This window comes from Salinarimonas chemoclinalis, assembly GCF_041514305.1.
GTDB lineage: Bacteria > Pseudomonadota > Alphaproteobacteria > Rhizobiales > Beijerinckiaceae > Salinarimonas > Salinarimonas chemoclinalis.
Map to the genome: position 1 here is coordinate 1 of NZ_JBGMWH010000021.1, position 56,693 is coordinate 56,693.

The 56,693-nt window shown below is 72.7% G+C and carries 48 protein-coding genes, 1 tRNA gene and 1 pseudogene (1 of these 50 running past the window's edge); 38 read left to right on the top strand and 12 right to left on the bottom strand.

Annotated elements, in window-relative coordinates:
* Positions 1-1,183 precede the first annotated feature (1,183 nt).
* Positions 1,184-2,503, top strand: a pseudogene (gene kdpA / locus AB9M23_RS20215) (potassium-transporting ATPase subunit KdpA); the annotation flags it as partial.
* A gap of 22 nt (positions 2,504-2,525) precedes the next feature.
* Positions 2,526-4,499: a potassium-transporting ATPase subunit KdpB gene (gene kdpB / locus AB9M23_RS20220; RefSeq protein WP_372426422.1), complete on the top strand. Its 1,974-nt coding sequence runs from the start codon at positions 2,526-2,528 to the stop codon at positions 4,497-4,499.
* A gap of 354 nt (positions 4,500-4,853) precedes the next feature.
* Here kdpB and AB9M23_RS20225 read toward each other — a convergent pair.
* Positions 4,854-4,943, bottom strand: a tRNA-Ser gene (locus AB9M23_RS20225).
* Between the two features lie 127 nt (positions 4,944-5,070).
* Positions 5,071-6,042, bottom strand: a complete 972-nt coding sequence (locus AB9M23_RS20230; protein WP_372426423.1) for a methyltransferase domain-containing protein — start codon at positions 6,040-6,042, stop codon at positions 5,071-5,073.
* Positions 6,043-6,420: 378 nt separating this feature from the next.
* On the opposite strand from AB9M23_RS20230, the gene AB9M23_RS20235 reads away from it, so the two are divergent.
* Positions 6,421-7,194: a hypothetical protein gene (locus AB9M23_RS20235; protein ID WP_372426424.1), complete on the top strand. Its 774-nt coding sequence runs from the start codon at positions 6,421-6,423 to the stop codon at positions 7,192-7,194.
* A gap of 195 nt (positions 7,195-7,389) precedes the next feature.
* Here the strand turns inward: AB9M23_RS20235 and AB9M23_RS20240 are convergent, their stop codons facing one another.
* Positions 7,390-8,328, bottom strand: coding sequence for a LysR family transcriptional regulator (locus AB9M23_RS20240; protein WP_372426425.1), 939 nt, complete (start codon positions 8,326-8,328; stop codon positions 7,390-7,392).
* Positions 8,329-8,573: 245 nt separating this feature from the next.
* On the opposite strand from AB9M23_RS20240, the gene sppA reads away from it, so the two are divergent.
* The 5 genes from sppA (at position 8,574) to AB9M23_RS20265 (ending at position 12,075) form a co-directional block, all read left to right on the top strand.
* On the top strand, positions 8,574-9,569 hold the full coding sequence (gene sppA / locus AB9M23_RS20245) for a signal peptide peptidase SppA (protein ID WP_372426426.1): 996 nt from the start codon (positions 8,574-8,576) through the stop codon (positions 9,567-9,569).
* Positions 9,570-9,595: 26 nt separating this feature from the next.
* Complete coding sequence (gene ihfB / locus AB9M23_RS20250; RefSeq protein WP_372426428.1) at positions 9,596-9,955, top strand: integration host factor subunit beta; 360 nt, start codon at positions 9,596-9,598, stop codon at positions 9,953-9,955.
* An 80-nt stretch (positions 9,956-10,035) separates the two neighbouring features.
* The gene (locus AB9M23_RS20255) at positions 10,036-10,377 is read left to right on the top strand and encodes a lipopolysaccharide assembly protein LapA domain-containing protein (protein ID WP_372426429.1); all 342 of its coding nucleotides are present in this window, start codon (positions 10,036-10,038) and stop codon (positions 10,375-10,377) included.
* Positions 10,374-11,378, top strand: a complete 1,005-nt coding sequence (lhpI, locus tag AB9M23_RS20260) for a bifunctional Delta(1)-pyrroline-2-carboxylate/Delta(1)-piperideine-2-carboxylate reductase (RefSeq protein ID WP_372426430.1) — start codon at positions 10,374-10,376, stop codon at positions 11,376-11,378. Before AB9M23_RS20255 ends, lhpI begins: the two co-directional genes overlap by 4 nt.
* Before the next feature lie 88 nt (positions 11,379-11,466).
* Complete coding sequence (locus AB9M23_RS20265; RefSeq protein WP_372426431.1) at positions 11,467-12,075, top strand: hypothetical protein; 609 nt, start codon at positions 11,467-11,469, stop codon at positions 12,073-12,075.
* Positions 12,076-12,097: 22 nt separating this feature from the next.
* Here the strand turns inward: AB9M23_RS20265 and AB9M23_RS20270 are convergent, their stop codons facing one another.
* Positions 12,098-13,336 (bottom strand): flavin monoamine oxidase family protein, encoded by a 1,239-nt coding sequence (locus AB9M23_RS20270; RefSeq protein WP_372426433.1) that lies wholly within the window; start codon positions 13,334-13,336, stop codon positions 12,098-12,100.
* Positions 13,337-13,816: 480 nt separating this feature from the next.
* Here AB9M23_RS20270 and proV point away from each other — a divergent pair, with 480 nt between their 5' ends.
* The 6 genes from proV (at position 13,817) to AB9M23_RS20300 (ending at position 19,864) form a co-directional block, all read left to right on the top strand.
* Entirely contained in the window at positions 13,817-15,085 is a 1,269-nt protein-coding gene (proV, locus tag AB9M23_RS20275) for a glycine betaine/L-proline ABC transporter ATP-binding protein ProV (RefSeq protein ID WP_372426435.1), read from the top strand.
* 2 nt (positions 15,086-15,087) lie between these two features.
* On the top strand, positions 15,088-16,059 hold the full coding sequence (gene proW / locus AB9M23_RS20280) for a glycine betaine/L-proline ABC transporter permease ProW (protein ID WP_372426436.1): 972 nt from the start codon (positions 15,088-15,090) through the stop codon (positions 16,057-16,059).
* A gap of 152 nt (positions 16,060-16,211) precedes the next feature.
* Positions 16,212-17,240 (top strand): glycine betaine/L-proline ABC transporter substrate-binding protein ProX, encoded by a 1,029-nt coding sequence (proX, locus tag AB9M23_RS20285; protein WP_372426437.1) that lies wholly within the window; start codon positions 16,212-16,214, stop codon positions 17,238-17,240.
* 155 nt (positions 17,241-17,395) lie between these two features.
* Positions 17,396-18,172, top strand: a complete 777-nt coding sequence (gloB, locus tag AB9M23_RS20290) for a hydroxyacylglutathione hydrolase (RefSeq protein WP_372426438.1) — start codon at positions 17,396-17,398, stop codon at positions 18,170-18,172.
* Between the two features lie 11 nt (positions 18,173-18,183).
* Positions 18,184-18,636, top strand: a complete 453-nt coding sequence (locus AB9M23_RS20295; protein WP_372426440.1) for a cupin domain-containing protein — start codon at positions 18,184-18,186, stop codon at positions 18,634-18,636.
* A 100-nt stretch (positions 18,637-18,736) separates the two neighbouring features.
* On the top strand, positions 18,737-19,864 hold the full coding sequence (locus tag AB9M23_RS20300; RefSeq protein ID WP_372426441.1) for a DUF2865 domain-containing protein: 1,128 nt from the start codon (positions 18,737-18,739) through the stop codon (positions 19,862-19,864).
* On the opposite strand, the gene yidD is transcribed toward AB9M23_RS20300, so the two are convergent.
* The 3 genes from yidD to AB9M23_RS20315 all read right to left on the bottom strand — a co-directional run bounded on the left by yidD (position 19,848) and on the right by AB9M23_RS20315 (position 21,365).
* Positions 19,848-20,234, bottom strand: a complete 387-nt coding sequence (gene yidD, locus AB9M23_RS20305; protein ID WP_372426443.1) for a membrane protein insertion efficiency factor YidD — start codon at positions 20,232-20,234, stop codon at positions 19,848-19,850. The genes AB9M23_RS20300 and yidD overlap by 17 nt on opposite strands.
* Positions 20,235-20,254: 20 nt before the next feature.
* Positions 20,255-20,554 carry a hypothetical protein gene (locus AB9M23_RS20310; RefSeq protein ID WP_372426444.1) on the bottom strand — a complete coding sequence of 100 codons (300 nt, stop codon included), beginning with the start codon at positions 20,552-20,554 and terminating at the stop codon, positions 20,255-20,257.
* A gap of 88 nt (positions 20,555-20,642) precedes the next feature.
* Positions 20,643-21,365: a FadR/GntR family transcriptional regulator gene (locus tag AB9M23_RS20315; protein ID WP_372426445.1), complete on the bottom strand. Its 723-nt coding sequence runs from the start codon at positions 21,363-21,365 to the stop codon at positions 20,643-20,645.
* 269 nt (positions 21,366-21,634) lie between these two features.
* Between AB9M23_RS20315 and AB9M23_RS20320 the strand changes: the two genes are divergently transcribed.
* From AB9M23_RS20320 to AB9M23_RS20380, 13 genes are all read left to right on the top strand, one after another.
* Complete coding sequence (locus tag AB9M23_RS20320) at positions 21,635-23,230, top strand: gamma-glutamyltransferase family protein (RefSeq protein WP_372426446.1); 1,596 nt, start codon at positions 21,635-21,637, stop codon at positions 23,228-23,230.
* A gap of 19 nt (positions 23,231-23,249) precedes the next feature.
* On the top strand, positions 23,250-23,993 hold the full coding sequence (locus tag AB9M23_RS20325) for a DUF1028 domain-containing protein (protein ID WP_372426447.1): 744 nt from the start codon (positions 23,250-23,252) through the stop codon (positions 23,991-23,993).
* Positions 23,990-24,976, top strand: coding sequence for an ABC transporter ATP-binding protein (locus tag AB9M23_RS20330; protein WP_372426449.1), 987 nt, complete (start codon positions 23,990-23,992; stop codon positions 24,974-24,976). The genes AB9M23_RS20325 and AB9M23_RS20330 overlap by 4 nt, the downstream gene beginning before the upstream one ends.
* The gene (locus AB9M23_RS20335; RefSeq protein ID WP_372426450.1) at positions 24,973-26,070 is read left to right on the top strand and encodes an ABC transporter ATP-binding protein; all 1,098 of its coding nucleotides are present in this window, start codon (positions 24,973-24,975) and stop codon (positions 26,068-26,070) included. Before AB9M23_RS20330 ends, AB9M23_RS20335 begins: the two co-directional genes overlap by 4 nt.
* Before the next feature lie 46 nt (positions 26,071-26,116).
* Positions 26,117-27,634 (top strand): ABC transporter substrate-binding protein, encoded by a 1,518-nt coding sequence (locus AB9M23_RS20340; RefSeq protein ID WP_372426451.1) that lies wholly within the window; start codon positions 26,117-26,119, stop codon positions 27,632-27,634.
* A 150-nt stretch (positions 27,635-27,784) separates the two neighbouring features.
* The gene (locus AB9M23_RS20345; RefSeq protein WP_372426453.1) at positions 27,785-28,738 is read left to right on the top strand and encodes an ABC transporter permease; all 954 of its coding nucleotides are present in this window, start codon (positions 27,785-27,787) and stop codon (positions 28,736-28,738) included.
* The gene (locus AB9M23_RS20350) at positions 28,735-29,631 is read left to right on the top strand and encodes an ABC transporter permease (protein ID WP_372426454.1); all 897 of its coding nucleotides are present in this window, start codon (positions 28,735-28,737) and stop codon (positions 29,629-29,631) included. Before AB9M23_RS20345 ends, AB9M23_RS20350 begins: the two co-directional genes overlap by 4 nt.
* 137 nt (positions 29,632-29,768) lie before the next feature.
* Positions 29,769-30,158: a hypothetical protein gene (locus AB9M23_RS20355; protein ID WP_372426456.1), complete on the top strand. Its 390-nt coding sequence runs from the start codon at positions 29,769-29,771 to the stop codon at positions 30,156-30,158.
* A gap of 363 nt (positions 30,159-30,521) precedes the next feature.
* Complete coding sequence (locus AB9M23_RS20360; RefSeq protein WP_372426457.1) at positions 30,522-31,238, top strand: hypothetical protein; 717 nt, start codon at positions 30,522-30,524, stop codon at positions 31,236-31,238.
* Positions 31,235-34,039 (top strand): bifunctional diguanylate cyclase/phosphodiesterase, encoded by a 2,805-nt coding sequence (locus tag AB9M23_RS20365; protein ID WP_372426458.1) that lies wholly within the window; start codon positions 31,235-31,237, stop codon positions 34,037-34,039. The genes AB9M23_RS20360 and AB9M23_RS20365 overlap by 4 nt, the downstream gene beginning before the upstream one ends.
* 90 nt (positions 34,040-34,129) lie before the next feature.
* Positions 34,130-34,714 (top strand): MarR family winged helix-turn-helix transcriptional regulator, encoded by a 585-nt coding sequence (locus tag AB9M23_RS20370; protein ID WP_372426460.1) that lies wholly within the window; start codon positions 34,130-34,132, stop codon positions 34,712-34,714.
* Between the two features lie 377 nt (positions 34,715-35,091).
* Positions 35,092-37,239 (top strand): GGDEF/EAL domain-containing response regulator, encoded by a 2,148-nt coding sequence (locus AB9M23_RS20375; protein WP_372426461.1) that lies wholly within the window; start codon positions 35,092-35,094, stop codon positions 37,237-37,239.
* On the top strand, positions 37,236-39,896 hold the full coding sequence (locus AB9M23_RS20380; protein ID WP_372426462.1) for an ATP-binding protein: 2,661 nt from the start codon (positions 37,236-37,238) through the stop codon (positions 39,894-39,896). Before AB9M23_RS20375 ends, AB9M23_RS20380 begins: the two co-directional genes overlap by 4 nt.
* 7 nt (positions 39,897-39,903) lie before the next feature.
* Here the strand turns inward: AB9M23_RS20380 and AB9M23_RS20385 are convergent, their stop codons facing one another.
* On the bottom strand, positions 39,904-41,016 hold the full coding sequence (locus tag AB9M23_RS20385; RefSeq protein ID WP_372426464.1) for an S-(hydroxymethyl)glutathione dehydrogenase/class III alcohol dehydrogenase: 1,113 nt from the start codon (positions 41,014-41,016) through the stop codon (positions 39,904-39,906).
* A gap of 231 nt (positions 41,017-41,247) precedes the next feature.
* Between AB9M23_RS20385 and AB9M23_RS20390 the strand changes: the two genes are divergently transcribed.
* From AB9M23_RS20390 to AB9M23_RS20430, 9 genes are all read left to right on the top strand, one after another.
* Complete coding sequence (locus tag AB9M23_RS20390) at positions 41,248-42,519, top strand: aromatic ring-hydroxylating oxygenase subunit alpha (RefSeq protein WP_372426465.1); 1,272 nt, start codon at positions 41,248-41,250, stop codon at positions 42,517-42,519.
* 28 nt (positions 42,520-42,547) lie between these two features.
* Complete coding sequence (locus tag AB9M23_RS20395; RefSeq protein WP_372426467.1) at positions 42,548-43,639, top strand: FAD-binding oxidoreductase; 1,092 nt, start codon at positions 42,548-42,550, stop codon at positions 43,637-43,639.
* 158 nt (positions 43,640-43,797) lie between these two features.
* Complete coding sequence (locus AB9M23_RS20400) at positions 43,798-45,075, top strand: imelysin family protein (protein ID WP_372426469.1); 1,278 nt, start codon at positions 43,798-43,800, stop codon at positions 45,073-45,075.
* Positions 45,076-45,329: 254 nt separating this feature from the next.
* Positions 45,330-46,496, top strand: a complete 1,167-nt coding sequence (locus tag AB9M23_RS20405) for a cytochrome-c peroxidase (RefSeq protein ID WP_372426470.1) — start codon at positions 45,330-45,332, stop codon at positions 46,494-46,496.
* Positions 46,474-47,646: a di-heme oxidoredictase family protein gene (locus AB9M23_RS20410; protein WP_372426471.1), complete on the top strand. Its 1,173-nt coding sequence runs from the start codon at positions 46,474-46,476 to the stop codon at positions 47,644-47,646. The genes AB9M23_RS20405 and AB9M23_RS20410 overlap by 23 nt, the downstream gene beginning before the upstream one ends.
* Before the next feature lie 86 nt (positions 47,647-47,732).
* Positions 47,733-48,662: a dihydrodipicolinate synthase family protein gene (locus AB9M23_RS20415; protein ID WP_372426472.1), complete on the top strand. Its 930-nt coding sequence runs from the start codon at positions 47,733-47,735 to the stop codon at positions 48,660-48,662.
* A gap of 14 nt (positions 48,663-48,676) precedes the next feature.
* Positions 48,677-49,711 (top strand): 4-hydroxyproline epimerase, encoded by a 1,035-nt coding sequence (locus AB9M23_RS20420; protein WP_372426473.1) that lies wholly within the window; start codon positions 48,677-48,679, stop codon positions 49,709-49,711.
* Positions 49,708-50,433, top strand: coding sequence for a GntR family transcriptional regulator (locus tag AB9M23_RS20425; protein WP_372426474.1), 726 nt, complete (start codon positions 49,708-49,710; stop codon positions 50,431-50,433). The genes AB9M23_RS20420 and AB9M23_RS20425 overlap by 4 nt, the downstream gene beginning before the upstream one ends.
* Complete coding sequence (locus AB9M23_RS20430; RefSeq protein WP_372426475.1) at positions 50,430-51,533, top strand: cis-3-hydroxy-L-proline dehydratase; 1,104 nt, start codon at positions 50,430-50,432, stop codon at positions 51,531-51,533. Before AB9M23_RS20425 ends, AB9M23_RS20430 begins: the two co-directional genes overlap by 4 nt.
* A gap of 15 nt (positions 51,534-51,548) precedes the next feature.
* Here the strand turns inward: AB9M23_RS20430 and AB9M23_RS20435 are convergent, their stop codons facing one another.
* The 3 genes from AB9M23_RS20435 to AB9M23_RS20445 all read right to left on the bottom strand — a co-directional run bounded on the left by AB9M23_RS20435 (position 51,549) and on the right by AB9M23_RS20445 (position 53,905).
* On the bottom strand, positions 51,549-52,856 hold the full coding sequence (locus tag AB9M23_RS20435) for an Hsp70 family protein (RefSeq protein WP_372426476.1): 1,308 nt from the start codon (positions 52,854-52,856) through the stop codon (positions 51,549-51,551).
* Positions 52,857-52,944: 88 nt separating this feature from the next.
* A complete protein-coding gene (locus AB9M23_RS20440) occupies positions 52,945-53,688 on the bottom strand; it encodes a tRNA1(Val) (adenine(37)-N6)-methyltransferase (RefSeq protein WP_372426477.1) in 744 nt (247 codons plus the stop codon).
* Positions 53,678-53,905, bottom strand: a complete 228-nt coding sequence (locus AB9M23_RS20445) for a putative signal transducing protein (RefSeq protein WP_372426478.1) — start codon at positions 53,903-53,905, stop codon at positions 53,678-53,680. Before AB9M23_RS20445 ends, AB9M23_RS20440 begins: the two co-directional genes overlap by 11 nt.
* Positions 53,906-54,020: 115 nt before the next feature.
* On the opposite strand from AB9M23_RS20445, the gene AB9M23_RS20450 reads away from it, so the two are divergent.
* Positions 54,021-55,034, top strand: coding sequence for a polyprenyl synthetase family protein (locus tag AB9M23_RS20450; RefSeq protein ID WP_372426479.1), 1,014 nt, complete (start codon positions 54,021-54,023; stop codon positions 55,032-55,034).
* A gap of 90 nt (positions 55,035-55,124) precedes the next feature.
* Here the strand turns inward: AB9M23_RS20450 and AB9M23_RS20455 are convergent, their stop codons facing one another.
* On the bottom strand, positions 55,125-55,679 hold the full coding sequence (locus tag AB9M23_RS20455) for an SH3 domain-containing protein (RefSeq protein ID WP_372426480.1): 555 nt from the start codon (positions 55,677-55,679) through the stop codon (positions 55,125-55,127).
* Positions 55,680-55,822: 143 nt separating this feature from the next.
* On the opposite strand from AB9M23_RS20455, the gene AB9M23_RS20460 reads away from it, so the two are divergent.
* Positions 55,823-56,693: the 5' portion of a 2-hydroxyacid dehydrogenase gene (locus tag AB9M23_RS20460; protein ID WP_372426481.1), read on the top strand. 128 nt of this gene lie beyond the right edge of the window; only the first 871 of its 999 coding nucleotides appear in the window; it begins with the start codon at positions 55,823-55,825; its stop codon lies beyond the right edge, outside the window.

Below are 56,693 nucleotides of genomic sequence, written 5' to 3' on the forward strand. Positions count from 1 at the left end.
TCGAAGCCCCGACGCACCCCCGTCGGGGCTTTCTTCGTTCACACCCAGACGCCGCACCGAACCGCCCTCGAAGGCGGAACGGCGCCGGATGCCCACGGATCCGTCCTCTCCGAGAATCGCAGGTCACGAAGCCGGCGAGGCAGACTCCGTCGTCGAACTCCTCGATCCCGATTCGCCGACCGGCGAGCACGGTCGAGGTGTCGATCTTCACGCGGCGGAGTTGGAACCGGACGCGGGTGGAAACGCCAGTTTCGGCAAGCCGAGATCCGGTCTCGCCGAGGGCGCGTAGAGCTCTGCCGGGGCGACCATGTCCCCTGCTTCGCGCGCGCGCTCGGCGTCGAACCCGGCGAGGAATGCACCGAACGCTCCCGCTGCCGGACGGCGTCGGCGTCCGGTGGTCGGGCCGTCCGCCTCTTCAACGTCCGGTGCATGCGCTCGTGACGACCGTGCTGCTGCGGATGCCCCGGTCGATGCCCCCGATGCGATACCGAGCCGCAGCCGAGGCGCGGCCCCGTCGCCGCGTCGTCCGGGTGTTGAACCAGGTCTCGTCGATGGCGACGCACCTGCCACGCTCACGCGACCCGCTCCGAACGGCTGTCGCTCGGGATGGTAAGCCGACCGAGATCGGGCTGTGATGCCCGGCGCCTCTCGAGCCTGCAGACGCGACGTCGGACCGCGGCCTCGGCAGAGCCGCCTTCCGCCGTCCCATCGAGTTCGATGCGCGTCGATACGCGCAGCGCACACCGAGGGCATCGAGATCGAGCTCGTCAGCGGGACGGCGCCGCCCCCACCTTCGCCCGGACGGCGAACGGCTCGGTGCTCGCTTTCGACACCCACGAGGACGGCGGCGGGCAACGGTTCAGCCACGAGCAGGGCCGCGACGTGCCCGGTCGGGAGGATACGCTGGTGCGGCCTCGATCGGGAACCACGGCCGGTTCTCCGGGAACCGCACGGACACGTCGGTGACCGCAACGGTGCGGAGGCGGGGTGATTACGACGCGATGCGGGCACCCCGGCTCGCGAGATGGGCCGTGGCCGCCTTTATGCGCCCTTTATTCTTCCAGCCGAGATTCCACCGCGCGCCTTTTACGCGACCTCGCGCTACCCCTGCATGACGCGCCCCGCATCCGGGGCCGATGCAGGAGAGCGACCATGCTCGACATCGTCTTCCTCGCCCTCGGGCTCGCATCCCACCCAGATGGTAGGCCTGACGACGCAGAACTTCGTCTCGGCCGCCACCGGCATCGCGGTGGCGAACGCGGTGACCCGCGCCTTCGCGCGCTCGTCGGCGCGCACGCTGGGTAATTTCTGGGTCGATCTCACGCGCTGCACCCTCTACCTGCTGCTGCCGATGGCCGTCGTCCTGGCGCTCGTCCTCGTCGCGCTCGGCGTGCCGCAGACGCTGGACGGCTCCTTCGTCGCGCAGACGGTGGAGGGCGCCGAGCAGGTGGTCTCGGTGGGCCCGGCGGCATCGCAGGTGGCGATCAAGCAGCTCGGCACCAACGGCGGCGGATTCTTCAACGTCAACTCGGCCCTCCCGCTCGAGAACCCGTCCTATTGGACGAACGCGCTCCAGCTCTGGGCCATCGTGGCGGTCCCGCTCGCGCTCGCGGTCACCTTCGGGCGCATGACGGCGCGTCCGCGCGACGGCCTGGTGCTGCTCTCGGTCATGGCGGGCGCGCTCCTCGTCTTCGCCGGCCTCGCCTACTGGGCGGAAAGCGCCGGCAACCCGATCGTCCAGGCGCTCGGCGTCGCGGGCGGCAACATGGAGGGCAAGGAGGTCCGCTTCGGCGAGGCGATGTCCGTGACCTGGGCCGCCTCCACCACAGGCGCCTCGAACGGCTCGGTCAATTCGATGCACGACTCGTTCACGCCGCTCGGCGGCCTCGTGCCGCTCTTCCTGATGCAGCTCGGCGAGACCCTGCCCGGCGGCGTCGGCTCGGGGCTCTACGGCATGCTGGTCTTCGCCGTCCTCGCCGTCTTCGTGGCGGGGCTGATGGTGGGCCGCACGCCGGAATATCTCGGCAAGAAGATCGAGGCGAAGGACGTGAAGATGGCGATGCTCGCCGTCCTCGTGATGCCGCTCTTCATCCTGGGCTTCACGGCGGTCTCGGCGGTGATGCCGGCGACGCTGGCGAGCATCCAGGACGCCGGCCCGCACGGCCTCTCCGAGATCCTGTACGCCTACACCTCGGGCGCCGGCAACAACGGCTCGGCCTTCGCCGGCTTCGGCTCGGACACCTACTGGTACAACACCACGATCGGCCTCTCGATGCTGTTCGGGCGTTTCGCCATCATCGTGCCCGTGATGATGATCGCCGGCTCGCTCCTCGCCAAGCCCCGGCTCGCCCCCTCGCAGGGCACCTTCCCCACCGACACGCCGCTCTTCGCCGACCTGCTCGCGGGCGTGATCCTGATCTTCGGCGGCCTGCAATTCTTCCCCGCCCTCGCGCTGGGTCCCATCGTCGAGCACTTCATGATGCTCGACGGGTCGACCTTCTGACGGCGCACGGAGGCATGATCCCATGACCACGCATACCGACACGACGGCCGCCGCGCCGGCCGGCTTCTCCGGCGCCCTCGTCTCCCGCGCCTTGCGCGACGCGCTCGTGAAGCTCGACCCGCGCGCGCTCGTGCGCAACCCGGTGATCTTCGTCACCGAGGTGGTGGCGCTCCTCGTCACCATTCTCTTCGTCCGCGACCTCGTCGCGGGCGGGGACGCCCTCTTCACCGGCCAGATCGCAGCCTGGCTCTGGTTCACTGTGCTGTTCGCGAACTTCGCCGAGGCCATCGCGGAGGGCCGTGGGCGCGCCCAGGCCGACACGCTTCGCCGCGCCCGCACCGACACGGTGGCCAAGCGCCTCGCCGACCCGGCGCGGCGCGACATCTTCCAGAAGGTGCCGGCCGAGGACCTGCAGGTCGGCGACGTCGTCCTCGTCGAGGCGCGCGACCTCGTCCCCTCCGACGGCGAGGTGATCGAGGGCGTCGCGTCAGTCAACGAGGCGGCCATCACCGGCGAGAGCGCCCCCGTCATCCGCGAGAGCGGCGGCGACCGCTCGGCCGTTACCGGCGGCACCACGGTCGTCTCCGACTGGCTGGTGGTGAAGATCACCGCCGGCGCCGGCGCATCCTTCATGGACCGCATGATCGCGCTGGTGGAGGGCGCCGAACGCGAGAAGACGCCCAACGAGATCGCGCTCGACATCCTGCTCGCGGGCATGACCATCGTCTTCCTGATCGCGGTCGTGACGCTCGCGGGGCTCGGCGCCTATTCCGGCGCGGCGCTCGCGGTGCCTGTGCTGGTGGCGCTCCTCGTCACGCTGATCCCCACCACGATCGGCGGGCTGCTCTCGGCCATCGGCATCGCCGGCATGGATCGCCTGGTGAAGTTCAACGTGCTCGCCATGTCGGGGCGCGCGGTGGAGGCGTTGGGCGACGTCGATACGTTGCTGCTGGACAAGACCGGCACGATCACCTTCGGCAACCGCATGGCCTCCGAGCTGATCGCGGTGCCCGGCGTCACCGAGCGCGAACTCGTGGAAGCGGCGGTGCTCGCCTCGCTCGCGGACGAGACGGCCGAGGGCCGGTCGATCCTCGAGCTCGCGCGCGACCGCTACCGCGCCACGATCCCGCAGACGCCGGAGCTCGCCGACCGGGCCGAGTTCGTCGCCTTCTCCGCGGCGACCCGCCTGTCGGGCGTCGACATGGGCGGGCGGCGGCTGCGCGAGGGCGCGGTCGACGCCGTGCTGCGCTTCGCTCAGAACGAGCCGTCGCAGCGACCGTTCGAGGCGCCGCCGGCCTTCACCGCGGCGGTGGAGAAGATCGCGCGCGCGGGCGGCACGCCGCTCGGGCTCACCGACGGCGGGCGGGTGCTCGGCGTCATCCACTTGAAGGATGTCGTGAAGCCCGACATCAAGGAACGCTTCGCCGAACTGCGTCGCATGGGCATCCGCACGGTGATGGTCACCGGTGACAATCCGGTCACCGCCGCGGCCATCGCCGGCGAGGCGGGCGTCGACGATTTCATCGCCGAGGCGACGCCCCAGGACAAGCTCGACTATATCCGCCGCGAGCAGGCGGCGGGGCGCCTCGTCGCCATGTGCGGCGACGGCACCAACGACGCGCCCGCTCTCGCCCAGGCCGATGTCGGCGTCGCCATGCAGACCGGCACCCAGGCCGCCCGCGAGGCCGGCAACATGGTCGATCTCGACTCGGACCCGACGAAGCTCATCGAGATCGTCGGCATCGGCAAGCAGCTGCTGATGACGCGGGGCGCGCTGACCACGTTCTCGATCGCCAACGACGTGGCGAAGTATTTCGCCATCATCCCGGCGCTCTTCGTCGCGGCGCACGCACCATGGGCGCGCCCGAGCGGCGTCCCGCGCGCCCCGAGCCCGCCGATCACGGCCGGGCAGAGCGCGCCGTTGCTGATCCTCACCGAGCCGGGTGTCGGCTACCGCATTGCGGAGCCGGCGGGCGGCGCGCCTGAAGAGCGGTGAGGCCGCCGTCTCGGCTGTGCCCATGGCGCCGTAGCGAACGGACGGTTTCGCGGGGTGGTCATCGACGGCCTGCGGTACGTCCAGCGCGCACGCTAGATGACCCTGGAAGCCATCGCCGGCATCAGCTGACGATCCCGCCGTCGGCCTGCCGGTCATGGAGCCCTGACGAACGCTCCGGCCAGGCCCAGGATCGCTCGCCGCGTGGAGATCGGGCGCGCGTCGGTCCGCCGCATCCTCGCGGAGGAGCCGCGGAGGTGTCCGGTGGGAGAACCAGAGGGAGAGCCGCAGGGGAGAGGCTCTCGACCCCTAGCGTAAGCCGTTGAGCTGGATGATCTTTTACGATCGAAGCAGAGCTGGCGGAGAGGGGGGGATTCGAACCCCCGATACGGTTGCCCGTATGCCGCATTTCGAGTGCGGTGCATTCAACCACTCTGCCACCTCTCCGAACCGAGGTGGGACCGTGGGCGGGCGCGCCTGGTCCCTCGAGCGGCGGTGGTCGCGATAGCATGGGCGCGCGGGAGCGGCAAGCGGGAAACGTGCGCGGGAGTCGCCGCTCGCCGCCGGCGCCTTCTCAGCGGGTCAGCACCACGAGATGGCCGGGCACCGGGCGGCCCGCGTCGCGGCGGGTGACGACGGGCTCGAGGCGGGCGACGCGCAGGCCGGCGCCGGCCGCGCGCTCCCGCAGGAAGCGCGCGCCGTGGGCGAAGCGGGCGTCCGCGCCGATGGCGTACCCCTCTCCCGCGATCGCCTCGTCGAGCGCCTGCACGGTGAAGGCGAAGAGCCCGCCCTCGGCCAGGGCACCCCGGGCGGCCGCGAGCACGTGGACCGGGTCGCCCACGTAGACGAGCACGTCCGCGGCGAGGATCAGGTCCGCCCCGCCCGCGGGCGCGGCGTCGAGCCAGGCGGTCAGCTCGGCCACCGCGAGCGCGTCGTAGACGCCCTTTTCGCGGGCCTTCTCCACCATCGCGGGCGCGAGGTCGCAGCCTTCGAGGCGCTCCACCCGGTCGCGGATCGCCTCCCCCATCAGCCCCGTGCCGCAGCCGAGATCGAGCGCGCGGGCGAAACGCCGCCCCGGCGCCTGCCGGTCGAGCGCGTCGCGCAGGCATTGCGGCCCGCGATAGCCGAGGTCGCCGGTGAGGTGCTCGTCGAACCGCTCGGCGTAGGTGTCGAACAGGGCGCGCACGTAGCCCGTGCTCATCGCGTCCGCCGCGGGAAGCGCGCCGAGCCGGGCGAGCGTCACGCCCACTCCGAGCGGGTCGTCGGGCTCGAGTGACCGCGCCCGCTCCAGCGCCGCGACCGCGCCCGGCGCGTCGCCCTGCGCGGCGAGCGCCTCGCCGAGCAGCGCCCAGGCCGGCGCGAAGCCCGGCGCACGCTCGAGCGCCTGGGCGGCGAGGTCCGCGGCCGCGGCCGCGTCGCCGTCCTCGAGCCAGCCGGCGGCCCAGGCGTAGCGACGGTCGGCCAGGAGATCGCCCGAGGAACGGTGGACCACGAGCGGCCGGGCCGCGGGGCGCGGTGCCGCCCCGAGGGGGACCGGCGGGCTCATCGCCGACCCCTCGCAGTCACGCCCGAACTCCCGAGAGGGGCCGCGGCGTCGTGGGCCGCCCGGTCGCCGCCGTCCTCGACGATACGCGCCCCGGCCGCCGGCCCCGGCGAGACCGGTCGCCGCCGGAACGACGGCTCCGCCCGCCGCGCGCGGGCGGCGTGCCGCGCGGCGGCTCGCGCCTCGGCGCGAGGAGCGCGGCGGCGGGGAGATCGCTGGCGAGCGAGGCGAACCAGGGCGGGCATTCCGGATTGCGTGGTCGATGCTGCGATCCTAGGATACGGTGCGACGCTCGGGAGTGCAACGCGGCGCATCTCACCACGTTCGGGCCGGGGCTCATCCATGAACGAGCGAGCGAAACCGAAGCCGCCCGGGAAGAGCATGGCTCGGGAGATCGTCGTCGGTATCGTGCTCGCCGCGGTGTCCGGTCTCGTCTCCTGGTTCCTGGCACGGGCGACCTACGATCCGCCCCGTCCTCGAATTTCCGTCTCACCCTCGGAGGCGCTGGTCCCCGGGCTCGGCTTCGTCGAATTCACGACGGAAGCGACTCCCGCAGCGGAACGCCCGAGCGACCTGAGATGGCTGGTGGGGGGACTCGAGCCGACGAGCAACCCGGCGGCGCGTTGCACGCGGGGCGATCATGTCCTGCGCTGCCAATTCCTGCTCCCCGGGATATTCGCCGTTTCCGTGACCCATACGGACCGGAATGGAAACAGCGCCTCCGCGGCTTCGAGGATCACGGTGCGACTCCGGAACGGATACCTCGCGTTTCTTCTGATGAGCGACGATCCGCAGGCCGAGAAAGCATTCTTCTACGGCGTCGATTGGACCCTCCTGCAGTCACTCACCACGACGCCCATCGTCCTCGAGCATCCCGAAACGGGGATGCCGACGTTCGCCTCGAACGTCGAGCAGCCGGCCGAGAACGGCAGCGAGTCCTGGCGGGGTGCCGCGGCGGGACTCAAGATCGCAGTTCCTCCGATCGCCGGCGACAGGGACGCGTTCATGGCGGAGTTCGAGAGGATCGGCTTGGTGCCGGTCGTGATGGCCCTCGGCGAGGTGCTTCCGGCGCAGACTGCCGGCGCAGTCGACGCGGGTTTCGCTCTGATCGATTCTCCGACGGCATTGCCGGAGTTCGCGGAACGCGTGAGATAGCGTCCCTCTTCCCCGTCGAGGTCCCGCACCGCCGTCGCCGTCACGGCTCCCCCGCGGGCGCCCGGTGCCGCCGCGGCGGGTCGATGCGGCGCGGTGCGCGAGACGATCGGCGTGGCCGCCGCGCCGATCGGGCAGCGCTGGGCCCCGGAGCGCCCTCGAGGCGGGCATGCACCGTCGACCCCCCCGATCGCGCGTCTAGGGCGCGAGGCTCGGCACGGCCGCCGATGCGGCCGCGTGGTGCGCGAGCCCGTTGCCGCGCGCGGGGGGGCGGCGCGAGCCCGCCCTGAGCGCGCCGGGCAGGACCTCGCCGAGGAAGGTCGCGAGCTGGCGGACGCTGGAGCGCCGGCGCGCCTCCTCGCGCACGACGATCCAGACCTCCTGGTCCGGCAGCGGGCCGTAGCCCTCCACCCGCACGAGCTCGGGATGCTCGCGGGCCACGACGTCCGGCAGCACGCCCTGGCCGAGCCCGCCGCGCACCGCCTCGACGAAGCTCGCGAGCTCGTTCGTGACGAAGGCGATGCGCCGCACCGGGTGCTGCTCGCGCAGCACCGAGTCGATGCGGCTCGCGCGACCCGCGGCGGGCGCCCAGATCACCAGCGGCTGGTCCGCGGGCGCATCCGCGACCGCCCAGACCGAGAGCGGCAGCGAGGCCACGCGCCGCACGGTGAAGCGGCCCTTCTTGGGGCGCGAGAGGCGCACCGCGATGTCGACCTCGCTCGTCTCGAAGTCGCTCACCTCCGGCGCGGCGTTGAGCACGACGCGCAGATCCGGCCAGCCTTCCGCGAATCGCGGCAGCGCGGGCACGATGAGCCGCGCCAGCGTCGGGATGCAGGTGAGGTGGACCTCCTGGTAGCGCGCGGCGGCGGGGTCGGGCCCGGCGGCGCGCCCGACGATGCGCTCGATCTCCTCGCAGCGCGTGAGCAGCGCCTCGCCGTCGCGGCTGAGCTCCAGCCCGCGGCTGCGGCGCAGGAACAGCGCCGTGCCGAGCTGGTTCTCCAGCGCCGCCACGTGGCGGCTGAGCGTCGCCGCGCTGACGCCGAGCGCGTCCGCTGAGGTGCGCAGGCTCGGCATGCGCGCGACAACGAGGAAGAGACGCAGATCGTCCCAGTTGATGCGCGGCGTTTCATCGGCCATGCGTCGTTCCGCTTCGCTCGAGCCCTGCCCGAGGGAAAGCTACCCGTCGTCCTGATTGCCGGTCAACTCGGTACATACCCCATAGGTAGCGTCGACTCGGCGACCGAGCCGGCACGGCCTCGGGCTCTCTCCGCTCTTGCCGCGGCCATCCCGCCCCACTAGCTTGACCCGGGTCCACCCGGGCGCGCAGGCGGATCGCGCCCGCGTCCGGAGCGTCCGTTCTCGGATCGAGAGGCCGTCCACGCATGCCCACCACCAAGTCCCCGACGCCGCGGGACGCCGAGTACATCGCCGATCGGCGCCGGCTCCGGCGCAAGCTGACCTTCTGGCGCGTCGCCGGCGTGATCGCGGCGATCGTCGCCGTCGTCGCCGTCGGCTGGCGGGTCGCGGGGATCGACGGCGGGCCGATCTCCGCCGGCCGCGACCACGTCGCGCGGGTCTCGGTCGAGGGTCTGATCACGACCGATCGCGAGGCGGCGGAGATGCTGCGGGAACTCGCGCGCACCGACAGCGCGCGGGGCGTGATCCTGCGCATCGACAGCCCCGGCGGCACGACGACGGGCGCCGAGGAGCTGTTCGCCGCCCTGCGCGAGGTGGCCGAGGCGAAGCCCACCGTCGCCTTCGTCGACGGGCTCGCGGCGTCGGGCGGCTACATCGCCGCGCTCGGGGCCGACCACATCGTCTCGCGCCAGACCGCGATCGTCGGGTCCATCGGCGTGCTCATCCAGGTGCCGAACGTCTCGGGGCTCCTGGACGAGCTCGGCATCGAGGTGCTCGAGATCAAGTCGACGCCGCTCAAGGCGGCACCCTCGCCGGTCTCGCCGATCGAGCCGGGCGCGGTCGAGGCCATCGAGGTCGTGATCGCCGACACCTACCGCTGGTTCGTCGAGATCGTCGGCGAGCGCCGGCCGCTCACCCAGGCGGAGGTGGCGGGGGTCTCCGACGGGCGCGTGTGGAACGGCCGTCAGGCGCTGGCGCTCGGCCTCGTCGACGCGATCGGCGACGAGGACACGGCGCGCGACTGGCTCGCGGAAGCCGGCGTGAACGCGGACCTGCCTGTGCGCGACTGGGAGCCGAAGCGCGCGGACGACCCGTTCGACGTCTTCCTCGCGGGCTCGGTCCTCGCCGATCTCGCGGGCTTCGAGACCCTCTCGGCCACGCTCGCGCGCGCATCGTCGGGAACCCGCGGCTTTCGGCTTGACGGGCTTCTCGCGCTCTGGCAGCCTCGAATCGAAAACTAAAACATTTTCAACATGCTAGGCGAGATATGATCAAGTCCGAGCTGGTCATGCGCATCGCGGAGCAGAATCCGCACCTCTATCAGCGCGACGTCGAGAACATCGTCGGCGCGATCCTGGAGACGATCGCGGACGCCCTCGCCCGCGGGGACCGCGTCGAGCTGCGCGGGTTCGGCGCCTTCTCGGTGAAGCGGCGGGACGCGCGCATCGGGCGCAACCCGCGCACCGGCGAGACCGTTGCCGTGGCCGAGAAGGCGATTCCCGTCTTCAAGACCGGCAAGGAGATGCGCAACCGGCTCAACCGCGACGGCCTGGGCGATCGCGCCGACGAAGCCGACGAGGACGCCGGCGCGGCGGGCGGCGTGGCGCAGATCGCCGCGGCGCGCTAGTCTGGCGCCGCACGCATCGATCCGCCATCGCGTCCGCGCGCCGCACGCCCGGCCGGAGCCCGTATCCTGGAGGACCTCCCATGAGGCGCATCGTCTCGCTCCTGATCCTCGTCCCCTTCGCCCTCCTGGTGGCGCTGCTGGCCATGGCCAACCGGGTGCCGACGCGGATTTCGCTCGACCCGTTCACGCCGGAAAACCCGGTCTGGTCCGTGACCGGGCCGCTCTGGGTCGTGCTGTTCGTCACCTTCACGGTGGGCGTCGTCGTCGGCGGCTGCGCCGCCTGGCTCGTGCAGGGCAAGCACCGCAAGGCCGAGCGCACCTACAAGCGCGAGGCCACCCGGCTCGAGAGCGAGGTCGAGCGCGCCAAGGCGCGGGAGGCCGAGACCGGCATGCCGGCGCTCGCCGGCCCGCGCGGGCGATGAGCGGGCGGGAATCGCTCGCCGTCGTCTCCGCCTCGGACATCGACCGCGCGCTGACGTTCCCGGGCCTCGTCGACGCGCTCGAGGCGGCCTTCCGCGGCGATCTCGTCGCGCCGGTGCGCCACCATCACGGCGTCGCGCGGCCCGACGGCGATGCGACGCTGCTGCTGATGCCGGCCTGGACCGGCTGCCGCGAGACCGCGGCGAGCGCCGACGGCGCCGCGCTCGGCGTCAAGATCGTCGCGGTCTTCCCCGGCAACGGCGCACGCGGCCTCGCCTCCGTCCAGGGCGTCTACTACCTCGCCGACGGGGCGACCGGCGTGCCGCGGGCGGTGTTCGACGGCGCCCGCCTGACCCTGTGGCGCACCGCCTGCGCCTCCGCGCTCGCCGCCCGCCGTCTCGCCCGGCCCGACGCCGCGCGCATGACCATGGTCGGCGCCGGCGCGCTCGCTCCCTTCCTGATCCGCGCGCACATGAGCCAGCGCCCGATCGAGGCCGTGACGATCTGGAACCGCGATCCCGCCAAGGCGCGGGCGCTCGCCGCGGATCTCGCCGCGCAGGGCCTGCCGACGACGGCGAGCGCGGACCTGGAGAGCGCGGTCCGCGCGGCCGACCTCGTCTCCTGCGCCACACTCTCCCGGGAGCCGCTGGTGCGCGGCGCGTGGCTGGCGCCGGGCGCCCATCTCGACCTCGTCGGCGCCTTCAACCCGTCGATGCGCGAGGCCGACGACGAGGCGCTGCGGCGCGCCGCGGTCTTCGTCGACACGCCCGCGGCGCTGGAGGAGGGCGGCGACGTCGCAATCGCCATCCGAGACGGTGCCATCGCGCGCGATCACGTGCGCGGCGACCTCTTCGGCCTGTGCCGCGGCGCGGTCCCCGGGCGCGCGCACGCGGACGCCGAGGCGATCACGCTGTTCAAGTCCGTGGGCGCGGCCATCGAGGATCTCGCCGCGGCGATGGCGGTGATGGCGGTGCGCAGCGTTGTCGACGGAGGGACGGGCTGAACTGGCGGCCGTCCTCTTGCTGCTGTCTTCGGTTGCGCGTTTCAGGAGTTCGTGTTTTCCTTACGATCACTCGTGGGGGCTGTAGCCAATGGACATCCTGAACTTCTTCCGATCGTGGCCTCAGCTCATCGTCAACGCACTCGAGAAGCGACGGGAGCGCGACGAGGCGTTCTTTAGGGACATAATCGAGCCCTGCTACAACCAATTTGTCGATTATCATCTCGATTATTGCCAGATGTTTCGGATTCTCGATCGTATTCGAAAAAATGATCTCACGGATTGGGAGTCAATAGACGAGGATGTGCGCAAAGAATTCTTGCAGAAGCGACAACAAAGAGAATTTCATCGTGATTTTTTTCGAGAAGGCGTAGCATCTCTAATCAATCAAGTATCTAATCGTGCTGATACAGATATCACTAAATTTTGCGTTGCTATATATGCATATTTTATACTCGATGAAGATGATTCGCCATACTTAGATGACGAGGCAACAGAGCGATGGATTCAGATGTTGAGCGCAAGGGACGGATCTCAGACCTTTCGTAGTCCCACGCAGTCTGTCGCAATAACAGTCAGAGGAGCGACGCAGGCTTCCGAGATACTGGAAGTCCGTGACGTCGCCCTCGGCAAAATATGCATCAAGGCGACCTACGTACAAGATTTCTACGTCCGTAACCGCATGCGAATGTACCAATAGCGCGACGTGTGGACACTCGGGTTCAGCTCGCCGCCACGCCCGCGAAGAGCCCCGCCACGTCCTGCGCCGCGCGCTCGCCCTCCGCCCAGGCGCCGCCGATCGTGCCCCAGAGCGTCGACGAGGTCGCCTCTCCCGCCAGTACGATGCGTCCGCCGACGGGCTCGCGCAGGGCCGCGCGGGCGCCGTGGGCGCCGGGGGGCGCGGTCGTCCAGGCGCCGGCCGAGAAGCGGTCCTCGCCCCAGCGGCTCGCGTGCAGCACCCGCAGCCCCGCGACCGCCTCGCGCCCGAAGCGGGCGGCGAGGCTCTCGCGCACGAAGCCGGCGCGGGCCTCCGGCGAGCCGAGACGCCCCACCAGCGCCCCGCCGAGATCGGCGTAGTGCAGCACGCCGCCGTCGAAGTTCGCGAGCAGGCCGAGGTTCGCGTCCGCGTCGCCGTCGAAGACGACGGTGGTGTTCGCCGCCTCCCGCAGCGGCCCGCCGGGCCAGGCGAGGACGACGTGCTCGTAGGAGGCCGGGCGCAGCGCGCCGAGCGCGTCGCGGGTCGCGGCGGGGAGCGGCGGATCGAACACGATGTCGCCGCGTGCGAGGACCGGCACCGGCACGGTGACGACGAGCGCGCGCGCGCCGAGCGTGCCGCGATCGGTCTCCACGCGCACCTCCCGGCCCGACCAGTCGACGCGGGTGGCGCGGGTGGCGAGCGCGACGGGCAGCCCGTCGGCGAGGCGCGCCACGAGGGCGCCGTATCCGCCGGCGACGAAGAGGTCGAGATCGTCCTTCGCCGCCGCGAAATCGGCCGCGCCGATCGCCTCGAGCGCCACGCCGCAGGCGAAGGGGCCGTGGGCGAACGCCAGCGCGTCGCGGTAGGGTTGGGCCCGCGGCGCGAGCCGCGCGAGGGCGGCCGAGGCCGGCGCGAGGTCGCCGCCGGCGCCGATCTCGGAGATCGCCGCGTCGAGGTCCGCCCAGCCCTCGTGGAACCGGCGGGTCTCGATCGCGTCCGCCTCGCGGGCGCCGAGGATCAGGCGCGGCTCCTGCGGGGCGTCGAAGAGCGGCAGCCCGAGGCGCCGCGCCTCGCCGACGAGGCCGTTGTCGTCGGCCGCGTGCAGCCAGTGCGCCCCGAGATCGACCGCCTGGCCGGCGATGCGCGCGGTCAGCGCGCGCCCGCCGACGCGGTCGCGGGCCTCGATCAGGACGACGGAGAAGCCGTCCGCCAGGAGCCGGCGGGCGGCGGCGATGCCGGCGGCGCCGGCACCGAGGATCGCCACGTCCGCCGATCGGGGCGCGGGCGCGACGCGCGCGCGCCGCACCGGAGTGGGATCCGGCGCCGCCGGCGCGTCGGGACTTCGAGAGGGCATGCGGATGTCGTCCGAGGGCCGCCGACGGCGGGATCGCGCGGGAGATGCGCCGATGCCGGGCGCTCCGCAAGCGGCCATGGGCGCGGCGCTTGCGCGCAGGGCATGCAGCCGAGCGCAGACATCCGGGCGTGGTACGTAGGTGCCGCGAAGCCCGCGTGTCGATTACATACATGCCTATGCACGCGTCTCGCCGTATAGCCGAAGCTCAGCGGTTGCCATTCGGGCTCGGCTCCGTTAAGTTCTCATCGAAACGTGGGTTCCCGCATAGCACTCCGTTGGGCCGGGGTCACATTTTGCATGCGCTAGTCGTATCGCAGCTGCGGAATCTGCTATCGCCACCTTCGTCGATGCTCTCATCGGCGCACCGCCGCTGCGCGTATTGGGAGAGGCATGAACGACAAGATCGTCGTCGAGAACCTTTACAAGATCTTCGGGCCCGACCCGGAGGACGCGCTCGCGCTGGTCCGTCGGGGCCTGAACAAGGACGAGATCTTCGCGCGCACCGGCAACACGGTCGGCGTGTGCGATGCGTCCTTCACGGTTCGCGAGGGCGAGATCTTCGTGATCATGGGCCTGTCCGGGTCGGGCAAGTCCACGATGGTGCGGATGTTCAACCGGCTGATCGAGCCCACCGCCGGATCGATCGCGATCGACGGACGCGACATCACCAAGCTCGACGAGGCCGGCCTGCGCGCGCTGCGCCGCACCACGATCTCGATGGTGTTCCAGTCCTTCGCGCTGCTCCCCCACGTCAAGGTCGTCGACAACGTCGCCTTCGGCCTCGAACTCGCCGGCATGGGCCGCGAGGAGCGGCGGGAGCGGGCGCTCGCCGCGCTCGAGCAGGTCGGGCTCGCCGCCAACGCCGAGAGCTATCCCGACGAGCTCTCCGGCGGCATGCAGCAGCGCGTCGGCCTCGCCCGGGCGCTCGCCGCCGACCCGCCGATCCTCCTGATGGACGAGGCCTTCTCCGCGCTCGACCCGCTGATCCGCTCGGAGATGCAGGACGAACTCATCCGCCTGCAGGACGAGAAGAAGCGCACGATCATCTTCATCAGCCACGATCTCGACGAGGCCATGCGCATCGGCGACCGCATCGCCATCATGCAGGGCGGCATCGTCGTGCAGGTCGGCACGCCCGACGAGATCCTCAAGAACCCGGCGAACGCGTACGTGCGCTCCTTCTTCCGCGGGGTGGACGTGTCGAAAGTGCTCACCGCCGCCGACATCGCCACCAAGACGCAGGTGACCATCATCGACAAGCCCGAACAGGGCCCGCGGGCGGCGCTGCGGCTGCTCGGCGACTTCGATCGCGAGTGGGGCTTCGTGATCGGCCGCGGCCGCCGCTTCGCCGGCGTCGTCTCGGTCTCCTCGCTGGAGCAGGCGCGGCACGACGACGCCCCGCTCGACGCCGCGCTGATGCCGGAGATCGCGACCGTCCGGCCGGAGGCGCCGCTGGGTGAACTGATGGGCGTCGTCGCGACCGCGCCCTATCCGGTGCCGGTGGTCGACGAGGAGGGCCGCTATCGCGGCGCGGTCTCGCGCACGTCGCTCCTGCAGGCGCTCGACGGCCTCCCCGGCGAGGCCGAGGCGACGTTCGAGCCCCCGATCGATGCGGACGAGGCCGGCGCGCCCCGTCCCGTCGCCGCGGCCGGGGAGTGACCATGATGCAGACCTTCGCCTTCAACCCGCTCTACCCGTTCGAGACGCTCGAGATCCCCTTCGACGACTGGGTGGACGACGCGTTCCGCTGGATCGCCGGCGCGCGCCCGGTCTTCCAGGCGATCCGCCAGCCGATCGACTGGGTGCTCGAGGGCATCACCGACCTGCTGCTGTTCCTGCCGCCCGGCCTCATGATCGCGCTCCTCGCGCTCGTCGCCTGGCAGATCGTCGGCGGGCGGCTCGCGATCGGGACCGCTCTGTCGCTGTTCTTCGTCGGCCTGATCGGTGCCTACGAGCAGTCCATGGTGACGCTCGCGCTGGTGCTGACGGCGGTATTCTTCTGCGCGGTGATCGGCGTGCCGCTGGGCATCCTGGCCGCGCGCTCCGACCGGTTCGAGACGGGACTGCGCCCTGTGCTCGACACGATGCAGACGACGCCTGCCTTCGTCTATCTCGTGCCGATCGTGGTGCTGTTCGGCATCGGCAACGTGCCCGGCGTGATCGTGACGATCATCTTCGCGGTGGCGCCGCTGATTCGGCTGACCAACCTCGGCATCCGCCAGGTGCCCAAGGACGTGATCGAGGCCGCCAACGCCTTCGGCGCATCTGGCCGGCAGCTCCTGTTCAAGGTGCAATTGCCGCTCGCCACCAAGACGATCATGGCCGGCGTCAACCAGTCGCTGATGCTCGCGCTCTCGATGGTGGTGATCGCCTCGATGATCTCGGTGGGCGGGCTCGGCCAGATGGTGCTGCGCGGCATCGGGCGGCTCGACATGGGGCTCGCGGTGATCGGCGGCATCGGCATCGTCGTTCTCGCCATCGTGCTCGACCGGATGACCCAGGCGCTCGCGTCGTCCGAGCGCGAGCGCGGCGGGCGGCGCTTCGTCGAGCGCGGGCCGATCGGCCTCGTGCGCGGCTTGACCGCCGGGCGCAGCGCGAGCGCGGCCACGGCGGCGACGCAGCGCGGCCGCTGAGGCGCGAAGGAGAATCGCACGCGAGCGACGGCCCGCTTCTCGCGCGGCCGTCGCGCGTCGATGCGGCGCGCGGACCCGTCCGGGGCCGCGCGACCGCCGACCGAGGCAGGGCCCGTCGGGCTCCGACCGAAATCAAGCGAGAGGAGAAACTCATGCGAACCACGACGACCGCCAGCGCGATCGCGCTGATCGCGGCGCTCGGGCTCATCGCCCAAGGACCGGCCCCCGCGTCGGCTCAGGACGCCCCCGCCATGCCCGGCGAGGGCAGGACCGTCCAGCCGATGACCTCCGGCATCGCCGAGGAGATCTTCCAGCACGAGATCCTGTTCGAGGGCCTGCGCCGACTCGGCTACGAGGTCGAGGATCCGCTCGAGGGCGAGTACGCCGTCATGCACGTGGCGCTCGGCCAGGGCGACGCGGACTTCACCGGCGTGCACTGGAACCTGCTGCACCAGGAGTTCTTCGAGAATTCCGGCGGCGAGGACCGGATGGTCAAGCTCGGGACCTTCATCGACAACGTCCTCCAGGGCTACCTGATCGACAAGGCGACCGCCGACGAGCACGGCATCACCAACCTCGAGCAGCTCAAGGACCCGGAGATCGCCGCGCTCTTCGACGCCAACGGCGACGGCACCGCGGACCTGACCGGCTGCAACCCCGGTTGGGGCTGCGAACTGGTGATCGAGCACCAGATCCCGGAATACGGGCTCGGCGACACGGTGCGGCACAATCAGGGCAGCTACTTCGCCCTGATGGCGGACACGATCGCTCGCTTCGAGCGCGGCGAGCCGGTCCTGTACTACACCTGGACGCCGCTGTGGGTCTCGGGCGTGCTCGTCCCGGGCGAGGACGTCGAGTGGCTCGAGGTGCCATACACCTCGCTGCCGAACAACCCCGACGCCACCGCCGAGGACACCTCCGCCGAGGGCAAGAACCTCGGCTTCGCGGTCGACGAGATCCGCGTGCTCGCCAACCGCGGGTGGGCCGAGGAGAATCCGCAGGCCGCCCGCTTCCTGGAACTCGCCGAGATCCCGATCAACGACGTCTCGGCGCAGAACCTGCTCATGCAGCAGGGCGAGGACTCGATGGACGACATCGAGCGGCACGCGCGGGAGTGGATCGAGGAGAACGTCGACCGGTTCGACGCCTGGCTCGACGAGGCCCGCGCCGTCGAGGGCTGATCGCCCGCGGCACGCGATTAAGCGAGGAAGGGCGGCGTCCGGCGGACGCCGCCCTTTCCGGTTCCGAGACGCGGCGAGTCCCTCTCGCGGGTATCCCGTCGCGGCCTCCCGTGCTACCCCGTGGCCGATCCAGATCCGATCGAAGGAGCAGAGCCATGGCCGCGCAAACGCCCGTCGAGACCCGCGTCTTCCGCTGTCTCTCCGACAATATCGGCGTCCTCGTCCGCGATCCCGCGACGGGCGCCTGCGCCGCGATCGACGTGCCCGACGCCGCCGCCGTCCTGAAGGCGGCGGAGGAGGCCGGCTGGCGGATCACGGACATTCTCGTCACGCACAAGCACGCCGACCACGTGCAGGGCATACCCGAGATCGTCGCCGCCACCGGCGCGCGCGTCGTTGCGCCGGCGAAGGGTCCGGCGATCGCCGGCGCGGCGCAGACCGTGGCGGAGGGCGACACGGTGACGGTCGGCGATCTCGTGGCGGCGGTCTGGGAGACGCCCGGGCACTGCGAGGACCACGTGACCTTCCACTTCGCGGGGGCGAGGCTGCTCTTCCCCGGCGACGTGCTCTTCCCGATGGGCTGCGGGCGCGTCTTCGGAGAGGGCTACGACGACCTGTGGCGGGCGCTCTCCCGCATCGCCGCGCTGCCGGACGACACGGTCGCCCATTGCGGCCACGACTACACCCGCGCGAACGCCCGCTTCGCGCTGGCCGCCGACCCGGACAACGCCGCCCTCCAGGCCCGCGCCCGCGAGGCGGAGGAGAAGGCCGCGGCCGGCGTCCTGTTCGGCTCGACCAGCGTGGGCGAGGAGAAGGCGACGAACCCGTTCGTCCGCGCGACCGAGCCGGCGCTCGCCCGCGCGGTGAGCCTCGAGGGACGCCCGGCGAACGAGGTCTTCCGCGCGCTGCGCGAGTGGAAGAACCGGTTCTGAGGGAGGCCGCCATGGCGCATGCGATCGACGGGCTCACCGCGGACGAGGTCGTGGCGCGGCTCGGCCTCGCCCCGCACCCCGAGGGCGGCTTCTACCGCGAGACCTGGCGCGATCCGCGAAACGACGCGTCCGGCCGCGCCGTCTCGACGGCGATCTACTACCTGCTCGGGATCGGCGACATGTCGGAATGGCACCGCGTCGACGCGGCGGAGGTCTGGCACTTCTACGCCGGCGCGCCGCTCGTGATCACGCTCTCGCCCAACGGCCACGACGCCGAGGCGCGCCACCTCGGTCCGGACATCGCCCGGGGCCAGGCGCCGCAGATCGTGGTGCCCGCCGGCTGGTGGCAGACGGCCACCTCGCTCGGTGCCTGGACGCTGGTGGGCTGCACGGTGGCGCCGGGGTTCGACTTCGCCGGCTTCGAGATGGCCCCGCCCGGCTGGCGGCCGACGCCCAGGAGCTGACGAACGCGGTAAGGAACGCTTAACCCTAACGAAGGGTGAAGATTGCGCGCGCGGACGCGTTCCGGTTCGGTACGCCCGGTTATCGACCGAGGAGTGAGCCGTGACCGGATCCGCGCTCGTGCGCGCCCAGCGCGCCCGCCTGATCGCGCAGGAGCAGGCGCAGACCTCCACCGAGATCGCGGCGTCGCGCGCGGGCCGGCGCGTGATCCTGGCGCTCGGCCTCGCGGCCGCGATGGTGCTCGCCGGGGCAGGCGTCGTCGCCGGGCCGGACGCGCTCGCCTTCTTCCGGGCGGACCGGGCGGCGGGGAACGGGGTCGCGCCGTTCGGCCGGCCCGACACGCCGGCGGCGACCGAGCTCGCGCGGCGCGCACCGGTCGTCGCGCCCGCGCGGCTCGTCGCCGACCCGCCGGTCCCGGCCCGCGCCGCGGCTCCCGCGCCCGCCCCCGCTCCCGTCCCCGCGCGCTTCAGCTTCTGCGTGCGCACCTGCGACGGCTACTTCTTCCCGCTCGGCGACCTGCGCACCGCACGCGACCTCGCGCTGCACGAGGAGGCCTGCGCCGCCGCCTGCCCGGCCGCCGAGACGGCGCTCTTCGCCGCGACCGGCTCGCGCGACGTCGCGGACGCCCGCGCGCTCGCCGGCGGGGAGCGCTACGTCGACCTCCCCCGGGCCTTCGCCCACCGCGATATCCGCGTCGCGGACTGCGGCTGCGCCCTGCCGGAGCGCAGCGCCGCCGAGCGCCTCGCCGCCGGAGACCGCACGCTGCGGCCCGGCGACGTCATCGTCACCGCCGAGGGCGCGCGCATCGTCGGCCGCGACGGCTCGCTGCCGGACGTCGAGGCGCCCGGCGCCGCCCCGCGCGCGCTGCGCACGATGGTCGCCGCCGCGCTCGGGCCGCGGCACGCGGCCGTCTGGCGCGCCTACGCGCGGAGCCGCCCGGACGCGGTGCCCGACGAGCCGACGCGCACCGCGTCGATCCCCGCCGCCGAAGCGCGGGCGATCACGATGGCGATGCTGCCGCCCCGGCGCCCGGCCGGGCTCGACGGGGCGCCGGTCGCCATACCCGCAGCGACGCCCGCGCCGACGGGATTCGCGATCGTCACGGGCGTATTGCCCCCACCCCGGCCTGCCACCCTCGCGGCCGCGCCCCTCGTCGCCGCCGTCGTCTCGCGCCCGCAGGCCGAACCGCGCCGGCTCGCCCGCGCCGGCGGGTTCATCGCGCTGAACTGAGGCGGGACGGCAGGATCTCGGGGGCGATCTCGTCCGCCGTGAAGCGCCTGCCGTCCGCGGTGACGAGCTCCGCCGAGCCGTCGCAGCCGATCCCGAGCGTGTAGGTGCCGCTGCAGCGGGCGAGCTGGCGGCTCGCCTCGACGATGCCCTCGCGCCAGCCGCGCGTCTCGAGCGCCTCGAGCGCCCGTGTCGAGCAGGTCGGACGGAACAGGCAGATCCGGCCCGTGTGCCGCGACAGATGGCGCTTGTAGAGGCGGATCGCCGCGATGCCGGCCGCCGCGGCGGCACGGTCGAGCGCGGGAGGCAGGTCGGGGACGCGTGCCGCGGCGTGGACGAGCCCGCAGCAGGCGCGGGAGAGGCGAAGGCTCACGACCGGGCGCTCGTGCGCGCTCAGCGGCGCAGCTTGATCGCGGTGCCCCAGCCGTAGACCTCGAACACCGAAGTCTGGTTGCCGGTGCAGCCGGTCGTGCGGCTCGTCAGGCGGTAGTCGTAGCCGATGTGGATGACGCCGTCGCCGCCCGAGCGGCGCGCCGCCTCCTGGAGCGTCGCCGTCACCTCGCCGTAGGCCTCCTGGACCGGCAGGCCGCCGGGCCCGCCGCACCCCGTCTGCGGCGGGGTGCGCGACGCCACCGCGTGCACGACGCCGATCACGTCGTAGGCCTCGTTGATGTTGCCCGTCGCCGTCAGCATGCCCACCCCCCGGTTCGCACGATCGTCCCCCCAGCATAGTCACGCGCTCTGCTTGCGCAAGTCGCCGCGTCCCGTGGCGATTGCGCGATCAGCCGCCCGCCGGCAGCCCCAGGCTCGCGGCGATGGAGGCGAGGTGGTCGCGCATGGCGCGCTCGGCCGCCTCCGGCCGGCGGGCGGCGATGGCGTCGACGACGGCGAGATGCTCGGCGGCGAGCGCCGCGCGGCGCTCCGGCGAGCGGGTGCTCTCGCGCAGGCGCCGCCAGACCGGATCCTCCCGCACCGCCTCGATCGCCTCGAACACCGCGAGGAAGAGGCCGTTGCGCATGGCCTCGGCGATGCGGCGGTGAAACGCCTGGTCCCAGCGCTCGTAATCCGCGTCCGTCTCGGCGTCGCGGGAGCGCTCGGCCAGCCGGCGCAGGCCCTCGACGTCGACGGGCGCGGCGCGCAGGGCCGCGTGGCGGGCGAGCACGGGCTCGATCTCGAGGCGCACCTCCATGATCTCGGCGGGGCTGGTGAGCGCCGCGATCCCGGCGAAGCGCCGCGCCTTGGGGGCGGGCGGAGCGGAGACGAAGGTGCCCTGTCCCTGCCGCCGCCAGATCAGGCCCTGCGTCTCCAGCGCGTCGAGCGCCCGGCGCACCGCGCGCCGGCCGACCCCGAGCGCCTCGGCGATCTCGCGCTCGGGCAGGACGCGCCCCTTGGCGACGACGAAGCTGCCGTCCGCGAGCGCGACGCGCAGGCGCGCGAGGACGGGATCGGCGTCGGCCGTGTCGTCCGCGGTCGCGTCGATGATCTCGGCCCGGATCTCGCCCATGACGCTCTCGGCATGTTTTCTCTGCACCAATACACATTGGTACGATCATTATCACGCCCTGTCGAGCCCCGCCGCATCGCGGCGGCGTGTCGACACGCGCGGCGATGCGGCGTGCGCTCGGGCAATCGGCGCATATAGAATGAGCAGGCTTCGGCTTGCACGAAAAATGGGCCGTGTCTAAGCTTCGGCGTCCGGTCGGGTTGGTCGAAGCCGCGCCCGACCCGCGTAGCAATCGTGATTGGTTCGGCGTCCTGCGGCGCCGCGAAAGGATGCGTCCCGTGCAGCTGCGCCACGACATGCCCTACGCCTCGCGTCGCTCGCCGGTGCTCGCGAAGAACATGGTCGCGACCTCGCAGCCGCTCGCGGCGCAGGCGGGCCTGCGCATGCTGCTCGCCGGCGGCAACGCGGTCGACGCCGCGCTCGCCACCGCGATCGCGCTCACCGTGCTGGAGCCCACCGGCAACGGTCTCGGCTCCGACGCCTTCGCCATCCTCTGGGACGGCGAGCGGCTGCACGGGCTCAACGCCTCGGGCCGCTCCCCCGCCGGCTGGTCGCCGGACCGCTTCCCGAACGGCATGGCCGAGCGCGGCTGGGAGAGCGTCACCGTGCCCGGCGCCGTCTCGGCCTGGGTGGCGCTGTCGGATCGCTTCGGCGAGCTGCCCTTCGCCGACCTGTTCGCCCCCGCCATCGGGTACGCGTCCGAGGGCTTCCCCGTCTCGCCGGTGATCGCGGCGCTGTGGAAGCGCGCCGAGCGCACGCTCTCGCACCAGCCGGGCTTTTCCGACCACTTCCTGCCCGGCGGCCGCGCGCCGGCGGCGGGCGAGATCTTCCGCTCGCCGGACATGGCGGCGAGCCTCGCGGCCATCGCCGAGAGCCGGGGCGAGGCCTTCTACCGCGGCGCGCTCGCCCGGCGCATCGCCGACTTCGCCCGCGCCCACGGCGCCGTGCTCGACGAGGACGACCTCGCCGCCCACGAGGCCGACTGGTGCGGCACGGTGTCGGCCACCTACGGTGACGTCGCGCTCCACGAGATCCCGCCCAACGGCCAGGGCATCGCCGCCTGCATGGCGCTCGGCATGACGCGCCATCTCGGCCTCGAGCGCTACGCCCCGGACGATCCGGTTGCGCTCCACCTCCAGATCGAGGCGATGAAGCTCGCGCTCGCCGACGCGGAGGCTTACGTCGCCGACGAGGCGGCGATGACGGAGGTGACCGCGCGCGACCTCCTCGACGAGGGCTATCTCGCCGCGCGCGCGGCGCTGATCGATCCCGCGCGGGCGCAGGACTTCGGCGCCGGCGCGCCGAGGCACGGCGGCACGGTCTACCTCACCGCGGCCGACGCCTCGGGCATGATGGTCTCCTACATCCAGTCGAACTACGCCGGCTTCGGATCGGGCGTGGTCGTGCCGGGGACGGGCATCTCGCTGCAGAACCGCGGGCTCGGCTTCGTCACGACGCCCGGGCACCCCAACCGGGTCGGCCCGCGCAAGCGGCCCTTCCACACCATCATCCCGGGCTTCCTGATGAGGGGCGACGCGCCGCTGATGAGCTTCGGCGTGATGGGCGGGCCGATGCAGGCGCAGGGGCATCTGCAGATGACGCTGCGCACGCAGGTCTGGGGCCAGGATCCGCAGACGGCCGCCGACGCGCCGCGCTGGCGCTTCGTCTCGGGCCGCACCGTCGCCATCGAGGACAGCCTCGGCACGGCGGCGCTCGATGCGCTCGGCGGCCTCGGCCACGCGATCGAGGTCGAGGCGCCCGACGCGAGCTTCGGCTTCGGCGGCGCGCAGCTGATCCACCGCATCGAGGGCGGGTGGGCCGGCGGCTCCGATCCGCGCAAGGACGGGCAGGTCGTCGGCTATTGAGAGACGCGAGGAGGGGCGCATGACCTGGTCGATCGTCGCGAGGGACCCCGAGAGCGGCGCCATCGGCATCGCGGTGGCGAGCCGCTTCTTCGCGGTGGGCGCGCGCGTGCCCTTCATCGCGCCCGGCGTCGGCGCGGTCGCGACGCAGGCCCTGATCAACCCGCTCTACGGCCCGCGCGGCCTCGACCTCCTGCGCGGCGGCGCCGGCGCCGCGGAGGTCGTCCACGCCCTCGTCGCCGAGGACGCGGGGCGCGATCATCGCCAGGTCCAGGTGATGGACGCCCGCGGCCGCTTCGCCGCGCACACCGGGGCGGAGTGCGTCGACTGGTGCGGCGCGATCTCCGACGATCTCTGCGGGCTCGCCGGCAACATGCTCGCGGGGCCGCAGGTGCTCGACGAGACCGCCCGCGCCTACCGCGAGAACGCCGACCTGCCCTTCCCGCGCCGGCTCGTCGTGGCGATGGCGGCGGGCGAGGCGGCGGGCGGCGACAAGCGCGGCAAGCAGTCCGTCGGGCTCGTGATCCACGGCACGGAGGACTGGCCCGACCTCGACATCCGCGTCGACGACCATCCCGAGCCCATCGCCGAGCTCGCCCGGCTGGAGCGCGTCTCCCGCGAGCGCTGGGTGCACTTCAAGCGCTACCTCGCGACGAGGGCCGACCCCGTCGGCATCACGGACCGCGCCCGCATCGACAGCGAGATCGCCGCCGCGATCGCGGCGGCGCAGGCGCAGGACGCAGCCGGGGAGGCGCCCGCGGCATGAGCGAGGCGCCGATCCTCAGCGTCGAGAACCTCGCCGTCGGCTTCACCGGGCCGGACGGGCGCCGCACGCGGGCCGTCGACGGCGTGTCGTTCACCGTGGCGCCCGGGCGTACGCTCGGGATCGTGGGAGAATCGGGCTGCGGCAAGAGCGTGACCTCGCTCGCGGTGATGGGGCTCCTGCCGAAGGCCGGCACCAGCGTGACGGGCCGCGTCGTCTTCGACGGGCGCGATCTCCTCGCGCAGAGCGAGCGCGCGCTGCGCGACCTGCGCGGCGACCGGCTCGCGATGATCTTCCAGGAGCCGATGACATCGCTCAACCCGTCCTACACGATCGGCGACCAGATCGTTGAGGCGATCGTGCGCCACCGCCCGGTCGGCAAGCGCGAGGCCGCCGAGCGCGCGGTGGAGATGCTCGCGCGCGTGCGCATCCCCGAGCCGGCGCGGCGCTTCCGGGACTACCCGCACAAGCTGTCGGGCGGCATGCGCCAGCGGGTGATGATCGCCATGGCGCTCGCCTGCGCGCCGCGCCTCCTCATCGCCGACGAGCCGACGACGGCGCTCGACGTGACGATCCAGGCGCAGATCCTCGACCTGATGCGCGCCCTGCGCGAGGAGACCGGCACCGCCGTCGTGCTGATCACCCACGACCTCGGCGTGGTCGCGGAGGTCTGCGACGACGTCGCGGTCATGTATGCCGGCCAGGTGGTGGAGCGCGCGCCGGTGGAGGAGCTGTTCCGGTTCCCGCAGCATCCCTACACGGTGGGGCTCATGGGCTCGCTGCCGCGCTTCGACCGCGCCCGCGGGCGCCTCGCGGCGATCGAGGGCGCGGTGCCCGACATGTCGCGCCCGCCCGCCGGCTGCCGCTTCGCGGCGCGCTGCCCCTTCCGGATCGAGCGCTGCGCGACGATGCCGGACCTCGTCGACATCGGCGGGGGCCGTGCCACCCGCTGCTGGCGCGCGCCGCTGGAGGAGCTCGCCGCATGAAGCCCTCCTCCGCGCCCGTCCTGGAGGCGCACGACCTCGTCAAGCACTTCGTCGCCGAGCGCACGCTCTTCGGCCGCACGACGGCGAGCGTCAAGGCGGTCGACGGCGTCTCGCTCGCGGTCCACCCCGGCGAGACGCTGGCGCTCGTGGGGGAATCCGGCTGCGGGAAGTCGACGCTCGGGCGCATGATCCTGCGCCTCGTCGAGCCCACCAGCGGGCGCATCGTGGTCGACGGCGCGGACGTCACGCACGCCCGCGAGCGCGACCTCAGGGGGCTTCGCCGCACGGCGCAGATCGTCTTCCAGGACCCGTTCGCCTCGCTCAACCCGCGCATGACGGTGGGCGAGATCCTGGCCGAGCCGCTGATGCTGCACGCGGTGGTGCCGGCGGCGCGGCGCGCGGCGCGGGTGGCGGAGCTGCTCGAGGCGGTGGGGCTCAATCCGCGCCAGGCGGCGCGCTTTCCCCACGAGTTCTCCGGCGGCCAGCGCCAGCGCATCGTCATCGCCCGCGCGCTCGCCGTCGAGCCGAAGGTGATCGTCTGCGACGAGCCGGTCTCGGCGCTCGACGTCTCGATCCGCGCGCAGATCCTCAACCTCCTGGAAGACCTCCAGGCGCGGCTCGGCCTCGCCTACGTCTTCATCTCCCACGACCTCGGCGTGGTGCGCCACATCGCCGACCGGGTCTGCGTGATGTATCTCGGGCGCATCGTCGAGACCGGCACGACCGACGAGATCTTCGAGAACCCGCGCCACCCCTACACGCGCGCGCTGCTCTCGGCGATCCCGGCGCCCTCGCCGCTGGCGCGCCGCGAGCGGCGGCTGCTCGAGGGCGACGTGCCGAGCCCGCTGTCGCCGCCCTCGGGCTGCCACCTGCGCACGCGCTGCCCGCACGTCGAGCCGGTCTGCGCGAAGGACCGCCCGCCGCTCGCGCCGGTGAGCCCGACCCACGCTACCGCCTGCCTCTTCGCCACGACGCTGCCCGACGCGCGCGATCTCGCGCCGCGCGAGCCGCCCCGCGATCCGAGGCTCGAGACGCTCTTCGCCGCCTTCGCCGGCGACGACGAGGCCGCCGCGGCGAAGGCCGCGGCGCAATGAGGGGAACCCGCCGGGAAAGCCGGCACGAGAAGGGAGACATCTCGAGATGAGACGCATGGTTCTCGCCGCAGCGCTCGCCACCGCGACGCTCGGCCTCACCGCCGCCGGCGCGAGCGCGCAGACGACGGTCCGCATCGGGCTCGCCGAGGATCCGGACGTGCTCGACCCGTCGCTCGGGCGCACCTACGTGGGGCGCATCGTCTTCGCCTCGCTGTGCGACAAGCTGTTCGACATCGACGCGAACCTCGACATCGTCCCGCAGCTCGCGGTCTCGCACGAGACCTCGGAGGACGGCCTGTCGCTGACGATCCGCCTGCGCGAGGGAGTCACCTTCCACGACGGCACGCCGATGGACGCCGAGGCGGTCAAGTACTCCCTCGACCGGCACCGCTCGATGGAGGGCTCCTTCCGCCGCGGCGAACTCTCGATCGTCGACAGCGTCGAGGTGGTCGATCCGCTCACCGTGCGCCTCGGCCTGAAGAGCCCCTTCGCGCCGCTGCTCGCGACGCTCACCGACCGCTCCGGCATGATCGTCTCGCCGGCCGCCGCCGAGGCCGCCGGCGACCAGTTCGGCAACGCACCGGTCTGCGCCGGACCCTTCCGGTTCGTCGAGCGCATCCAGCAGGACCGCATCGTGCTGGAGAAGTTCGACGACTACTGGGACGCGGAGGCGATCGGCGTCGACCGCGTCGAGTTCCGGCCGATCCCGGATTCCACCGTGCGCCTCGCCAACCTCCAGTCCGGCGAGCTCGACCTGATCGAGCGCGCGCTCGCCACCGACATCCCGGCGATCGAGGCGGATTCCCGCCTCGTGCTCGAGACGACGACCGAGCTGGGCTACCAGGGCATGACGCTCAACGTCGCCAACGGCGAGGGCGCCGCCGGCCCGCTCGCCGAGAGCCCGCTCGTGCGCCAGGCGCTGAACCTCGCCATCGACCGCGAGGCGCTCAACCAGGTCGTCTTCGACGGCGCCTTCTTCCCGGGCAACCAGTGGATCAACCCGCAGAACTCCTGGTACCAGGACGCCTACCCGGTCCCGGCGCGCGACGTCGAGAAGGCCAAGGCGCTGATCGCCGAGGCCGGTGTCGAGACGCCGGTCGTCGTCGATTTCATGGTCCCCAACAACCCGGAGGTCCGCCAGGTCGCCGAGGTGATCCAGGCCATGGCGGCGGAAGCGGGCTTCGACATGCAGATCCGCGTGGTCGAGTTCGCCACGGGCCTGCAGGAGGCCGAGGCCGGCCGCTTCGGCGCCTTCATGCTGGCCTGGTCCGGGCGGCCCGATCCGGACGGCAACATCTACTCCTTCGCGCATTCCACCGGCCCGCTGAACTACGGCAAGTTCGCGAGCGAGGCGGTGGACGCGGCGCTGACGCAGGCGCGCACCGCGACGACGCAGGAGGGCCGCATGCAGGCCTATTCCGACGTCGCCGACGTGTGGCTGACGGAAGGCTCGGTTCTCTACCTCTACCACCGCGCCATGCTGATCGCCCACACCGACGCCATGAAGGGCTACACCCCGCGCCCCGACGGCCTCGTCAGCCTCGTCGGCGTGACGATGGAGTGACGTTAGGAACCCCTCTCCCGTATGGGAGAGGGGCAGGGGTGAGGGCGCCCGGCTCGACGTCCGGCAGCGACGCCGGCAAAGGCCGCGCCCTTCACCGCATGCCGTACACCCTCACCCCCGGCCCCTCTCCCGAACGGGAGAGGGGAGATCATGGAGGGCATCGTGCTCCAGCTCATCGGCAAGCGGCTCGTGCAGCTCGTCCCGACGCTGTTCTTCGTGTCGGTGCTGATCTTCTCGCTCCAGCACCTGATGCCGGGGGATCCGGCGTTGGTGATGGCGGGGGAGGAGCGCGACCCCGTCGTGATCGAACAGATCCGCCAGCAATACGGCCTCGACCGGCCGATCCCGGTTCAGTACGCGATGTGGATCGGGAACGTGCTCGCCGGCGATCTCGGCGAGTCGATGCGGCTCAAGGTGCCGGTCTCCGAGCTCGTCGCGCAGAAGCTCCCGGTCACGATCCAGCTCGCGGTGATGGCGATGCTGATCGCGCTCGTGCTGGGCGTGACGACGGGCGTGCTCTCGGCGGTGAAGCGCAATTCCGCCTGGGACTGGGTCGTCAACGTGGTCGGCCTCGCCGGCATCTCGACGCCGAACTTCTGGCTCGGGATCATGATGATCCTCCTCTTCGCCGTGCATCTGGGCTGGCTGCCGGCCTCGGGCTACGTCAGCCCGTTCGAGGATCTCGGCCGCTCGCTCGCGACCACGATCATGCCGGCCTTCGTGCTCGGCACGGCGATCGCCGGCGTGATCATGCGCCACACCCGCTCGGCCATGATCCAGGCGCTCGACAGCGACTACGTGCGCACGGCGCGCGCCAAGGGCCTCTCCGAGCGCACCGTGGTGTGGAAGCACGCCATGCGCAACGCGCTCACGCCGGTGATCACGCTGGGCGCGCTCGAGTTCGGCACGCTCCTCTCGGGCGCGGTGCTCACCGAGCAGATCTTCTCGATACCCGGCTTCGGCAAGCTCATCGTCGACGCCGTCTTCAACCGCGACTACGCGGTGGTGCAGGGCGTCGTGCTCGTCACGGCGACGACCTACATCGTGCTCAACCTCCTCGCCGACATCGGCTACATCCTCGCGAACCCGAGGCTGCGCGCATGAGCCTCGCCACCGCACCCGGTCGGGCGACGCCCCCCGACGCCGACGCCTTCGTCATCGAGAGCCCCGGCCGGCGGGCCTGGCGGCGGCTGCGCCGACGCCCGGCGGCGATGGCGTCCCTCGTGGTCGTCCTCGTCATCGTCGCCTGCGCACTCCTCGCGCCGTGGATCGCACCCTACGATCCGACGGCGCAGAGCTGGTCGGCCGTGCGCAAGGCGCCGTCGGCGGCGCATTGGCTCGGCACCGACGAGGTGGGGCGCGACGTCCTCTCGCGGGTGATCTGGGGCGCGCGCGCCTCGCTGGCGGCGGGCGTGATCTCGGTGCTCATCGCCATGGCCGCGGGCATCCCGCTCGGGCTCGTGGCGGGCTACGTCGGCGGCTGGACCGACGCCGCGCTCGGGCGCCTCACCGACGCGATGCTGGCGATCCCGTTCCTCATCCTGGCGATCGCGCTCGCGGCCTTCCTCGGCCCGAACCTGACCAACGCCATGATCGCCATCGGCGTCACCGCGACGCCGATCTTCATCCGCCTCACCCGCGGCCAGGTGCTCGCCGCGCGCTCGGAGGAATGGGTCGAGGCGGCGCGGGCGGTGGGCAACCCGCATTGGCGCATCGCCCTGCGCCACGTGCTCCCCAACGTGCTGCCGCCGATCCTGGTGCAGGCGACGCTGACCATCGCCACCGCCGTCATCGCCGAGGCGAGCCTCTCCTTCCTCGGACTCGGCCAGCAGCCGCCGATGCCCTCCTGGGGCTCGATGCTGAACTCCGCCCAGCGCTTCCTGGCGCAGGCGCCCTGGATGGCCGTGTTCCCCGGCCTCGCGATCTTCGTCACGGTGCTCGCCTTCAACGTGCTCGGCGACGGCCTGCGGGACGCGCTCGACCCCAGGGGACGATGACGGGAGGTGGCACGGGCGGAAATGCGCGTCCGTCCGAGGGAGTCCGGGGCGCCACGGTATCCCCCGCGGTCGCGAACTGGTACAGATGGGGCACGGAAGACGCGAGAGGATCGAGCGTCGATTGGAAAGGACGCCGCGTGACCAAGACGCCTCCCACCGACGAGTCGCGGCGCGTGCGCGCCGAGGCCCAGGCCACGAAGGAGCGCGAGAACGCGCAGGCCTGGATCGACCACGACAACGAGGCCCGCGCCGTCGAGGAGCGTACCGCCCGCCTGCGCGCCCTGCGGCTCGCCAAGGAAGCCTCCGACGCCGAGGCCGCCGCCGTCGTCGCCGCCGAGAAGGCCGCGGAGAAGGCCGCCAAGACCGCCCGCGCCGTGAAGCGCAAGAGCACCAAGGCGAGCGCCGAGGCCGCTGCCGAGACGGGCACGAAGGTCGGTGCGAGGACGCGTGCCAAGGTCGGCACCAAGGCCGACACCGAGGTCGGCACCAAGGCCGGCACGAAGGCGGGTGCCGAGCCGAGCGCCTAGGCCTGCCCCGCGACCACGAACGCCCGGGACTACGCCGAGTGCGCGCGACGCACCGACAGCCGCATCGCCCCGCCCGCCGTGCCACGACCGCCGGTGCTCGCCGGGACCGTCGAGACACAGCCAGCGATCGTAGATGGCCGCTTGGTCCGATGATGCGCCCCGGAGATCGCGCAGCCCGACGTCGACGCGCACGCGCGGTGCCCGCGTGCGCGTGCGGCGCGCGCCGTCCCGCCGATCCTTCGCAGGGCGAAGGATAGGTATTGCACCTTCTCTACACATCCGAAAAGTTGATCTAGGTTACTGGAATCATACCCCATACGCATCGGGGGTCGATGAATCGACGTCGGAGCATCGCGTGCGGGCATGATGGAACTCGACCGAAACGGCCTGACGTCCACGCTCCGAACGGAGACCCGCGCCGCGCACGCGGCCGCGGAGAAGATCTTCGTTCGGGCGTCGAAGGCCGATCCCGGTTGCGGCCCCGTCCTCCTGATGACACTCAACCACGTGCTCGGCGGCTGGCTCGCCGACGCGGCGACGCGGCTCTCGCCGGAGGCGCGCACCGGAGGGTTCGCGGACGAGCTCGCAGCCTTCCTGGCGATCGCGCGCGGGGCGCAGCCGCGGGACGCGGACGCGCCCGGCGCGCCGGAGGGGCCGCGCCTCGTCGGGGACGCCGCGATCGCGGGGGCGTCCTACGCCGTGTGCGGCTCCGCGCTCGGCGCCGCCGCCCTCGCGAGCGCCTGGCACGCCGAGCGCGCGCCGGCGTGGCTCGCCTTCTGCGCGGCGAGCCGGACGCTCGAGGGGCGCTGGCCCCGCTTCGGCGCCGCGCTCGACGCGTGGGGCGCGCGGGCGGATGCGCACCGGGACGCGCTCGCGGGGGTGCGTTGCGCCTTCGCCTACGCGGGGGACGTTGTCGCGGCGCTCGCGGACCGCGGGGACCGCGCGCGGACCCGTGACGGAGCGTGGACCCGTGACGGAGCCTGGACCGACGACGGCGCAAGGGTCGGCGCGGGTCTCGCCCGTCCCGGCGTCGCGCCCCGGGCTTCGATCCGGGCCTCGATCCGGGCGGGAGACGGATGAGCATCGTCGCGCCGCTCCCGCCCGACCACGCCGCGATCTGCGAGGCCGAGCCGATCACCCGGCCCGGCGCCGTGCAGCCCTTCGGCTTCCTGCTCGCGGTGGAGGAGGAGACGGGCCGCATCGCGCAGGCGAGCGCGAATGCGGTCGCCTTCGTCGGCCGCGAGGCGCACGAGCTCGTCGGCCGGCTCCTCGACGAGGTCCTGTGCGCCGCCTCCTGCGCGCGCATCGCCGCCATGATGCGCACGGAGTGCTACGCGCCGACGAACTTCACCCGCGTGCGCACCCGCGACGGCGCGCGGTCCTTCGACGCGCTCGCCCATCGCAGCCACGACACGCTCGTCGTCGAGTGCCTGCCCATCGGGCCGGAAACGGACGCGACCCGCGCCGTCTGCGACGCGCAGCGCCTGATCCAGCGCCTGCGCGACGCGCCGGACTTCGAGACCATGCTCGGGATCGCCGCGCGGGAGGCGCGCGACCTCACCGGCTTCGACCGAGCCATGGTGTACCGCTTCGACGAGGACGGCCACGGCGCCGTCGTCGCCGAGAGCCGGCGGGAGGACCTCGAGCCCTATCTCGGCCTGCACTATCCCGCGAGCGACATCCCCGCCCAGGCCCGGCGCATGTACCTGCTCCAGCGCGTGCGCCAGATCCCCGACGTCGACGCCGCCACCGCGGCCCTCGTCGGCGCGCCCGGGCACGACCCCGCAGGGCTCGACATGACGCACGCCGTGCTGCGCGCGGTTTCGCCCTACCACCTCGAGTACCTGCGCAACATGGGCGTGAAGGCGACCTTCGCGGTCTCCCTCATCGTCGGCGACGCGCTCTGGGGCATGCTCGTCTTCCACCACGGCCGGCGCCGGGACGTGGACTGCACGCTGCGCGGCCTGTGCGACCTCGTCGGGCAGACGCTCTCGGCCCTCCTCGACCTGCGGGCCGACGCGGACCGCGAGGCGGCGCTCGCCGCCCGCGCCGACGCGCTGCGCGCGATCGAGCGGGAGCTCGCCGAGGCGGACACCGTCTCCGCCGGGCTCGGCGCCGTCGCCGACCGCCTGCTCGAGGTCATGGGCGCGGGGGGCTGCTGGGTGCGAATCGGCGGCACGGGGCTGCGCTTCGGGCATACGCCGCCGGAAGCCGCTTGCCGGACGATCCTCGCGCGGCTCGGCGACGGCGCGGCCGGCTATGCCGCCCACGCCGAGCTGCGGGTCCTCGACCCGGCGCTCGCCGCGCACGCGGGCTGCGCGGCGGGCGCGGCCGCGATCGTCCTGCCGGCCCGGCCGGGCGAGGGGATCGTCTGGTTCCGCCCCGAGCGCCTGCGCACGGTCTCCTGGGGCGGCGATCCGAGCCGGCCCGTCGACGTGGATCCGACGAGCGGGCGCCTCGGTCCCCGGCGCTCCTTCGCCGCCTTCGTCGAGCAGGTCGCCGGCACGAGCGGGCGCTTCGACGAGGCGGACGCGGAGGTCGCCCAGCGGCTGCGCCGCGCGGTGCTCGGAGCCCTCCTGCGCATCTCCGAGGAGCGCCTGCACCGGGTGCGCACCTTCGACCCGCTCACGGGCCTCCTGCGGCGCGAGGTGGCGGAACCGCGGCTGCGCCGGATGGCCGCCGCGGCCGATCGCGAGGTCGTCGGCGTGCTGGTCGTGCGGGTCGCGCGGCTCTCCGGCCTCGTCGAGCGCTGGGGCGTGGAGGCGGGCGAGACCGCCATCCTCGAGGCGGCGCGACGGCTCCAGGAACTGGTGCGCAGGGGCGAGGTGCTCGCGCGCTGGGGCGACGACGGCTTCCTTCTCGGGGTTCGGCGCGACGGCGTCGAGGCGCTGCGCCGGCTCGGCGCCGAGGTCCTCGACGCCTTCCGCACGCCGCTGACGGTCGGCGGCACGGAGGTCGCGCTCACCGTCCACGCGGGCGTCGCCGTCCATCCCGGGGTGGACCTCGGTTCGCTCGTCGCCACGGCCGCCGACGCCGCGGGCAAGGCGGCGGAGGATCGGCGCGGCCGCTTCGTGCTGCTCGAGCGCCCGCCCGAGCGGGCGGCGCCCTCGCCGGCGCGGCTCGAGCTCGAGATCGCCCCCGCGCTCGCCCGCGGCGAGTTCCGCGTGGTGCTGGAGCCGATCGTCGCGCTGGCGGACGGGCGCCCGATCGGGGTCGAGGCACATCCGCGCTGGCCGAGCCCGGCCTTCGGCGAGGTCGACCCCGCGCTCTTCCTCCCCGCCGCCGTCGAGAGCGGGCAGGCCTTCGCGCTCGCCGCCGCGCTCCTCGACGCGGCCCTGCGCCATGCCGGGCCGGAGATCGCCGCCGGGCGGCTGGAGCGGCTGGCGGTGCGCTTCGACGCGGGCCTCCTCGCCCGCCGCGGCCTCGCCGCGATGGTGCTCTCGGCGCTCGACCGCGCGCGCGTGCCGCCGGGTGCCCTCGTGCTCGAGATCGGCGGCGACGGTCGGGACCTCGAGGGCAACGCCGCCGCCCTCGCGCGTCTGCGCGAGGGCGGCGTGCGGATCGCGCTCGCCGATCTCGCCGACGCGCGCGTCTCGCTCGCGGCGCTGGCGCGCCTGCCGATCGACTGCGTGCGCATCGGCTCGGCCTTCCTCGACGACGCGGGCGCGGAGGGGCGCGGCGACGCCGTGCTCGCGGCGATGGTCGCCCTCGCCCGCGCGCTCGGCTGCGACGTCGTCGCGGTGGGCCTCGCCGACGCGGGCGCCCGGGAACGGGCGCGGGCGGCCGGGTGCGACAAGGGGCAGGGAGCGGCGATCGCGCCGGCGCTCGAAGGGCGCGCGCTCGCGGGCTGGCTCGCCGCGGCCCCCCGGTCGGGAGCGTGAGCCCCGCGCACGACTTATTTCGGCGGCTGTCATCCAGGCTTCATTAGTTTGGCCGATTGAAGTACCGGCAGAGGCGGTCGGGCGAACGACATGAGCGGTAAATCCAGGCTTTCCGGGTCCAAGAACCCGGGCTCGAAACATCCCGGCGCGAAGAGCGTCGGCTGGGCGCTGGTCCAGGCGGCGCGGCTGCACCGCGCGCGGATGGGCGACCGGCTCGGCGAACTCGGCCTGTTCGCGGGCCAGGAGCAGGTGGTCCAGGCGCTGGCGGCCGAGGGCCAGATGACGATGGGCGAGCTCGCCGCCATCCTGCGCGTGCGCCCGCCCACCGCCTCGAAGACCGTCTCGCGCCTCGCCGCGCTCGGCCTCGTCGAGCGCCGCGCCGAGCCCGACGACGCGCGCGTCGTGCGCGTCGGCCTCACCACGGAGGGCGCCGCCAAGGCCGCCGCCATCGCCGCCCTGTGGGACGACGTCGAGGCCGAGCTGCTCGGCGACTTCGATACCAAGGACCGCAAGCGCCTGCGCAAGCTGCTGCGAAAGGTCGCACGCAATCTCGCCGAGGTGTCCGGCGCCGACGCCCGCGGCCTCGACGCCGCCGACGAGGAGCCCGACGATCCGGAGCCGGAGCCCGATCCCGCGCCGGAAGACGCGCAGCGCGATCTCGCGCCGACCGCTTGAGACGAAGGCGCAGGGCGGACCTTCGCGGAAGCGGTCGCAGGTTCTGCAACCCTCGATCAAATACTCGCGCGCACGGCCGCGAAGGTCTCGACGCGCGCGCGCGGCACGAATGCAGGGTCCACGACGCGCGCCGGTCTGCACGAAGCGCCGGTGCGTCATGCCATGCGGGGTCGATTAATTTCTATTCGCCGCCTTCGGGTCATGCATTTACTCGAATACTTGTTTCGCGATGATTGGGGTAACGCTGGAGTGTCGCCTGTCGACGTTGGCGATAGCTTCGCCCTGTGTTGATTGTTCTTTTAGACTTCGTCGGTACGTTCCTCGACCATGCTCGGGCCACCCTCGGCCGGGCACGAGCACGGGACGGTGTCGCGCGCATGCCTCTGATCATCATCCTCGACGATCGGGTGACGAACCGAAACATCTTCTCGCGCCTGGCGTCCTCGATCGCCGAGGGCGTCGAGGTCGAGGCCTTCGGCGATCCGGCGGAGGCGCTGGAGCGCCTGTCGGAGCGTATCCCCGATCTCGTCATCACCGACTTCAAGATGCCCACCATGACCGGCGCGGAGTTCACGCGCAGGTTCCGTCGGCTGCCGGGCTGCGACGACGTGCCCGTCATCGCCATCACGGTCTACGAGGAGCGCTCCTTCCGGCTCGACGCGCTGGAGGCGGGTGCGACGGACTTCCTGCTGAGCCCCGTCGACCACGCCGAGTTCCTCACGCGGGCGCGCAACCTGCTGCGGATGCGCCGCCAGGCGCAGATCATCAAGAGCCGCGCCTCCTTCCTCGAACGCGAGCTCGAGGACAGCGAGCGCTCCCGCGAGGCGCTCCTGCGCGACAGCCGTCAGCGGCTGGCGCAGGTGATCGACACCGTGCCCGCGCTGATCAGCGCGCACGACCGCGACGGCGCCTGCATCTTCCTCAACGCCCACATGTCCGCCTTCGCCGCGGTCGACCAGGCCGAGGCGATCGGCCGCCCGGCCTCGGACCTGATCGGCCCCGAGCGCGCCCAGCGCAGCCTCGCCCTCGACCAGCTCGTCTTCCGCTCGGGCCGCGCTCTGCCGAGCTACGAGGAGGAGGTGACCGACGGCGACGGCGCCAAGCACGCCTTCGTCGTCACGAAGTCCCCTCTCTCGGATTCGGACGGGCGCGTCATCGCCGTGCTCACCACCGCGCTCGACATCACCGACCGCAAGAAGGCCGAGAGCCACCTCGTCCACCTCGCCCATCACGACGCGCTCACCGGGCTCGCCAACCGGACGCTGCTGCAGGACCGCATGCGCCGTGAGATCGCCCGCGCCCGGCGCGGGGACCGCTTCTTCGCGCTCCACCTCGTCGATCTCGACCGCTTCAAGAGCGTCAACGACGCCCTCGGCCACCATCGGGGCGACGAACTCCTGCGCATCGTCGCCGAGCGGCTGCGCAACATCGTGCGCGAGACCGACACCGTGGCGCGGCTCGGCGGGGACGAGTACGCCGTGCTCCAGACGGACGTCCGCAGCCCGGAGGAGGCCCGCGAGTTCGCACGACGCCTGATCGCGGCGATCGGTAACCCGTTCCGGATCGCGGGCGAGGACATCGTGGTGGGCGCGAGCCTCGGCGTGGTGCTCTATCCGGGCGACGGCGAGGACACCGACGACCTCATCAAGAACGCCGACATCGCCATGTACCGGGCCAAGGCCGAGGAGCGCAACGCGATGCGTTTCTTCTGCGCGGACATGGTCACGGCCGCGCGCGAGGGGATCACGCTCGAGACCGACCTGCGCCGGGCGATCGCCAACCGCGAGTTCGAGCTGCACTACCAGCCGCAGATCGACCTGCGCACCGGCCGCATCGTCGGCGCCGAGGCGCTGGTGCGCTGGCGCCACCCCAAGCGCGGGCTCGTGCGCCCGCTCGACTTCCTGCCCTTCGCCGAGGAGACGGGCATCATCATCCCCATCAACGAGTGGGTGATGCGCGAGGCCTGCCGCGAGGCGAAGTCCTGGCAGGCGCTGGGGCTCCCGCGGCTGCGGGTGGGCGTCAACCTCTCGCCGATCCAGTTCCGCAAGCTCGCCATGCGCGACCTCGTCGTCGACGTGCTCTCCGAATCGACGCTCGAGCCCGAGCTCCTCGACCTCGAGATCACCGAGACGATCCTCATGCAGAACGCCGAGGCGGTGGCCGCCGAGCTGTCCGAGCTGCGCAAGCTCGGCGTGACGTTCTCCATCGACGACTTCGGCACGGGCTACTCGTCGCTGGCCTACGTGAAGAAATTCCCCGTCGACCGGCTGAAGATCGACCAGGGCTTCGTGCGCAACATGAAGAACGACCCCAACGACGCGGCGATCGTGCGGGCCATCATCAATCTCGGCCACTCGCTCGGCATCGAGACCGTCGCCGAGGGCGTCGACAGCCCCGAGCAGGTGGGCCTGCTGCGGGCGGAGGGCTGCGACGAGGCGCAGGGCTACCTGTTCTCCAAGCCGGTCCCCGCCGCCGAGTTCGTGGCGCTGGTGCGCGAGAGCGCCACGATGAGGCTGTCCGCATGAGTGCCGAGCGGTCCCCCCTCGCCGAGCGCCCCTCCGTCGCCGCGCACGCGCTCGGCGCCGCCAAGGAGCGCGTCTCGCGCATTCCCGCCTTCCGGGACAGGCCGGACCGCGAGCACGAGATGGTGATGAACCGCCTCGTCATCGGCGGCATCATCCTCGCCTACCTGCTCGCCTGCCGCTTCTTCGGGATCGAGGGCGTCGAGCAGCCGCTCGCGGTGGTGACGTTCTACTGGGTCGCGGGCCTGGGCTTCCTCTTCCACATCCTGCTCGTGCGCGAGGCCTGCCCGCCGCGGCGGATCGCGGCGATGGTGCTCGACCTCGGCGCGCTCTCCTACGGGCTCGCGGTGGGCGGCCAGACGACCGCGATCCTCTACCCGATCTATCTGTGGGTCATCTTCGGCAACGGCTTCCGCTTCGGCGTGCGCTACCTCTACGCCGCGATGGCGCTCGGCGTCGCCGGCTTCGGCCTCGTCCTCACCCAGGACAATTACTGGGGCGAGCACCCCAAGCTCGCCGCGGGCCTCGCCATCGGCCTCGTCATCCTGCCGCTCTACGCCGCCTCGCTGATCCGCAAGCTCTCGCGCGCCAAGCAGGAAGCGGAAGACGCATCGCGCCAGAAGAGCCTCTTCCTGGCGAGCGTCAGCCACGAGCTGCGCACGCCGCTCAACGCGATCATCGGCATGTCGGGCTTCCTCGAGGACACGAAGCTCGACGCCGAGCAGCGCGAGATGACGCGCACCATCAACGCCGCCGGCCGGGTGCTCCTCGACCACATCAACGACATCCTCGACTTCTCGCGGCTCGAGGCCGGGCTGATGCCCTCCGACGTGGTCGCCTTCGACCTGCACGCCGTGCTCCAGGAGACGACCGCGCTGGTGCGCGCCCAGGCGCGGGCGAAGGGGCTGGCGCTGACGCTGCACGTCGACGCCGCGACGCCCCACCGCCTGCGCGGGAACCGCAAGCACCTGGAGGAGGTGCTCCTCAACCTCCTCGGCAACGCGGTGAAGTTCACCGACGCGGGCCACGTCGCCGTGACCTGCGAGAGCGAGCGCGAGGAGGGCGGCGAGGTCGTGCTGCGGGTGAGCGTCGCCGACAGCGGCATCGGCATCGCGCCGGAGGCCAAGGCGCGCATCTTCGAGAGCTTCGCCCAGGCCGACGAGAGCATCATCAACCGCTACGGCGGCACCGGGCTCGGCCTCGCCATCGCCAAGCAGTTCGTCGAGCTCAACGGCGGCACGATCACGCTCGACAGCACGGTCGGCGCCGGCTCGACCTTCCGCTTCGGCTTCCGCGCGGCGATCGACCGCGAGGCCGCGGGCGAGATGGAGACTCTGCCGCCGCTCGACGTCGTGATCCTCGCCCCCGGCGAGACCGCCCGGCGGCTCCGTGCGCGCATCGCGTCGCTCGGACCCCGTCCCATGGCGACGGCGGACCTCGAGGCGGCCGCCGCGGCGCTCGGCGCCGTCACCGGCCGCGCGGTCCTCGTGCTCGACCCGCGCGCGCTCGGCCGCACGCCGGAGGCCGCCATGGCGGATCTCGCGCAGGCGGGCGCGACGCCCGCCGCGAGCGTCCTCCTGCGCGCCGACGGCATCGTCGTCGACGACGCGGCACGCCGCCTCTTCGCCAGCGCGCTCCCCGCGGCGGCCCTCGACGGCGACGTCGCGGCGGCGCTGCGCCTCGCCGGCGTGGCCGGCGGGCTCGTCGCCCTCTCCGGGACCGGGCGGGCGCGCGCCCACGCCCGCCCGGCCCGGCCGCTCGAGGTGCTGGTCGCGGAGGACAACGTCACGAACCAGAAGGTGATCGCGCGCATCCTGGAGCGCGAGGGCCACCGCGCGGCGATCGTCGCCGACGGCAAGAGCGCGCTCGACGCCATGATCGCCGAGCCCTTCGACGTCGTGCTCATGGACGTCAACATGCCGGTGATGAACGGCATCCTCGCCGCCAAGCTCTACCGCGCGGCGCAGCCGGACGCGAGCCGGCGCAGCCCCATCGTGGCGCTCACCGCCGACGCGACGCCGGAGGCGCGGCGTCTGTGCGAGGAGGCCGGCATGGTGGGCTGCGTGACGAAGCCGATCGAGCCCGCGCGCCTCTTCGCCGTCCTCGCCGACGTCGCGCGCGCCGAGCCCGCCCGCGGCTTCATCCACGTTCCCGGGCCGGACGACGCGCGCGCCGTTCCCGAGGAGGCGATCGCGGAGCACCACGCTCCTCCGGGCCCGGCGAGCGAGGCCGGCGCGGACGAGCGCCCGGTGCTGCGGACGAAGACGCTCGACGATCTCGAGCGGCTCGGCGGCGTGGAGTTCCGCGACGAGGTCACGAGCGCCTTCCTCGGCGACGCGCAGGCGCTGCTCGACGAGCTCGACGCGGCGGTGGCGAGCGGCGACGCGGAGGCCTTCCGCGACCACGTCCACGCCCTGCGCTCGAGCGCCGCCAACATCGGCGCGATCGGCATCTACGAACTCAGCCTCGCCATGCGCGGCGTCGAGGAGGACGAGCTGTCCGCCCATGGTGAGGCGCACGTCGCGGCGCTGCGGCTCGAATACGCCCGCGTCGGCACCGCGCTCGCCGCCCGTGCGCTCGCCGCCGCCGAGGCGGCGATGGACGCGACGGGCTCGGCCGCGTCGATCGCAGACGGGAAGGGCCGCGAGGACGCGGCCTGACGCGGCCTCAGTACACGACGACCGAGCGGATCGACTCGCCCGCGTGCATCAGGTCGAAGGCGGTGTTGATCTCGCCGAGCGGCATCGTGTGGGTGATGAGCGAGTCGATGTCGATCTTGCCCTCCATGTACCAGTCGACGATCGTCGGCACGTCGGTGCGCCCCCTCGCCCCGCCGAAGGCCGTGCCCTTCCAGACCCGGCCCGTCACCAGCTGGAAGGGGCGCGTCGCGATTTCGCGCCCGGCCTCCGCCACGCCGATGACGATCGATTCGCCCCAGCCGCGGTGGCAGCACTCCAGCGCCTGACGCATCACGTCGGTATTGCCTGTGGCGTCGAAGGAGAAATCCGCGCCACCGCCGGTGAGGTCGACGATCGCCTGTACCACCTTCTCGCGGCCCACCACGTTCGGATCGACGAAATCCGTCATGCCGAACTTCTCGGCGATGGCGCGCTTGCCCGGGTTGATGTCGACGCCGATGATCCGGTCGGCACCCACCATCTGCGCGCCCTGGATCACGTTGAGCCCGATGCCGCCGAGCCCGAACACCACGACGTTCGCCCCGGGCCAGACCTTGGCGGTGTAGATCACCGCGCCGATGCCGGTCGTCACGCCGCAGCCGATGTAGCAGATCTTGTCGAACGGCGCGTCCTCGCGGACCTTGGCGAGCGCGATCTCCGGCAGCACCGTGACGTTCGCGAAGGTCGAGCAGCCCATGTAGTGGAACACCGGCGCGTCGTCGCAGCGGAAGCGGCTCGTGCCGTCGGGCATCACGCCCTGTCCCTGCGTGGCGCGGATCGCCGTGCACAGGTTGGTGCGCCGCGAGAGGCAGCTCTTGCAGTTGCGACATTCCGGGGTGTAGAGCGGAATGACGTGGTCGCCGGGCTTCAGCGTGGTCACGCCCGCGCCGACCTCGCGCACGATGCCCGCGCCCTCGTGGCCGAGGATCGCGGGGAACTTGCCCTCCGAATCCATCCCCGAGAGCGTGTAGGCGTCGGTGTGGCACACGCCGGTGGCCATCACCTCGACGAGAACCTCGCCGGGTTTCGGGCCCTCGATGTCGATGGTCTCGATGGTGAGCGGCTTGCCCGCCTCCCAGGCGACCGCGGCGCGCGTCTTCATGGCGTGTCCTTCCCCGTCGGGTTCGTCGTCGATTCGCGCCCGCGAGACTGCCCGCCCGCGGGCGCGGGCGCCAGCCTCGACGCGACGCGAAATGCCGTGCGCGCGACGTGCGGGTATGCGGCCGGCGCGGATGGCGCGAAAGCGACATTGCGCGTCGCTGGCGCGAAAGGCGCTCGGGCCGGCCGTGCGGCACACTCCCTCGATACGGTGGCCCGACTTCGAGAGGGCGCGATGGCACGAGACGGCGCGGTTGCGATCGAGGAACTCCTGGCGCGGCGCAGGCCCGGCCATTCGCTGGAGGCGCCGTTCTACACGGCGCCGGAGATCTTCGAGCGCGATCTGGCGCTGATCTTCGGGCGCCACTGGATCTTCGTCGCCGTCGAAGGCGAGGTGGCGGAGCCGGGCGACTACGTCACCGTCGAGATCGGCACGGCCTCGATCATCGTGGTGCGCGACGACGACGGGAACCTCGCCGCCTTCCACAACGTCTGCCGCCATCGCGGTGCGCGCATCCTGTCGGAGCCGGCGGGCGTCGTCGGCAAGATCGTGTGCCCCTACCACCAGTGGACCTACGACCTCGACGGCACGCTGCTCCACGCCGAGCACATGGGCGCGGACTTCGACCGCGCCTGCCATTCCCTGAAGCGCGTGCACGTCAAGAGCCTCGCCGGCCTGATCCACGTCTGCCTCGCCGAGGACCCGCCGGCGGACTTCGACGCCATGGCGGCGGCGATGACGCCCTACCTCGCGCCCCACGGCCTCGCCGAGGCGAAGGTCGCCGCGTCGATCGACCTGATCGAGGAGGGCAACTGGAAGCTCACGATGGAGAACAATCGCGAGTGCTATCACTGCGCGACGAACCATCCCGAGCTCACGGTCTCGCTGTTCGAGTACGGCTTCGGCTTCGCGCCGGACGACGCCGACGCCGACCGCGCCGCCGCCATGGCCGCCTACGAGCGGATCTGCGGCGAGTTCGAAGCCCGCTGGACCCGCGAGGGCCTGCCTTTCGCGGAGATCGAGCGGCTCGCCGGCTGCGCCACGGGCTTCCGCACGCAGCGCCTCGCCATCGACCGCGCCGGCGAATCGCAGACCATGGACACCCGCTCCGCCTGCCGGCGCCTGCTTGGCGGGCTCTCCGAGCCGCGGCTAGGCGGCCTGTCGTTCTGGACGCAGCCGAACGGCTGGCATCATCTGATGGCGGACCACGCGGTGACCTTCAGCGTCATCCCCCTCGCGCCGGACCGCACGCTGCTGCGCACCCGCTGGCTCGTCCACCGCGACGCGGTCGAGGGGCTCGACTACGACGTCGAACGCCTGACCGAGGTCTGGCGCGCGACGAACGAGCAGGACGGCGCGCTCGTCGCCATCGGCCAGAAGGGCGTCTCGAGCCCCGCCTACGAGCCGGGGCCGTATTCCCCCTGGACGGAAGGGCTCGTGGAGCGCTTCGTCGCCTGGTACGTCGAGCGGCTCGGCGCCGGCCTCGCCGCCGGGAACGCCCGTTGATTCCCGCTCGCACCGCGGAGCCTCGCCCATGCCCGCCCGCCACGGCCTCTCGCTCGAGGCGCTCTATCCCGTCTGGGATTGCGAGGAGGACGACCGGCTGATCTGCCGGGCGGTCTACGAGGAGACGCACGACGTCAAGACCTTCGTCTTCGTCTCCCCCGAGCCGCGGCAGTTCAACTTCGCGCCGGGGCAGTTCCTCACCTTCGACGTCCCCGTCGACGGCGGCTCGGTCAACCGCTGCTACACGATCGCCTCCTCGCCGACGCGCCCGCACACGGTGGCGATCACGGTCAAGCGCTGCGTCGGCGGCGTCGTCTCCAACTGGCTGCACGACAACCTGCGCGTCGGCGACGTGGTGCGCGCGGTCGGGCCGATGGGCGAGTTCTCGACCTGGGCGCACCCGAACCCCAAGCGCCTGTTCATCTCCGGGGGCGTGGGCGCGACGCCGCTGATCAGCCACGTGCGCCGGGACTTCGACGTGGGCGAGGACCTCGACACGCTCTACGTCCACTTCGCCCGCACGCCGCGCGACGTCATCTTCCGCGCCGAGCTCGAGCTGATGGCGCACCGGCGCCTCAACCTGCGCGTCGCGCACGTGGTGGAGAGCGTCGAGGGTGAGCGCTCCTGGTCGGGCTATCGCGGGCGCTTCTCGCCCGAGCTCGTGGCGACCCTGTCGTCGGACTTCCGCGAGCGCGAGATCTTCTGCTGCGGCCCGCCCGCCTTCATGGCCGCCGTGCGCTACTTCCTGGAGAACGCCGGCCACGACATGGCCCGCTACCACGAGGAGAGCTTCGACTTCGAGCAGCTCTCCCCGCGGGAGCGCGAGGCCGCGCCGCCCCCGCCGGACGAGACGCTGGCGACCTTCGAGATCACCTTCACCAAGTCCGGCCGCACCGTCCCCTGCGACGAGAACACCACGATCCTCGCCGCCGCCCGCCTCGCCGGCATGCGCCTGCCCGCCTCCTGCACGAAGGGCCTATGCGGGACGTGCAAGACGAGGAAGCGCGAGGGAACGGTGGAGATGGCGCACGCGGGCGGCATCCGCCAGCGCGAGATCGACGCCGGCATGGTGCTGCTCTGCTGCTCCAAGCCGCGGTCGAACGTGGTGGTGGAGCGGTGAGGGGGCATGGGACGCGGACGGTGCTTGGAGCCGTTCCAGGCTGGTATCGGGGAAATCACAAGGGTTGCACGGGAAACGCCATCGGGCTAGCCAAGTGCCTGAGAACGTTTGGTTTTTGGAAAAATTCCAAACTGGACCGACAGCCTGGAGAGATCCCCATGACCCGTTCGCCGCGCGCGCTCCTCGCCGCGACCGCCCTCGCCGGCCTCCTCGCCACGGCGCCCGCCTTCGCCGCGCCGACCGCCGAGGCGGTGGTCGAGACCTATGCCGACATCGCGCACGCCATGTATGCGGATTCGCTCGCCGCCGCCCGCGACCTGCGCGGCGCCGTCGACGCGCTGCTCGAGAGCCCGAGCGATGCGACGCTCGCGGCGGCGCGGGAGGCCTGGCTCGCGGCCCGCGTGCCCTACCAGCAGACGGAAGGGCTGCGCTTCGGCAACGCGCTCGTCGACGAGTGGGAGGGCAAGGTCAACGCCTGGCCGCTCGACGAGGGGCTGATCGACTACGTGGACACCGACGGCTACGGCGAGGAGTCGGACGAGAACCCGCTCTACACCGCGAACGTCATCGCCAACGAGACCATCCGGGTCGGCCGCGAGACCATCGACGCCGCCACCATCGACATCGACCTGCTCCAGGCGCTGCACGAGGCCGACGGCGTCGAGGCCAACGTCTCCACCGGCTACCACGCGATCGAGTTCCTGCTCTGGGGCCAGGACCTGAACGGCACCGACGCCGGCGCGGGCGAGCGGCCGGCGAGCGACTTCGCGACGGGCGACGACTGCACCAACGGCCATTGCGCGCGCCGGCGCGACTACCTCGTCGCGGCGACCGACCTCCTGATCTCGGATCTCGAGGAGATGGTCGCGGCCTGGGAGGACGGCGGCGCGGCGCGGGCCGACATCGTGGGCAAAGGCGCCGAGGGCGGGCTCGCGACCATCCTGACCGGCCTCGGCTCGCTGTCCTACGGCGAGCTCGCCGGCGAGCGCATGAAGCTCGGCCTCCTGCTGCACGACCCGGAGGAGGAGCACGACTGCTTCTCCGACAACACCCACAACTCGCACTACTACAACCAGGTCGGCATGCAGGCGCTCTGGGGCGGGCGCTACGAGCGGCCCGACGGGACGATGGTGACCGGCGCGAGCCTCGCCGACTACGCCACGGCGCAGGCGCCGGAGGCCGCGCAGGCGGTCTCCGCCGCCATGGAGGAGGCGCATGCCCGCCTCGCCGTGATGAAGCAGCGTGCGGACGACGGCATCGAGGCCTACGACCAGATGCTCGCGATGGGCAATGCCGAGGGCAACGCGGTGATCGAGGCGGGCGTCGAAGGCCTCGTCGCCCAGGCCCGCGCGCTGGAAGCCCTGGTGGCCGGCCTCGGTCTCGCCATCACCGTGGAGGGCTCCGACAGCCTGGACGACCCGACGCTGGTGCGGTGAGCCGCCTCGTGCGTCCGGGCAGGCGCGCGTCGGCGAAGCCGAAATCGGCGCACGGCGCGCAGCGGGACCCCGCCCCTGATCCGCTTCGCGGATCGTCCCCGCCCCGAAGGGGCGGGAGCGCGCTCCTCCCCCATCGGGGGAGGTGGATCGGCGCAGAAGGCGACGAGACGGAGGGGGTGCGCCGAAAGGCGCGCTTCGGCGGAGCCGAAATCGGCAGGCGGCGAGCCGGGGCGGAAGAGAGACCGAGGAGGATCATGCCGCACGCGACGTCGCGCCGACGCTACCCGTTGCTCGCGCTCCTGGCCGCCCTCGCGGCCGGGAGCGTCGTCGCGTCGGCACGGGCCTCCGGCACGCCGGCCGAGCCGACCCTCGCCTACGCCTCCCCCGCCGCGCTCGGCGAGGCGCTGTTCTTCGATTCGCGCCTCTCGGCGAGCGGCACGCAGTCCTGCGCCACCTGCCACGACCCCGCCGCCGGCTTCGCCGATCCGCGCGAGGACGCGCTCGGGGGCGCCGTATCGCTGGGGGCGGACGCGGTCTCGACGGGGCGGCGCAACGCGCCGACGCTGACCTACGCGTCCGAGATCCCGGCCTTCCACCGCGACGCGGAGGGCTTCCGCGGCGGCCTGTTCCACGACGGGCGCGCCGCCGACCTCGCCGCCCAGGCCGGCGGGCCGATGCTCGACGCCGCCGAGATGCAGATGGCCGACGAGGCCGCCGTCGTCGCCGCCATCCGCGCCGACCCGGCCTACGAAGCGGCCTTCGACGCGCATTTCGCGCCCGGCGTCCTCGGCGATCCGCAGCGCGGGTTCAACGTGATCGGCCAGGCGATCGCCGCCTTCGAGCGCACCGAGACCTTCGCGCCCTACTCCGCGCGCTACGACCGCTGGCTCGCCGGTGAGGCCGAGCTGACCGACCTCGAGGAGCTCGGCCGGGTGCTGTTCTTCTCGCAGCAGTTCACCAATTGCGCGCTGTGCCATCTCGGCGACGGCGGGCTGCGCGACCCGCGCGAGACCTTCACCGACCACCGCTACCACAATGTCGGCACGCCGGCGCATCCGGACCTCGCGGAGGACGCGGGCCTCGGCGAGAACCCGGCCGCCGCGGGGGACCCCGCGCAGGAGGGGAGGTTCCGCACGCCGACCTTGAGGAACGTCGCCGTCACCGGCCCCTACATGCACAACGGCGTCTTCCGGGACCTGCGCACGGTGATCCTCTTCTACAACACGTACAACACCCGCTCCGAGCGCCGGCGCATCAACCCCGAGACCGGCGCCCCCTTCGGCCCGCCGCCGCACCCCGGCACGCTCGCGCTGGAGGAGCTGGAGCACGGCCCCGCGCTGGACGACCAGCGCATCGACGCCCTCGTCGCCTTCCTGAAGACGCTCACGGACGACCGCTATGAGCCGCTGCTGGAGGACTAGCCGCGCCACGGCGGCGCTCGCCGTCGGTATCCTCCTCGCCCTCCCTGCCGCCGCTGACGCCGCCGACGACCGGATGTCCCGCGTGCTCGGGGAGGCACTCTTCGAGCGCGCCTGGGTGCCCGCCCCGTCCTCCACGAAGGCGAACGACGGGCTCGGGCCGCTGTTCAACGCGCGCGCCTGCGTCTCCTGCCACGTCGGCCTCGTGCGCGCGCCGACGCGGGTCGGTGCCGACGGCGTGGTGACGGGCGAGACGCTGGTGCTGCGCCTCTCGGACGCGGCCGGGCGGCCGGACCCGGCCTACGGCACGCAGATCCAGACCGCCGCCGTGCCGGGCTTCGCGCCCGACGGGCTCGTGCGGCGCACGCGAGAGGGGTTCGCGCCCCACGCGCTCGCCCGCGGCCCCCTCGCCGCGACGACCCGCACGGGCGGGCGGATCGCGCCGGCCCTGCGCGGGCTCGGCCGGCTCGAGGCGGTGCCGGACGCCCTTCTCGCCGCCGCGGCGGACCCGGACGACGCGGACGGCGACGGCATCTCCGGCCGCTTCGTCGGCCGCTTCGGCCACAAGGCGCAGGCGCGCGACCTCGCCGAGATGACCGCGATCGCCTTCGCCACCGACCTCGGCATGTCCACCACCCGTCGCCCGGCGCCGGAGGGCGACTGCCCGGACCCCGCCTGCCGCGCGGCGCCCCACGGCGGCGACGCGCAGACGCCGGAGATCGCCGACGAGATCGTCGCCCTCGTCGCCGCCTACCTCGCCGCCGTCCCGCCCCCGCCGGCGCCGGAGCCCGACCCCGTCGGCGCAGCGCTGTTCGCGCAGGCCGGCTGCGCCGCCTGCCACGTGCCGGCTCTACCGACCCCCGACGGCCCGGTGCGCGCCTACACGAACCTCCTCGTCCACGACCTCGGCCCCGGCCTCGACGGCGGCGCCACCGAGCCGGGCATCGCTCCCACCGAATGGCGCACCGCCCCCCTCTGGGGTCTCTCGCGCGCCCTCGCCGACGGCGCGGGCCTCCTCCACGACGGCCGCGCCGCCACCGTCGCCGAGGCGATCGCGGCCCACGGGGGCGAGGCCGCCCGCGCCCGCGCCGCGTTCGACGGGCTCGCCGCGGAGGACCGGGAGCGGCTGCTGGCGTTCGTCGAGAGGCTGTAGGGGCGGCTTGCCCGCGCGCGAACCCTTGACATCGTACATTTTATACAATCCACTCGTCTCCTCGGGATCGGAGCGCGAGGACGGTCATGGCGGGGCGGATCGGGTGGGGCGGGGTGTTTCCCGCGGTGACGACGCAGTTTCGGGAGGATTTCTCCCTCGATCGTGCGGCGACGCACCGCGTGATCGCCGCGCTCGTCGCGGACGGGGTGTCGGGGCTCATCGTCGGGGGCACGGTGGGCGAGAACTGCTCGCTGACGCTCTCGGAGAAGCGCGAGATCATGGAGATCGCCAGGGACGCCGCCGGCGGCCGGGTGCCGGTGATCGCCGGCGTCGCCGAGTTCACCACGCCCTTCGCCGTCGAGACCGCGCGGGAGGCGCACCGCGCCGGCGTCGACGGCATCATGGTGATGCCCGCGCTCGTCTATTCGGCCAAGCCCTTCGAGACCGCGGCGCACTTCCGGGGCGTGGCGACCGCCGTCGACTTGCCGATGATGGTCTACAACAATCCGCCGATCTACCGGAACGACGTCACGCCCGACATCCTCGCCTCGCTCGCCGATTGCGAGACCGTGGTCGCCTTCAAGGAATCGTCGGGCGACACGCGCCGCTTCGTCGACCTGCGCAACCTCGCCGGCGACCGGTTCGTCCTCTTCGCGGGGCTCGACGACACCGTGCTCGAGAGCGTGGTGCTCGGCGCCGTCGGCTGGGTGTCGGGCCTCTCGAACGTGTTCCCGAAGGAGGGCGAGACGCTGTTCCGGCTCGCGCGGGAGGGGCGCATCGCGGAGGCGATGCCGCTCTACGAATGGTTCATGCCGCTCCTCCACCTCGATGCCCGGGCGGACCTCGTGCAGTGCATCAAGGCCTGCGAGCACATCGCCGGGCGCGGCAGCGACCGCACGCGCCCGCCGCGCCTGCCGCTGACGCCCGAGGAGCGTGCGGAGGTCGAGGCGCTGATGCGGACCGCGCTCGCGAGCCGGCCGGCGCTCCCCGACGTCGGCCTCGGCGCCGCGGCCTGAGCGGAGCGGCGAGGATGGCGCGCCACACCTTCTTCTGCATCGACGGCCACACCTGCGGCAATCCCGTGCGCGTCGTCGCCGGCGGCAGCGTGCCGCCCCTCGAGGGCGCGACCATGTTCGCGCGCCGCCAGCACTTCCTGGCGGAGTTCGACTTCATCCGCACCGGGCTGATGTTCGAGCCGCGCGGGCACGACCTGATGTCGGGCACGATCCTCTACCCGCCGACGCGGGCGGATTGCGACGTCGGCCTGCTCTTCATCGAGACCACCGGCTGCCTGCCGATGTGCGGCCACGGCACGATCGGCACCGTGACGACGATCGTCGAGCACGGCCTCGTCACGCCCCGCGAGCCGGGCGTGCTGCGCCTCGACACGCCGGCGGGCCTCGTCGAGGCGCGCTACGTCATGGACGGCCCGTTCGTCGCCTCCGTGCGGCTGACGAACGTGCCCTCGTTCCTGCTCGGGCGCGGCTTCGAGGTCGCCGTCGAGGGCTTCGGGACGCTGAACGTGGACGTCGCCTACGGCGGCAACTTCTACGCCATCGTCGAGCCGCAGCCCGGCTACGGCGATCTCGTCGACCTCCAGCCCTCCGACATCCTGCGGCTGAGCCCGCGCCTGCGCGCCGCCTTCAACGCGCGCCACGCCATCGCGCATCCGGAGAACCCGGCGATCGACCGGCTCACCCACGTGCTCTGGACCGGCCGCGCGCGCACCCCCGGGGGAAGCGCGCGCAACGCGGTCTTCTACGGCGACAAGGCGATCGACCGTTCGCCCTGCGGCACCGGCACCTCGGCGCGCATGGCGCAGCTCGCCGCCACCGGGCGGCTGGCGGAGGGCGAGGACTTCGTGCACGAGAGCATCATCGGCTCGACCTTCGTCGGCCGGATCGAGGGGCGCACCCGCGTCGGCGATCACGACGCCATCGTGCCCTCGATCGAGGGCTGGGCGCGGGCGACGGGGCAGAACACGATCACGCTCGACGACCGCGACCCGTTCGTCGCCGGCTTCTCCGTCGCGGACGCCGCGCCCGGCGACGGGACGCCCTCGTGAGCGCCGGCGTCGCAGACACATCGGCGGATCCGCTGGCCGACCCGCTCGGCCAGCGCACCATCGCCGCGCGCGCCGCCGAGGCGCTGCGCCGGCGCATCCTCTCGGGGGAGTACCCCGGCGGCTTCGCGCTGCGCCAGGACGCGCTCGCCGCCGAGCTCGGCGCCTCGCGCATCCCGATCCGCGAGGCCCTCGTCCAGCTCGAGGCGGAGGGGCTCGTGACGATCAAGCCGCACCGCGGCGCGGTCGTCTGCGCGCTCTCGGCGGCGGAGGCGGACGAGCTCTTCGCGCTGCGGGCTCTGCTCGAGCCCCGCCTCCTCGCCCGCTCCGCACCGCTCCTGACGCTGGGCGACTTCGCCGCGCTCGACGCGATCCTCGCGGAGTACGGGGCGCGGATGCGCGCGCACGATCCGAGCCGCTGGGGCATGCTCAACACCACGCTCCACCTGCGCCTCTACGCCCATGCCGGCCAGCCGCGCACCGCCGGCATCGTCACGACGCTGCTGGCGAGCGCGGATCGCTACACCCGCATCCAGCTCGCCCACGCGGACAGGAACGGGGACCGGCTCGCGCGGGCGGAGGCGGAGCACGCGGCGCTGGTCGATCTGTGCCGCGAGGGCGCGTTCGCCCAGGCCTGCGCGCTGCTCGCCGCGCACATCGACGGCGCGCGCGAGGACCTCCTCGCGCTGCTCGCCGCGAACGACGAAACCGGGAGACCCGCATGAGGATCACCGCCATCGAGGCCTGGCGGGTCGACCTGCCGCTGAAGGAGGGCCGCTACGGCTGGTCGAACGACAATTTCGTCGAGGTGTTCGACTCGACCGTCGTCGCCGTCGAGACCGACGCCGGCATCACCGGCTTCGCCGAATGCTGCCCGCTCGGCTCGGCCTACCTGCCGGCCTATGCGGGGGGCGTGCGCGCCGGGCTCGCGGAGATCGGGCCCGCGCTCATCGGCCTCGACCCGCGCGACCTGGGAACGCTCAACCGGCGCATGGACGCGGCGCTGCGCGGGCACCCCTACGTCAAGGCGCCGATCGACATCGCCTGCTGGGACATCCTCGGCAAGGCGGCGGGCCTGCCGGTCTACCGGCTCCTCGGCGGCGCCGAGCAGGACGAGGTCGTGCTCTACCGCGCCATCTCGCAGGACGCGCCGGACGCCATGGCGCGATCCGTGGCGGCCTATCGCGCGGAGGGGTACACCCGCTTCCAGCTCAAGGTCGGCGGCGACGTCGAGACCGACGTCGCCCGCATCCGCGCCTGCCGCGCGGTGCTCGACCGGGGCGAACTCCTCGTCTGCGACGCCAATACCGGCTGGACCCGGCCGGAGGCGGCGCGGGTCGTCGCGGCGGTGGCGGATCTCGACGTGGCGATCGAGCAGCCCTGCGCGAGCTTCGAGGAGTGCCTCTCGATCCGCCGCCGCACGCCCCTGCCCTTCGTGCTCGACGAGGTGGTGACCGGCTTCGATACGCTGCTGCGGGTGCTGGCGGAGGACGCGGCGGACGCGATCAACCTGAAGATCTCCAAGGTCGGCGGCCTGACCAAGGCGCGGCTCGTGCGCGACGCCTGCATCGCGGCGGGGATGCCGATGACGATCGAGGACACCTGGGGCGGCGACATCGTCACCGCCGCGATCGCGCACCTCGCCCGCTCGACCCCGGCCGAGCTCTGCTATTCCGCCACGGACTTCAACAGCTACGTCACGGTCTCCATCGCCGAGGGCGCGCCGCAGCGCACGGGCGGGACGATGACGGCGCCCGACCGGCCGGGGCTCGGCGTGACGCCGCGCCTCGACGTGCTCGGCGACCCGGTGCTCGAGATCCGCTGAGGCGGCGCACGCGCCTCACGCCGGCCGCGCCAGCCACGGCCCCATGTCCCCCTCGAGCCCCACCAGCGCGAGCCCGTAGGCGACGGACTGGAAATTGTCGCCCTCGCCGATCCGCTCCGCGCCGAAGCGGCGCTCGAACAGCGCGCGCACGGCGGGCACGTAGGCCGTGCCGCCGGTGAGGAAGACCGTGTCGACCTCCTCCGGCGCGAGGGCACTCTCCGCGAGCAGAGCGTCGACCGTCGCCGCGATGCGCGCGAGGTCGTCGGCGATCCAGCCCTCGAACGCGGCGCGGGTGAGCGTCCGGTCGATGTCGAGCCCGCCGAGCCGCAGGCGGAAGGGCACGGCCTCGGCGGCGGAGAGCGCCACCTTGGCGTCGGTCACCGCCCGGTAGATCGCGAAGCCCTGATCGTTGCGGATGATCTCCAGGAAGGCGCGGATCTTCTCGGGCTCGAGCGCCGCGCGCTCGATCTCCTCGAGCTCGGCGATCGTCTCGCGGGACTTGAGCAGCGCCAGCTGGTGCCACTTGGCGAAGCTGGCGTAGAAATGCACCGGCATCGGCAGGATCTTGTCCATCGATCGGTAGCGCCCGCCCTTGCCCAAGGCGGGCGAGATCACCGCGTCGATGATGCGGTAGTCGAAGGCGTCGCCCGCGAGCCCGAGACCGGCGTGGCCGACCGGCGTCGCGTGCACGACGCCCGCCCGGCGCTCGAAGCGGATCAGCGAGAAGTCGCTCGTGCCGCCGCCGAAGTCCGCGACGAGCACCGTCGCGTCTCGGGCGAGCCGGCTCGCGTACCAGAACGCCGCGCCCACGGGCTCGTAGACGTAGGCCGGCTCGGGCAGGCCGGCCTGCCGGTAGCCCGCGGCGTAGCGGCGGATCGCCAGCGCCTCGTCGGGCTGCGCCCCCACGAAGGCCACCGGGCGCCCGGCGACGACCCGCGCGGGCGGCACGTCGAGCGCCCCGCCGGCATCGGCGATCGCGAGCCGCAGGAACTCGCCGAGCAGATCCTCGAAGCGGTACCGGCGCGTGAAGATGCGCGTGTCGTGGAAGATCTTGCTCGCGACGTGGCTCTTGAAGGACTGGATGAAGCGCAACTCGAAGGCGCTCGTCAGGAACGCCCGGATCGCCGCGCCCGCCGCGTGCGAGATCACGGTCGGCCCGCCGCCGGCCGCGACCTTCTCGAAGGCGAGCACCGAGCGGTAGATGTCGGACAGCCCCTCGGGCTGCGCGAAGGGCAGCGCGCGCACGGGCTCGCCCGCGCGCGCGAGGGCGACGACGGTGTTCGTCGTGCCGAAATCGACGCCGATCGCGACGCGCTCGACCATGGAGGGCTCCGGGGCTCGGGCAATACGGGAGTTCGGGAGCCGGGCGGTCTACGGGCGATCGCGCCGCGTGGCAAGCGCGAAAGCGCGGCTACTCCCAATCCCCCTCGCGATGCGCCCGCTCCGCCCGCTCGGTGAAGCGGCCGTCCGGCCCGTGCAGCACGAAGGCCGGCGCCAGGCTCGCCGGGGTGCGGGCCTCCTTGATCGCGGTGATCACGACGCGCGTCGCATCGGCGTCGGCGCGGGGATGGACCGGCGTCACGCGGATGGCGCCGAAGCCCGGCGCGAGCGCGGCGAGGCAGGCGGGGAGCTTGTCCGCGCGCTGGATCAGCGCGAGCCGGCCGCGCCGGCGCATCAGGCGGGCGCAGGCGTCGATCCAGGCGGCGAGGCCGCCGGCCTCGAGCACGTGGGCGGCGGCCCGCGCCGGATCGGGCGAGACGGGCGCGTCGCCCGGCTCGAAATAGGGCGGGTTCGTCGCGACCACGTCGGCGCCGCCGGGCGCCATCGGGGGGCCGGCGAGTACGTCCGCGCAGACCGACATGCCCCGGCCGCTCATGCCGTTCTCGGCGAGATTGCGCACGCCGAGCGCGGCGAGCGCAGGGTCGCGCTCGATCAGGACGAGGCGCGCGTCGCGCACGCACGACACCGCCATCAGCCCGACCGCGCCGGTGCCCGCTCCGACGTCGACGAGCCCCTCGCCGGGACGCAGGCCGGCGGCGGCGGCGAGGAGGACGGCGTCGGTGCCCGCGCGGTGCCCCCGGGCCGGCTGCCACAGCACGACCCGGCCGTCGAGCAGCGTGTCGCGGGTCGCGCCCTCGGGCGGCTCAGGGGCCATCGCGGAGCTCGGCGCCGAGCCCGGCCTCGCGCAGGAAGCGGCGCGCGCCGTCCGCCTCGTCGTCGACGACGAGGATGCGGCGCTGGATGATGCCGATCGAGCCCTCCATCACGCTCGTGTGGCCGTCGGCGACGAAGATGTTGTAGCCCGCGCCGCGCAGCAGCGATTCGGCGTAGCCGAGGGTGACGACGTCGTTCGTGCGCATCAATTCGATCATCGCCGGCCCGTTTCCCTCTTGCGTCAACCCCGCGCGTTGCGCCACAGCATAGCCCGTGCGACCTTGCCGTAAAGCCGCGGCCGGGTCGCGGGACGCTAGAGACGAGGTCGCGCGCGTGGGAGTCGTCCTTCCCTTCGAGGAGAACCGGGCCGAGCCGGGCATCGAGTCCCTGGTCTCGCTCGTGGCCGCGGACATGGGCCGCGTCAACGAGATGATCCTGTCGCGTACGGGCTCGGACGTGGCGATGATCCCGGAGGTGGCGAACCACCTGATCTCGTCGGGCGGCAAGCGGCTGCGGCCGATGCTGACGCTCGCCACCGGCATCCTCTCGGGCTACGAGGGCGACGGCCACGTCAAGCTCGCCGCCTCCGTCGAGTTCATGCACACGGCCACGCTGCTCCACGACGACGTGGTGGACGAGAGCGACATGCGCCGCGGCAAGCCGGCGGCGCGGATCAAGTGGGGCAACGAGGCGAGCGTGCTCGTCGGCGACTTCCTGCTCGGCCAGGCCTTCCGCATGATGGTCGAGGTCGGCTCGCTGCGCGCGCTCCAGATCCTGTCGGACGCCGCCGCCATCATCGCCGAGGGCGAGGTGATGCAGCTCGCCGCCGCCAAGAACCTCGAGACCGGCGAGGAGGCCTACCTGCGCATCATCGAGGCGAAGACCGCCGAGCTGTTCGGCGCCGCCTGCGAGGTCGGCCCCGTCATCGCCGGGCGGCCGGAGGCGGAGGCGCGGGCCGCGCGCGCCTACGGCATGGCGCTCGGCATCGCCTTCCAGCTCGTCGACGACGCGCTCGACTACGGCGGCGCCGCCGCGGCGCTCGGCAAGAACGTCGGCGACGACTTCCGCGAGGGCAAGATCACGCTGCCGGTGGTGCTGTCGCTGCGCCGCGGCACGGACGCCGACCGCGCCTTCTTCCGCCGCACGCTGGAGCGCGGCGAGATCGGCGAGGGCGACCTCGAGGAGGCGCTCGGCATCATGCGCCGCACGAAGGCGCTCGAGGACACCGTCGCCCGCGCCCGCGACTACGGGCGGCGCGCCGTCGCCGCCCTCGACGCCCACCCGGACGGGCCGATGAAGCGCGCGCTCGTCGAGGCGGTCGCGTTCTGCATCGCGCGGGCGTACTGAGCCCGGCTCCGGGTGCAGGCCTCCGGGCAGCGGCCGGCGCCCCGCAGACTCCTGTTCTCCCGACTGCCCCCGGTCGCGAGCCGGTCGACCTCAGTCCACCCGCTCGCCGGGATAGACCCCCCACAGCATCTCCTGGCGGAGATAGCCGGGGATCTCGGAGCGTCCGGGCCCGTCCGCCACGACGCGGCACCAGTCCCCCGAGCACAGCTGCACGCCGACCACGCCGCCCGGCTCGAGCCGGGCAACCACGGCGGCCTCCTCGCTCTCGCGGGCGCGCAGCGCGAGCGGGTCGCCGCCGCGCTCCCACGGGGCGACGAGGGCGGTGCGGCGGCCCGACAGGAGCGAGTGCCAGACCCAGCCGTCCTCGCCGTCCGAATCGCGGATGCGCCGCCAATTGTCGAACTCGGCGATGATCTCGACCGGCAGGCCGGACCGCTCGAAGACCCAGCGCGTGACGTGGTCCTTCGACGGCCCGGCGCGCAGGTTGACCTTGTCGGTCTTCAACGAGACATAGCGCGGCAGCGGCAGCCGGGTCTCCGGGCCGATCGTGGTCTGGGCGAGGGCGGGGCTCGGGGCGGAAACGGGGGCGACGGCGAGGGCCGCGGCGAGCGCCGCGGCGGCGGGGACGACGATACGCGTGGACAAGGGTCCAACTCCCGTCGGATTGTGTTTGCGCGCGCCTCTGGTACAGAGGCTTCGGGAGCGCGTCTCGCACGCGCCCGTCGAGTCAAATCGCCGGCTCCCGGTTAAGACCCGGTGAACGGTGCGGCCCGAAATCGAGGACAGCGATGCCCGCGCGCAAGAAGCCACTCGTCGTCGTGACCCGCAAGCTGCCAGACGTCGTCGAGACGCGCATGCGCGAGCTCTTCGACACGCGGCTCAACGTGGCGGACGCGCCGCTCTCGCAGGCCGACCTCGTCGCCGCCGTGCGCGAGGCGGACGTGCTCGTGCCCACGATCACCGACGAGATCGACGCCGCGGTCCTGGCCCAGTCCGGCGAGCGGCTGAAGCTCGTCGCCAACTTCGGCAACGGCGTCGACAACATCGACGTGGGCGCGGCGCTCTCGCGCGGGATCACCGTGACGAACACGCCCGGCGTCCTCACCGAGGACACCGCCGACATGACGATGGCGCTCATCCTGGCGGTGGCGCGGCGGGTCGCGGAGGGGGCGCGCGTCATCCCCGAGGAGCGCTTCGAGGGCTGGTCCCCCACCTGGATGCTCGGCCACCGCATCACCGGCAAGCGGCTCGGCATCATCGGCATGGGCCGCATAGGCACCGCTCTGGCGCGGCGCGCCAAGGCGTTCGGCCTGTCGATCCACTACCACAACCGCCGCCGCGTCCCCGCGGCGCTGGAGGAGGAGCTCGAGGCGACCTGGTGGGATTCGCTCGACCAGATGCTCGCGCGCATGGACGTCGTCTCGGTCAACTGCCCGCACACGCCGGCGACCTACCACCTCCTGTCGGCGCGTCATCTCAGGTTGCTTCGCCCCGAGGCGATCGTCGTCAACACGGCGCGCGGCGAGATCATCGACGAGAACGCCATGGCCCGCCTGATCGAGCAGGGCGCCATCGCCGGCGCGGGCCTCGACGTGTTCGAGCACGAGCCGGCGGTGAACCCCCGCCTGATCAAGCTCGCCCGCCAGGGCAAGGTCGTGC

Coding starts and splice junctions, on each gene's coding strand:
- AB9M23_RS20335 (WP_372426450.1), top strand. CDS start 24,973: ATGAAGCCCTCCTCCGCGCCCGTCCTGGAGGCGCACGACCTCGTCAAG.
- gloB (WP_372426438.1), top strand. CDS start 17,396: ATGGCCGCGCAAACGCCCGTCGAGACCCGCGTCTTCCGCTGTCTCTCC.
- AB9M23_RS20230 (WP_372426423.1), bottom strand. CDS start 6,042: ATGAGCCCGCCGGTCCCCCTCGGGGCGGCACCGCGCCCCGCGGCCCGG.
- AB9M23_RS20310 (WP_372426444.1), bottom strand. CDS start 20,554: ATGCTGACGGCGACGGGCAACATCAACGAGGCCTACGACGTGATCGGC.
- AB9M23_RS20235 (WP_372426424.1), top strand. CDS start 6,421: ATGGCTCGGGAGATCGTCGTCGGTATCGTGCTCGCCGCGGTGTCCGGT.
- AB9M23_RS20415 (WP_372426472.1), top strand. CDS start 47,733: ATGGCGGGGCGGATCGGGTGGGGCGGGGTGTTTCCCGCGGTGACGACG.
- lhpI (WP_372426430.1), top strand. CDS start 10,374: ATGAGCGGGCGGGAATCGCTCGCCGTCGTCTCCGCCTCGGACATCGAC.
- AB9M23_RS20255 (WP_372426429.1), top strand. CDS start 10,036: ATGAGGCGCATCGTCTCGCTCCTGATCCTCGTCCCCTTCGCCCTCCTG.
- AB9M23_RS20370 (WP_372426460.1), top strand. CDS start 34,130: ATGAGCGGTAAATCCAGGCTTTCCGGGTCCAAGAACCCGGGCTCGAAA.
- AB9M23_RS20375 (WP_372426461.1), top strand. CDS start 35,092: ATGCCTCTGATCATCATCCTCGACGATCGGGTGACGAACCGAAACATC.
- proV (WP_372426435.1), top strand. CDS start 13,817: ATGAACGACAAGATCGTCGTCGAGAACCTTTACAAGATCTTCGGGCCC.
- AB9M23_RS20420 (WP_372426473.1), top strand. CDS start 48,677: ATGGCGCGCCACACCTTCTTCTGCATCGACGGCCACACCTGCGGCAAT.
- AB9M23_RS20325 (WP_372426447.1), top strand. CDS start 23,250: ATGACCTGGTCGATCGTCGCGAGGGACCCCGAGAGCGGCGCCATCGGC.
- AB9M23_RS20265 (WP_372426431.1), top strand. CDS start 11,467: ATGGACATCCTGAACTTCTTCCGATCGTGGCCTCAGCTCATCGTCAAC.
- AB9M23_RS20315 (WP_372426445.1), bottom strand. CDS start 21,365: ATGGGCGAGATCCGGGCCGAGATCATCGACGCGACCGCGGACGACACG.
- proX (WP_372426437.1), top strand. CDS start 16,212: ATGCGAACCACGACGACCGCCAGCGCGATCGCGCTGATCGCGGCGCTC.
- AB9M23_RS20385 (WP_372426464.1), bottom strand. CDS start 41,016: ATGAAGACGCGCGCCGCGGTCGCCTGGGAGGCGGGCAAGCCGCTCACC.
- AB9M23_RS20330 (WP_372426449.1), top strand. CDS start 23,990: ATGAGCGAGGCGCCGATCCTCAGCGTCGAGAACCTCGCCGTCGGCTTC.
- AB9M23_RS20345 (WP_372426453.1), top strand. CDS start 27,785: ATGGAGGGCATCGTGCTCCAGCTCATCGGCAAGCGGCTCGTGCAGCTC.
- kdpB (WP_372426422.1), top strand. CDS start 2,526: ATGACCACGCATACCGACACGACGGCCGCCGCGCCGGCCGGCTTCTCC.
- AB9M23_RS20240 (WP_372426425.1), bottom strand. CDS start 8,328: ATGGCCGATGAAACGCCGCGCATCAACTGGGACGATCTGCGTCTCTTC.
- AB9M23_RS20430 (WP_372426475.1), top strand. CDS start 50,430: ATGAGGATCACCGCCATCGAGGCCTGGCGGGTCGACCTGCCGCTGAAG.
- AB9M23_RS20350 (WP_372426454.1), top strand. CDS start 28,735: ATGAGCCTCGCCACCGCACCCGGTCGGGCGACGCCCCCCGACGCCGAC.
- AB9M23_RS20395 (WP_372426467.1), top strand. CDS start 42,548: ATGCCCGCCCGCCACGGCCTCTCGCTCGAGGCGCTCTATCCCGTCTGG.
- sppA (WP_372426426.1), top strand. CDS start 8,574: ATGCCCACCACCAAGTCCCCGACGCCGCGGGACGCCGAGTACATCGCC.
- AB9M23_RS20390 (WP_372426465.1), top strand. CDS start 41,248: ATGGCACGAGACGGCGCGGTTGCGATCGAGGAACTCCTGGCGCGGCGC.
- AB9M23_RS20445 (WP_372426478.1), bottom strand. CDS start 53,905: ATGATCGAATTGATGCGCACGAACGACGTCGTCACCCTCGGCTACGCC.
- AB9M23_RS20440 (WP_372426477.1), bottom strand. CDS start 53,688: ATGGCCCCTGAGCCGCCCGAGGGCGCGACCCGCGACACGCTGCTCGAC.
- AB9M23_RS20380 (WP_372426462.1), top strand. CDS start 37,236: ATGAGTGCCGAGCGGTCCCCCCTCGCCGAGCGCCCCTCCGTCGCCGCG.
- AB9M23_RS20295 (WP_372426440.1), top strand. CDS start 18,184: ATGGCGCATGCGATCGACGGGCTCACCGCGGACGAGGTCGTGGCGCGG.
- AB9M23_RS20340 (WP_372426451.1), top strand. CDS start 26,117: ATGAGACGCATGGTTCTCGCCGCAGCGCTCGCCACCGCGACGCTCGGC.
- AB9M23_RS20320 (WP_372426446.1), top strand. CDS start 21,635: ATGCGTCCCGTGCAGCTGCGCCACGACATGCCCTACGCCTCGCGTCGC.
- AB9M23_RS20405 (WP_372426470.1), top strand. CDS start 45,330: ATGCCGCACGCGACGTCGCGCCGACGCTACCCGTTGCTCGCGCTCCTG.
- AB9M23_RS20365 (WP_372426458.1), top strand. CDS start 31,235: ATGAGCATCGTCGCGCCGCTCCCGCCCGACCACGCCGCGATCTGCGAG.
- AB9M23_RS20400 (WP_372426469.1), top strand. CDS start 43,798: ATGACCCGTTCGCCGCGCGCGCTCCTCGCCGCGACCGCCCTCGCCGGC.
- proW (WP_372426436.1), top strand. CDS start 15,088: ATGATGCAGACCTTCGCCTTCAACCCGCTCTACCCGTTCGAGACGCTC.
- AB9M23_RS20410 (WP_372426471.1), top strand. CDS start 46,474: ATGAGCCGCTGCTGGAGGACTAGCCGCGCCACGGCGGCGCTCGCCGTC.
- ihfB (WP_372426428.1), top strand. CDS start 9,596: ATGATCAAGTCCGAGCTGGTCATGCGCATCGCGGAGCAGAATCCGCAC.
- AB9M23_RS20360 (WP_372426457.1), top strand. CDS start 30,522: ATGATGGAACTCGACCGAAACGGCCTGACGTCCACGCTCCGAACGGAG.
- AB9M23_RS20435 (WP_372426476.1), bottom strand. CDS start 52,856: ATGGTCGAGCGCGTCGCGATCGGCGTCGATTTCGGCACGACGAACACC.